The organism is Actinocorallia libanotica, from assembly GCF_039525175.1.
GTDB lineage: Bacteria > Actinomycetota > Actinomycetes > Streptosporangiales > Streptosporangiaceae > Actinocorallia > Actinocorallia libanotica.
This window is the reverse complement of the sequence record NZ_BAAAHH010000022.1, coordinates 56145-113069: the sequence shown is the minus strand read 5'-3', so window position 1 is coordinate 113069 and position 56925 is coordinate 56145. Positions and strand designations below refer to the sequence as shown.

At 71.9% G+C, this 56925-nt stretch carries 53 protein-coding genes (2 of these 53 running past the window's edge); 38 read left to right on the top strand and 15 right to left on the bottom strand.

The window, feature by feature from the left end:
* Positions 1-681: the end of a tetratricopeptide repeat protein gene (locus ABD140_RS24595; RefSeq protein ID WP_344243322.1), read on the top strand. The gene continues 1035 nt to the left of window position 1, outside the view; the window shows 681 of its 1716 coding nt (coding positions 1036-1716); its start codon lies beyond the left edge, outside the window; its stop codon occupies positions 679-681.
* Between the two features lie 84 nt (positions 682-765).
* On the opposite strand, the gene ABD140_RS24590 is transcribed toward ABD140_RS24595, so the two are convergent.
* Entirely contained in the window at positions 766-2151 is a 1386-nt protein-coding gene (locus tag ABD140_RS24590; protein ID WP_344243321.1) for a glycoside hydrolase family 15 protein, read from the bottom strand.
* A 226-nt stretch (positions 2152-2377) separates the two neighbouring features.
* Here ABD140_RS24590 and sucC point away from each other — a divergent pair, with 226 nt between their 5' ends.
* The 3 genes from sucC to ABD140_RS24575 all read left to right on the top strand — a co-directional run bounded on the left by sucC (position 2378) and on the right by ABD140_RS24575 (position 6278).
* Positions 2378-3562 (top strand): ADP-forming succinate--CoA ligase subunit beta, encoded by a 1185-nt coding sequence (sucC, locus tag ABD140_RS24585; RefSeq protein ID WP_344243320.1) that lies wholly within the window; start codon positions 2378-2380, stop codon positions 3560-3562.
* A complete protein-coding gene (gene sucD / locus ABD140_RS24580; RefSeq protein WP_344243319.1) occupies positions 3562-4449 on the top strand; it encodes a succinate--CoA ligase subunit alpha in 888 nt (295 codons plus the stop codon). The genes sucC and sucD overlap by 1 nt, the downstream gene beginning before the upstream one ends.
* A gap of 272 nt (positions 4450-4721) precedes the next feature.
* The gene (locus tag ABD140_RS24575) at positions 4722-6278 is read left to right on the top strand and encodes a cell division protein PerM (RefSeq protein WP_344243318.1); all 1557 of its coding nucleotides are present in this window, start codon (positions 4722-4724) and stop codon (positions 6276-6278) included.
* Positions 6279-6288: 10 nt separating this feature from the next.
* Here ABD140_RS24575 and ABD140_RS24570 read toward each other — a convergent pair whose 3' ends face one another.
* Positions 6289-6690 (bottom strand): hypothetical protein, encoded by a 402-nt coding sequence (locus ABD140_RS24570; RefSeq protein WP_344243317.1) that lies wholly within the window; start codon positions 6688-6690, stop codon positions 6289-6291.
* Between the two features lie 157 nt (positions 6691-6847).
* On the opposite strand from ABD140_RS24570, the gene purN reads away from it, so the two are divergent.
* The 5 genes from purN to ABD140_RS24545 all read left to right on the top strand — a co-directional run bounded on the left by purN (position 6848) and on the right by ABD140_RS24545 (position 11553).
* A complete protein-coding gene (gene purN / locus ABD140_RS24565; RefSeq protein ID WP_344243316.1) occupies positions 6848-7486 on the top strand; it encodes a phosphoribosylglycinamide formyltransferase in 639 nt (212 codons plus the stop codon).
* Between the two features lie 38 nt (positions 7487-7524).
* Positions 7525-9084: a bifunctional phosphoribosylaminoimidazolecarboxamide formyltransferase/IMP cyclohydrolase gene (gene purH / locus ABD140_RS24560; protein WP_344243315.1), complete on the top strand. Its 1560-nt coding sequence runs from the start codon at positions 7525-7527 to the stop codon at positions 9082-9084.
* Between the two features lie 211 nt (positions 9085-9295).
* The gene (locus ABD140_RS24555; protein WP_344243314.1) at positions 9296-9445 is read left to right on the top strand and encodes a hypothetical protein; all 150 of its coding nucleotides are present in this window, start codon (positions 9296-9298) and stop codon (positions 9443-9445) included.
* An 81-nt stretch (positions 9446-9526) separates the two neighbouring features.
* On the top strand, positions 9527-10606 hold the full coding sequence (locus ABD140_RS24550) for a winged helix DNA-binding domain-containing protein (protein WP_344243313.1): 1080 nt from the start codon (positions 9527-9529) through the stop codon (positions 10604-10606).
* Between the two features lie 89 nt (positions 10607-10695).
* Positions 10696-11553, top strand: coding sequence for a bifunctional methylenetetrahydrofolate dehydrogenase/methenyltetrahydrofolate cyclohydrolase (locus tag ABD140_RS24545; protein ID WP_344243312.1), 858 nt, complete (start codon positions 10696-10698; stop codon positions 11551-11553).
* Between the two features lie 193 nt (positions 11554-11746).
* Here ABD140_RS24545 and ABD140_RS24540 read toward each other — a convergent pair whose 3' ends face one another.
* Positions 11747-12427: an FHA domain-containing protein gene (locus tag ABD140_RS24540; RefSeq protein WP_344243311.1), complete on the bottom strand. Its 681-nt coding sequence runs from the start codon at positions 12425-12427 to the stop codon at positions 11747-11749.
* 192 nt (positions 12428-12619) lie between these two features.
* Here ABD140_RS24540 and ABD140_RS24535 point away from each other — a divergent pair, with 192 nt between their 5' ends.
* From ABD140_RS24535 to ABD140_RS24525, 3 genes are all read left to right on the top strand, one after another.
* Entirely contained in the window at positions 12620-12850 is a 231-nt protein-coding gene (locus ABD140_RS24535) for a DUF3017 domain-containing protein (RefSeq protein WP_344243310.1), read from the top strand.
* Between the two features lie 122 nt (positions 12851-12972).
* Positions 12973-14190, top strand: coding sequence for an NADP-dependent isocitrate dehydrogenase (locus ABD140_RS24530; protein ID WP_344243309.1), 1218 nt, complete (start codon positions 12973-12975; stop codon positions 14188-14190).
* A 138-nt stretch (positions 14191-14328) separates the two neighbouring features.
* Positions 14329-15318, top strand: coding sequence for a malate dehydrogenase (locus ABD140_RS24525; protein WP_344243308.1), 990 nt, complete (start codon positions 14329-14331; stop codon positions 15316-15318).
* Positions 15319-15393: 75 nt separating this feature from the next.
* Here ABD140_RS24525 and ABD140_RS24520 read toward each other — a convergent pair whose 3' ends face one another.
* Positions 15394-16554 carry an amidase gene (locus tag ABD140_RS24520; RefSeq protein WP_344243307.1) on the bottom strand — a complete coding sequence of 387 codons (1161 nt, stop codon included), beginning with the start codon at positions 16552-16554 and terminating at the stop codon, positions 15394-15396.
* A gap of 127 nt (positions 16555-16681) precedes the next feature.
* Here ABD140_RS24520 and ABD140_RS24515 point away from each other — a divergent pair, with 127 nt between their 5' ends.
* Entirely contained in the window at positions 16682-17425 is a 744-nt protein-coding gene (locus ABD140_RS24515; RefSeq protein WP_344243306.1) for a hypothetical protein, read from the top strand.
* A 78-nt stretch (positions 17426-17503) separates the two neighbouring features.
* A complete protein-coding gene (locus ABD140_RS24510) occupies positions 17504-18700 on the top strand; it encodes a GH25 family lysozyme (protein WP_344243305.1) in 1197 nt (398 codons plus the stop codon).
* Here the strand turns inward: ABD140_RS24510 and ABD140_RS24505 are convergent.
* Both ABD140_RS24505 and trpS read right to left on the bottom strand, forming a co-directional pair.
* A complete protein-coding gene (locus ABD140_RS24505; RefSeq protein ID WP_344243304.1) occupies positions 18690-19217 on the bottom strand; it encodes a 2'-5' RNA ligase family protein in 528 nt (175 codons plus the stop codon). The genes ABD140_RS24510 and ABD140_RS24505 overlap by 11 nt on opposite strands.
* Positions 19210-20244, bottom strand: a complete 1035-nt coding sequence (gene trpS / locus ABD140_RS24500) for a tryptophan--tRNA ligase (RefSeq protein ID WP_344243303.1) — start codon at positions 20242-20244, stop codon at positions 19210-19212. Before trpS ends, ABD140_RS24505 begins: the two co-directional genes overlap by 8 nt.
* Positions 20245-20561: 317 nt before the next feature.
* Here trpS and galK point away from each other — a divergent pair, with 317 nt between their 5' ends.
* Positions 20562-21641: a galactokinase gene (gene galK / locus ABD140_RS24495; protein WP_344243302.1), complete on the top strand. Its 1080-nt coding sequence runs from the start codon at positions 20562-20564 to the stop codon at positions 21639-21641.
* Positions 21642-21651: 10 nt separating this feature from the next.
* Here the strand turns inward: galK and ABD140_RS24490 are convergent, their stop codons facing one another.
* Positions 21652-22596: a YihY/virulence factor BrkB family protein gene (locus tag ABD140_RS24490; RefSeq protein WP_344243301.1), complete on the bottom strand. Its 945-nt coding sequence runs from the start codon at positions 22594-22596 to the stop codon at positions 21652-21654.
* A gap of 76 nt (positions 22597-22672) precedes the next feature.
* On the opposite strand from ABD140_RS24490, the gene ABD140_RS24485 reads away from it, so the two are divergent.
* Positions 22673-23965: a lipopolysaccharide biosynthesis protein gene (locus ABD140_RS24485; RefSeq protein ID WP_344243300.1), complete on the top strand. Its 1293-nt coding sequence runs from the start codon at positions 22673-22675 to the stop codon at positions 23963-23965.
* 35 nt (positions 23966-24000) lie between these two features.
* Positions 24001-24444: a hypothetical protein gene (locus tag ABD140_RS24480; protein ID WP_344243299.1), complete on the top strand. Its 444-nt coding sequence runs from the start codon at positions 24001-24003 to the stop codon at positions 24442-24444.
* 69 nt (positions 24445-24513) lie between these two features.
* Here ABD140_RS24480 and ABD140_RS24475 read toward each other — a convergent pair whose 3' ends face one another.
* Entirely contained in the window at positions 24514-25617 is a 1104-nt protein-coding gene (locus ABD140_RS24475; RefSeq protein ID WP_344243298.1) for a D-alanyl-D-alanine carboxypeptidase family protein, read from the bottom strand.
* 50 nt (positions 25618-25667) lie between these two features.
* Here ABD140_RS24475 and ABD140_RS24470 point away from each other — a divergent pair, with 50 nt between their 5' ends.
* The 7 genes from ABD140_RS24470 (at position 25668) to ABD140_RS24440 (ending at position 33604) form a co-directional block, all read left to right on the top strand.
* Positions 25668-25874, top strand: a complete 207-nt coding sequence (locus tag ABD140_RS24470) for an SCO4848 family membrane protein (protein ID WP_344243297.1) — start codon at positions 25668-25670, stop codon at positions 25872-25874.
* 47 nt (positions 25875-25921) lie between these two features.
* A complete protein-coding gene (locus tag ABD140_RS24465) occupies positions 25922-27667 on the top strand; it encodes a methylmalonyl-CoA mutase family protein (protein WP_344243296.1) in 1746 nt (581 codons plus the stop codon).
* Positions 27664-29841: a methylmalonyl-CoA mutase gene (gene scpA / locus ABD140_RS24460; RefSeq protein ID WP_344243295.1), complete on the top strand. Its 2178-nt coding sequence runs from the start codon at positions 27664-27666 to the stop codon at positions 29839-29841. The genes ABD140_RS24465 and scpA overlap by 4 nt, the downstream gene beginning before the upstream one ends.
* A complete protein-coding gene (gene meaB / locus ABD140_RS24455) occupies positions 29828-30808 on the top strand; it encodes a methylmalonyl Co-A mutase-associated GTPase MeaB (RefSeq protein ID WP_344243294.1) in 981 nt (326 codons plus the stop codon). Before scpA ends, meaB begins: the two co-directional genes overlap by 14 nt.
* Positions 30809-31254: 446 nt before the next feature.
* Positions 31255-31944 carry a hypothetical protein gene (locus ABD140_RS24450; RefSeq protein WP_344243293.1) on the top strand — a complete coding sequence of 230 codons (690 nt, stop codon included), beginning with the start codon at positions 31255-31257 and terminating at the stop codon, positions 31942-31944.
* Positions 31945-32051: 107 nt separating this feature from the next.
* A complete protein-coding gene (locus ABD140_RS24445; protein WP_344243292.1) occupies positions 32052-32603 on the top strand; it encodes a PadR family transcriptional regulator in 552 nt (183 codons plus the stop codon).
* Positions 32600-33604, top strand: coding sequence for a hypothetical protein (locus tag ABD140_RS24440; RefSeq protein WP_344243291.1), 1005 nt, complete (start codon positions 32600-32602; stop codon positions 33602-33604). Before ABD140_RS24445 ends, ABD140_RS24440 begins: the two co-directional genes overlap by 4 nt.
* Before the next feature lie 55 nt (positions 33605-33659).
* Here ABD140_RS24440 and ABD140_RS24435 read toward each other — a convergent pair whose 3' ends face one another.
* A complete protein-coding gene (locus ABD140_RS24435) occupies positions 33660-34493 on the bottom strand; it encodes an SDR family NAD(P)-dependent oxidoreductase (protein WP_344243290.1) in 834 nt (277 codons plus the stop codon).
* Between the two features lie 91 nt (positions 34494-34584).
* On the opposite strand from ABD140_RS24435, the gene ABD140_RS24430 reads away from it, so the two are divergent.
* From ABD140_RS24430 to ABD140_RS24405, 6 genes are all read left to right on the top strand, one after another.
* A complete protein-coding gene (locus tag ABD140_RS24430) occupies positions 34585-35193 on the top strand; it encodes a TetR/AcrR family transcriptional regulator (protein ID WP_344243289.1) in 609 nt (202 codons plus the stop codon).
* A 156-nt stretch (positions 35194-35349) separates the two neighbouring features.
* Entirely contained in the window at positions 35350-36588 is a 1239-nt protein-coding gene (locus tag ABD140_RS24425) for an ABC transporter permease (protein ID WP_344243288.1), read from the top strand.
* Between the two features lie 9 nt (positions 36589-36597).
* Entirely contained in the window at positions 36598-37554 is a 957-nt protein-coding gene (locus ABD140_RS24420) for an efflux RND transporter periplasmic adaptor subunit (protein WP_344243287.1), read from the top strand.
* Complete coding sequence (locus ABD140_RS24415; protein WP_344243286.1) at positions 37551-38354, top strand: ABC transporter ATP-binding protein; 804 nt, start codon at positions 37551-37553, stop codon at positions 38352-38354. Before ABD140_RS24420 ends, ABD140_RS24415 begins: the two co-directional genes overlap by 4 nt.
* A 218-nt stretch (positions 38355-38572) precedes the next feature.
* Entirely contained in the window at positions 38573-39739 is a 1167-nt protein-coding gene (locus tag ABD140_RS24410; RefSeq protein ID WP_344243285.1) for a glutamate--cysteine ligase, read from the top strand.
* Between the two features lie 55 nt (positions 39740-39794).
* Positions 39795-41075 carry an amidohydrolase gene (locus tag ABD140_RS24405; protein ID WP_344243284.1) on the top strand — a complete coding sequence of 427 codons (1281 nt, stop codon included), beginning with the start codon at positions 39795-39797 and terminating at the stop codon, positions 41073-41075.
* Positions 41076-41132: 57 nt separating this feature from the next.
* Here ABD140_RS24405 and ABD140_RS24400 read toward each other — a convergent pair whose 3' ends face one another.
* From ABD140_RS24400 to ABD140_RS24385, 4 genes are all read right to left on the bottom strand, one after another.
* Positions 41133-43241, bottom strand: a complete 2109-nt coding sequence (locus tag ABD140_RS24400) for a protein kinase domain-containing protein (RefSeq protein ID WP_344243283.1) — start codon at positions 43239-43241, stop codon at positions 41133-41135.
* Between the two features lie 155 nt (positions 43242-43396).
* The gene (locus tag ABD140_RS24395) at positions 43397-44479 is read right to left on the bottom strand and encodes an adenosine deaminase (RefSeq protein WP_344243282.1); all 1083 of its coding nucleotides are present in this window, start codon (positions 44477-44479) and stop codon (positions 43397-43399) included.
* Positions 44476-45753, bottom strand: a complete 1278-nt coding sequence (locus ABD140_RS24390; protein WP_344243281.1) for a thymidine phosphorylase — start codon at positions 45751-45753, stop codon at positions 44476-44478. Before ABD140_RS24390 ends, ABD140_RS24395 begins: the two co-directional genes overlap by 4 nt.
* An 11-nt stretch (positions 45754-45764) precedes the next feature.
* Complete coding sequence (locus ABD140_RS24385; protein WP_344243280.1) at positions 45765-46178, bottom strand: cytidine deaminase; 414 nt, start codon at positions 46176-46178, stop codon at positions 45765-45767.
* Between the two features lie 231 nt (positions 46179-46409).
* Here ABD140_RS24385 and ABD140_RS24380 point away from each other — a divergent pair, with 231 nt between their 5' ends.
* From ABD140_RS24380 to ABD140_RS24360, 5 genes are all read left to right on the top strand, one after another.
* Positions 46410-47474 (top strand): BMP family lipoprotein, encoded by a 1065-nt coding sequence (locus ABD140_RS24380; RefSeq protein WP_344243279.1) that lies wholly within the window; start codon positions 46410-46412, stop codon positions 47472-47474.
* A 132-nt stretch (positions 47475-47606) separates the two neighbouring features.
* A complete protein-coding gene (locus tag ABD140_RS24375; RefSeq protein ID WP_344243278.1) occupies positions 47607-49127 on the top strand; it encodes an ABC transporter ATP-binding protein in 1521 nt (506 codons plus the stop codon).
* Entirely contained in the window at positions 49120-50397 is a 1278-nt protein-coding gene (locus tag ABD140_RS24370) for an ABC transporter permease (RefSeq protein ID WP_344243277.1), read from the top strand. Before ABD140_RS24375 ends, ABD140_RS24370 begins: the two co-directional genes overlap by 8 nt.
* Entirely contained in the window at positions 50394-51683 is a 1290-nt protein-coding gene (locus tag ABD140_RS24365; protein WP_344243276.1) for an ABC transporter permease, read from the top strand. Before ABD140_RS24370 ends, ABD140_RS24365 begins: the two co-directional genes overlap by 4 nt.
* A 109-nt stretch (positions 51684-51792) precedes the next feature.
* Positions 51793-52446 carry a Uma2 family endonuclease gene (locus ABD140_RS24360; protein WP_344243275.1) on the top strand — a complete coding sequence of 218 codons (654 nt, stop codon included), beginning with the start codon at positions 51793-51795 and terminating at the stop codon, positions 52444-52446.
* A 6-nt stretch (positions 52447-52452) separates the two neighbouring features.
* On the opposite strand, the gene ABD140_RS24355 is transcribed toward ABD140_RS24360, so the two are convergent.
* Positions 52453-53889: an OmpA family protein gene (locus tag ABD140_RS24355; RefSeq protein ID WP_344243274.1), complete on the bottom strand. Its 1437-nt coding sequence runs from the start codon at positions 53887-53889 to the stop codon at positions 52453-52455.
* A gap of 102 nt (positions 53890-53991) precedes the next feature.
* Here ABD140_RS24355 and ABD140_RS24350 point away from each other — a divergent pair, with 102 nt between their 5' ends.
* Entirely contained in the window at positions 53992-54543 is a 552-nt protein-coding gene (locus ABD140_RS24350; RefSeq protein WP_344243273.1) for a PH domain-containing protein, read from the top strand.
* Between the two features lie 4 nt (positions 54544-54547).
* On the opposite strand, the gene ABD140_RS24345 is transcribed toward ABD140_RS24350, so the two are convergent.
* Positions 54548-55936 (bottom strand): NAD(P)H-quinone dehydrogenase, encoded by a 1389-nt coding sequence (locus ABD140_RS24345; protein WP_344243272.1) that lies wholly within the window; start codon positions 55934-55936, stop codon positions 54548-54550.
* Between the two features lie 55 nt (positions 55937-55991).
* On the opposite strand from ABD140_RS24345, the gene ABD140_RS24340 reads away from it, so the two are divergent.
* Positions 55992-56450 carry a gamma-glutamylcyclotransferase family protein gene (locus tag ABD140_RS24340; RefSeq protein WP_344243271.1) on the top strand — a complete coding sequence of 153 codons (459 nt, stop codon included), beginning with the start codon at positions 55992-55994 and terminating at the stop codon, positions 56448-56450.
* Between the two features lie 94 nt (positions 56451-56544).
* Positions 56545-56925, top strand: the start of a protein-coding gene (locus ABD140_RS24335; protein WP_344243270.1) for a purine-nucleoside phosphorylase. 417 nt of this gene lie beyond the right edge of the window; the window shows 381 of its 798 coding nt (coding positions 1-381); its start codon is at positions 56545-56547; its stop codon lies off the right edge, out of view.

Below are 56925 nucleotides of genomic sequence, written 5' to 3'. Positions count from 1 at the left end.
CTGGCCGACCTGGACGCGGCGATCGGCGCCGACCCCGGCTACCCGGACTACTACATCGACCGCGGCAACCTGCTGGTCCGGCTGGGCCGCGAGGAGGACGCGCTCGCCGACTACGAGGCGGCGATGAAGGCGGGGCCGCCGTTTCCCGAGGCCTACTACAACCGGGCCGAGGTGCGCTTCACCCGCGGCGACCACGAGGGCGCGCTGGCCGACCTGGACTACGCGCTGGAGCTCGACCCCGGCTTCGTCGACGCCCTGGTCAACCGCGCCGGGCTGCTGGCGGCGCGGGGCGAGTACGGGCGGGCCCGCGCCGACGCCGAGGCGGGTCTGGCCGCCGACCCGGGCAACCCCTACCTGCTGTGCGCGCTGGGCCAGGTGGAGAGCGACGGCGGCGACGTGGCGCGGGCCTGGGCGGCGTTCGAGGAGGCGCTGCGGCGCGCGCCCTCGCTCGCGGCGGCGTGGGCGGGGCGCGGCATGCTCGCCTACGAGCTGGGCAAGCTCGAAGAGGCCATCGCCGACCTCGACCGCGCCGTCGCCCTGTCGGAGGAGCCCGGCCTGCTGTTCAACCGGGCGCTGGCGCTGCGCGCCGCGGGCCGGGAGCGCGAGGCCGTGGCCGATCTCACGCGCGCGCTGGAGCTCGACCCCGACGACCTGGACATCCGGCTGGCCCTGACCGGCTGACCGGCCGTCCGGCCGTCCGGCCGTCCGGCTGACCGATCGTCCGGCCCGTCCGATCACCCGGCCTCAGGCGGGGGCCGCCCGGCCTCAGGCGGGCGGGATCGGCAGCGGCTCCTCCTGGGCGGTCAGCGCCAGCAGCACCAGGGAGGCGGTCCAGCCCAGCGGCGCCACGGAGTGCGGCTCGCCCTCGGCGTTCACCCGCTCGGGCAGGACGCCCAGGGACGTGCGGTGCTCCGACAGCCAGTCCAGCCAGCCCGTCGCCCGTCCCGAGGCGGTGTCGGCCAGCGCGAACATCGCCACTTCGGGCGTCCATGCCTGGGTCCTGCTGCCCGCCCAGTTCTCCCCGGGCAGCAGGCCGCCGTTCTCGGGGATGCGCAGCCTGTCGGCGGCGACGGCCAGCGCGCCGGTGACGCCGGGGTCCTCGGCCGCGAACGGGGGTGCGAGAAAAGTCACAGAGGCGTCCATGTTCCCGCCCGCCAGCGGTGAGCGGGGATAGCCGTGGACGCCGTACTCCCGCCGGACGGCCTCGTCCAGGCTCCCGGCCGCGGCGCCCCAGCGCGCGGCCTTGCGGGGGTGGTGGTCGCGGGCGATCGCGGCGGCGCCGCGCAGCCCCGCCAGCAGGGGTGCCGAGACGCCCAGGGTGGGGCGGTCGGCGACCTGCTCGGTGGACGGGTGCCGCTCGAAGTAGTCCGAGGACGCGGGCGGCAGCCCGTCGGCGTCCAGGTGGTCGGTGACCCAGTCGGCCGCGCGCTCGACCATGTCCCACAGCCCGGAGACGAGGTCGTCCGCGCCCGTCTCGGCGGCGTACCGCCCGGTGAACCAGGTGGCCCACAGCACCCAGCCGATCTCGTCCAGCTGGATGGCGCGCCCGTCGGTCACCGCGCTGCCGTTGGCGCGGTAGCGGGTCGCCCAGCGCCCGTCGTCGCTCTGCACCCGGGCCAGGAAGGACAGCACCTGGCGCGCCTCGTCCAGGTGCCCGGTGGCGGCGAAGGCGGCCGCGTGGAAGGCGGCGTCGCGCGGCCACACGTAGTTCCACATGCCGTACCAGGAGGCGGTGGACGCGCCCGACGGCGCGGTGAGCAGCCGCAGGTCGAGCAGGGCGCGGGCGGCCATGTCCCGGTGCCCCGACGCGGCGCCGGGCACCTTCCCCCGGCTCAGCCACTCGTGGTCGCCGTGGACGGCGGCGGCGACCCGGGGGTCGTCCGCGGCGAGGGTGGCGGGCTCCGTCGCGCCGTGCGGGATCAGCCTGGCCCGCCCGTCGGCGAGCCGTACCACCGAGCTCTCCGGCAGGTAGGAGGCGCCTTCGCCGTCGTCCGCGCTGAGCGGGCCGTTGAGGAAGGGCCAGCCTCCGCCGCCGACGAGCCCGGGGCTGTTCCACCGCGCGGCACTGCCGTCCGGGTCCTGGGCGCCGCAGGTGGCGACGATGGCGAGCAGGACGAGGACGGCGGCGGCCCGCCGGATCTGACGCCGCACCGCTGACCCCCGAACTTCCCGTACACATACAAAGACCGCGACAAGTACATCAAACCTTGCCGGAAGGTCGGGTCATCCCTGGTCTTCCCTTGACTACCCGCTAGTAATCGCCCCCACCGGCCCGAGCGCGGAAACCGGTTGGCTAGGCTTGCCTGCCGGAGCGGACCGCCGTGATTACCGCACGTGCGGTCATCACCCAGTCGATCCCTCAGAAGGACTTCTCCTCGTGGACCTGTTCGAACATCAGGCGAAGGAACTCTTCGCCGAGTACGGCGTACCGGTGCCCACCGGCAAGGTCGCCAAGACCGCTGCCGAGGCCCGGACCCACGCCGAAGCGCTCTTCGCGGCCGGCAGCAAGAAGGTCGTCATCAAGGCCCAGGTCAAGACCGGCGGCCGCGGCAAGGCGGGCGGCGTCAAGCTGGCCGACGACGCCGACGAGGCCGAGGCCCTGGCGAACCAGATCCTCGGCATGGACATCAAGGGCCACACGGTCCACAAGGTCCTGGTCGAGGAAGGCAGCGCGATCGCGCAGGAGTTCTACTTCTCCTTCCTGCTGGACCGCGCGAACCGCACCTACCTCAGCATCTGCACCGTCGAGGGCGGCGTGGAGATCGAGGAGGTGCCGCACGACAAGCTGGCCCTCATCTCGATCGACCCGCTGACCGGCGTGGACGAGGCCAAGGCGCGCGAGATCGCCGTCGCCGGCCGCCTGCCGGAGGTCGCCCTGGACGGCGCCACCGACATCATCGCCAAGCTGTGGCAGGTCTTCGTCAAGGAGGACGCCACGCTGGTCGAGGTCAACCCGCTGATCCTCACCGCCGACGACCAGGTGCGGGCGCTGGACGGCAAGGTCTCGCTGGACGAGAACGCCTCCTTCCGCCAGCCGCGCCAGGCCGAGCTGGAGGACAAGGCCGCGGCCGACCCGCTGGAGGCCAAGGCCAAGGAGAAGGACCTCAACTACGTCAAGCTCGACGGCAACGTCGGCATCATCGGCAACGGCGCGGGTCTGGTCATGTCCACCCTCGACGTCGTCGCCTACGCCGGCGAGGAGTTCCCGGGCTCGCCCAAGCCCGCCAACTTCCTCGACATCGGCGGCGGCGCCTCGGCCGAGGTCATGGCGGCGGGCCTGGAGATCATCCTCTCCGACCCCGCGGTCAAGTCGATCTTCGTCAACGTCTTCGGCGGCATCACCGCCTGCGACGCGGTCGCCAACGGCATCGTCTCCGCCTACGAGCTGCTGGCCTCGCGCGGCGAGTCCGTGGACCGCCCGCTGGTCGTGCGGCTCGACGGCAACAACGCCGAGCTTGGCCGTCAGATCCTCAACGACGCCGCGCTCAAGGGCGTCGAGCAGGTCGAAACCATGGACGACGCGGCTCGCCGCGCCGCCGAACTCGCCGCGGTAGGTGCGTAATGGCCATCTGGCTCACTGAGAACAGCAAGATCATCGTCCAGGGCATCACCGGCGGCGAGGGCTCCAAGCACGCCGCCCGCATGCTGCGCTCGGGCGCCCAGGTCGTCGGCGGCGTCAACGCCCGCAAGGCCGGCACCACCATCACCCTCGAGGGGCAGGACCTGCCGGTCTTCGGCACCGTGACCGAGGCCATCGAGGCCACCGGCGCGGACGTGTCCGTGGTCTTCGTGCCGCCGAAGTTCACCAAGGACGCCGTGGTCGAGGCGATCGACGCCGAGATCCCGCTCGCCGTGGTGATCACCGAGGGCGTGCCGGTGCAGGACTCCGCCGAGTTCTGGGCCCACGCCATCGCCAAGGGCAACAAGACCCGCATCATCGGCCCGAACTGCCCCGGCATCGCTTCGCCGGGCAAGTCCAACGCCGGCATCATCCCCGCCGACATCACCCCCGGCGGCCGCATCGGCCTGGTGTCCAAGTCCGGCACCCTGACCTACCAGATGATGTTCGAGCTGCGCGACTTCGGCTTCTCGACCTGCGTGGGCATCGGCGGCGACCCGATCATCGGCACCACCCACATCGACGCCCTCCAGGCCTTCCAGGACGACCCGGAGACCGACGCCATCGTCATGATCGGCGAGATCGGCGGCGACGCCGAGGAACGGGCCGCGGCCTACATCGAGAAGAACATCACCAAGCCGGTGGTGGGCTACGTCGCGGGCTTCACCGCCCCCGAGGGCAAGACCATGGGCCACGCCGGCGCCATCGTCTCCGGCTCCTCCGGCACCGCCCAGGCCAAGAAGGAAGCGCTGGAGAAGGTCGGCGTCCGCGTCGGCAAGACCCCCAGCGAGACCGCCCGCCTGATGCGCGAGATCATGAAGAACCTCTGACATGCCGGTCCCGGGGGGCGACCCCCGGACCCCCGCATGTGGAGCAGCCGATCCTCGCTTCGCCGCGGTCGTCTGCTCCGCCGGTCCCGGGGGGCGACCCCCGGCTCCTGGGTTTCTTCCCCGACCCGCCTCCCTTCCGGGAGGCGGGTTTTCGCTTTTCCGCGTGCGGCGGGGTCGAGATTTCGGACGGTTAGGGGTAGTTCGTCGGTTGCGATGGCGACACGCCGCGCGGGCAGGGGCGGGCGGCGGGGCGGGAGTGCCAGCATGGCCGGATGAGCAAAGTCGAGCAGCCGTCTGGGAGGCGCAGGCTCCGGGTCGTCCGGGACACCGACTCGCCGGAGATCCTGGAGGCCGAGGCGCGGGAGGCGGCCGAGCTCCAGGAGGTGGAGAGCGGACCGGAGGACGAGCCCCGCGCCGACGCCGAGGAGCGGCCCGTGCGGGGGAGCGGCGGGCCCGCCCGGCCGCTGGCCGTCACCGGGATGGTCGCCGCCGCCTGGTGCGTGGGCCTCGGGCTCGTCGTCCTCATGACGATCACGCTGGTCGGCTGGATCGCCGCCCCCCGCACCGCGCTGGGGCCCGGCCTGCCCGGGGTGTTCCGCACCGCGGTGAACTTCTGGCTGGTGGCCCACCACGCGGGGTTCACCACGTCCGTCGGGCGGGTGGGGATGCTGCCGCTGGGCCTGATCCTGCTGCCCGCCGGGCTGCTCTACCGGGGCGGCGGCTGGATCATCCGCGCCGCCGAGCACCGGTACCGGCGGCGGATCGGCGTGGTCCAGGTCGCGCTGCTGCTGGCCGCGCCCTACGCCACGTTCGCGGTGATGCTGGCGCTGATCGCCGGCACGCCCAGCCTGCAGCCCTCGCCCTGGCAGGCCTTCGTGGCGTGCTTCTCCCTGGCGCTCGTCGCCGGCGGGCTGGGCGCCGCCCGCGCGATCTCGGCGTCCCGCGGCCGGGTGCGCTCGGGGGTGGGCGCGCTGCTGCGGCTGCTGCCCGACCGCCCCAGGTCCGTGGTGACCGGCGTGCTCGGCGCGCTGGCGGTGCTGACCGCGGCCGGCGCGGTCCTGGTCGGCGGGTCCCTGGCCTACCACCACGAGGAGGCCGCCGACGTCTACCGGATGCTCGGCCCCGACTCCGTCGACGGGATCCTGCTGATCCTCGTGGAGATCGCCTACCTGCCGAACGCGGTGATCTGGGGCATGTCCTTCGCGGTGGGCCCCGGCTTCTCGGTGGGCGCGGGCACCAGCGTCTCGCCCACCGGGGTGTTCCTGGGCGCCCTGCCGTCCTTCCCCCTGCTGGCCGCGCTGCCCGAGCCGGGGCCCGCGCCGCTCGTCTCGCTCCTGGCGCTGGCCGCGCCCTTCCTGGCCGGGGCGGTCGGCGGGGCGCTGACCGTGCGCTCCTTCCCCAGCGCCGTCCACGAGGCCGCGCCGCTGTGGGGCTTCCTGTCGGGCGTGCTGACGGGCGGGGTGATGACCATCCTGGCGGCGCTGTCCGGCGGACCGCTGGGCGGCCACCGCATGGCGACCATGGGGCCCTCCGCCTGGCAGATCGGGCTGCTGGCCACCCTGGAGGTGGGCCTGGCGGCCGCCTGCTCGGCCTGGCTGGTCAACTGGTGGATGTTCCGGGAGCGCCGCTCACGCCGGGGGAGGGACGAGGAGCCCGCGGCGGTCGAGCCGTACGAGGACGAGGACCGCGCGGAGTACGCGGCCTACGACTACGAGGCGGACGTGGCGGAGCAGGCGGCGACCCGGGGGGACGCCGTGCCCGAACGGCGGGACCCGGCCGATCCGGTGGCGTTCGTGGACCCCGAGCCGGTCCTGCGGCGCCGGGACTGAGCCCGGCGCGTCAGAGCAGGTCGCCGTACTGGTCCAGGCTGCCCCGCGGCATGTTCAGCCGGTCCTCCATCCGGGGCATCCAGGTGTCCTTGCAGGCCTGCTCGTCGGTCTTGGTGTTGGCGGTGGTCAGGCACTCCTGGTAGCCGTTCAGCTCGCTCCACAGGAACACCGTCATGGCCAGGACCACCGCGGAGAGCAGCGCGCCGGCCACGCCCATGACCAGGCCCGCGACGGCGCCGGGGACGGCGCCGGTGGCGTTGCGGCGCGCCTTGACCGCCACCACCACGGCGGCGATCCCGGCCGCCAGTCCGGCGGGGGCGAAGAAGAGCGTCAACAGCAGGGCGCCGAGGCCGAGCCAGAGAGCGCGAAGTCCGGACCGGTCGAGGGTGGCCGCCGGGCTCTGCTCTTTCACCGATTTCCTCCAGGTCGTCTCGGCGGCGCCGGTCGCACCGTGCCGGGCGCTGTGAACCGCGGACGGCGCTGCCGATAGGCTGCGACCGGCGGTTGTATCCGCCGAAGGTTCCAGGGCGTGCCCTGGGTCGTCAACATCTTCCTTCAGGAGAGTTCCGGTGACCGCCCGGCTTGTCGTTCTCGTCTCCGGTGCGGGGACGAATCTCCAGGCGCTGCTCGAGGCATGCGCGGATCCAGCTTATGGTGCCCAGGTCGTTGCTGTGGGCGCCGACCGTCTTGACATAGCGGGATTGGTCCGGGCAGAAGCCGCAGGAGTCCCTACTTTCCTGGAAAGAGTGACGGATCACCCGGACAGGAACGCCTGGGACACGGCGCTCACCGAGGCCGTCGCCGCCCACCGGCCCGACCTGGTGGTCTCCGCCGGGTTCATGAAGATCCTCGGCCCCCGGTTCCTCGACCGGTTCACCGTGGTCAACACCCACCCGGCGCTGCTGCCGGCCTTCCCCGGCGCGCACGCCGTCCGCGACGCGCTCGCCTACGGGGTCAAGGTCACCGGGTGCACCGTGCACTTCGTGGACGCCGGTGTGGACACCGGGCCGATCATCGCCCAGGAGGCGGTGCCCGTCCGCTGGCACGACGACGAGGAGTCGCTGCACGAGCGGATCAAGGAGGTCGAGCGGCGGCTGTTCATCGACGTCGTCGGCCGCCTCGTCCGCGACGGCTGGACCGTCCGCGACGACCGCCACGTCTCGCTGAAGTGCAAGGTCTGCAGGACCGACGAGACCGAAGAGGCATGACCCTTCGGCGGTCGGTGAAGAAGAGAAGGGAACCTCCGGTGAGCCGGATCGCAATCAAGCGCGCCCTGGTCAGCGTCTACGACAAGACGGGGCTGGAGGAACTGGCGAAGGGCCTGCACGCGGCCGGCGTCGAGATCGTCTCGACGGGCTCGACCGCCGGGCGCATCGCCGCGGCCGGCGTGCCGGTGGTCAAGGTCGAGGAGCTGACCGGCTTCCCCGAGTGCCTGGACGGGCGGGTCAAGACCCTGCACCCCAAGGTCCACGCGGGCGTCCTGGCCGACCGGCGGCTGCCCGACCACGTGCGGCAGCTGGCGGAGCTGGACGTCGAGCCTTTCGACCTGGTGATCGTCAACCTCTACCCGTTCACCGCCACGGTCGCCTCCGGCGCCGGGCCGGACGAGTGCGTCGAGCAGATCGACATCGGCGGGCCGACGATGGTGCGCGCCGCGGCCAAGAACCACCCGTCCGTGGCCGTCGTCACCTCCCCGGACGCCTACGGCGCGGTGCTCGCCGCCCTCGGGGAGGGCGGGTTCACCCTGGAGCAGCGCAAGCGCCTGGCCGGCGAGGCCTTCGCGCACACCGCCGCCTACGACGTCGCCGTCGCCTCCTGGTTCGCCGGCTCCTACGCCCCCGACGAGACCGCGGCCGAGACCGGCTGGCCGGAGTTCACCGGCTCCACCCACACCCGCCAGGCCGTGCTGCGCTACGGCGAGAACCCCCACCAGCGGGCCGCGCTCTACACCGACGGCACCGGCGGCCTGGCCGCCGCCGAGCAGCTGCACGGCAAGGAGATGTCGTACAACAACTACGTCGACACCGACGCCGCGCGGCGCAGCGCCTACGACTTCGACGAGCCCGCCGTCGCGATCATCAAGCACGCCAACCCGTGCGGCATCGCCGTCGGCGCCGACATCGCCGAGGCCCACCGCAGGGCGCACGAGTGCGACCCCGTGTCGGCGTACGGCGGCGTGATCGCGGCCAACCGCCCGGTGACCGCGGAGATGGCGCGGCAGATCGCCGACGTCTTCACCGAGGTCGTGGTGGCGCCCGGCTTCGCGGACGAGGCGCTGGAGATCCTGCGGGCCAAGAAGAACATCCGCCTGCTGGTCGCCGAGGACCTGGCGCGCGAGCCGCGCGCCGAGCTGCGCGCCATCAGCGGCGGCCTGCTGATGCAGGGCGCCGACCTGGTCGCCGAGGCCGGCGACAGCGCCGCGAACTGGGAGCTCAAGGCCGGCCCCGCCGCCTCCGCCGAGGTCCTGGCCGACCTGGAGTTCGCCTGGAAGGCCTGCCGCTCGGTCAAGTCCAACGCGATCCTCCTCGCCTTCGGCGGCGCCTCCGTCGGCGTCGGCATGGGCCAGGTCAACCGCGTCGACTCCTGCCACCTGGCCGTGAACCGCGCCGGCGAGCGCGCCGCGGGCTCCGTGGCCGCCTCGGACGCCTTCTTCCCCTTCGCCGACGGTCCCGAGGTCCTCATCGCGGGCGGCGTGAAGGCGATCGTGGAGCCCGGCGGCTCCATCCGCGACGACGAGGTCATCGCCGCCTGCGAGAAGGCCGGCATCACCCTCTACTTCACGGGCAACCGCCACTTCTTCCACTAGGAACGCCCGCCGGCGCGCGCCGGACGTTCCGTTGGAGAACGCCTGCTGACGTCGTGCTGAACGTTCTACTAAAGTGGTCGAGCAGGGAGCGCCTCCGGTCAACCGGGGGCGTTTCCGCTGATCATGGGCTCTTTTGTGGAGAGGTGCTGGTAGGCTCCCGGTGATTTCTGCCCCAAGCGCCTTTTACCTTGGAGTCCCCGTGGAGTTCCTGATGAGTGCCGTGCTGGAGAACTCCGGCAACCTCGCCGACGGCCGCCAGCTGATCGGCCTGGTGGCGGGGGCGTGCTCGGCCATGCTGGCCGCCAACGGCGGCTGGAGGCTCACCGACTGGGTGATGGCCCGGCGCGAGGGCGCCCGGTAGGCACCTTCAGGGGGCGGCAAAACCCTCCGCTAAAACGGACATATCACTCATGGCTCGGCCGTGCGCGGTGAGACCGACGATATGGATTCCGACAAGCTCCGCGCGTTCTGGGCCGCACGCCAGGGCCTGGACGGCTCGCTCGGCGCCGCCGCGCCCGCCGAGGTCCTGGCCCGGACGGGCTGGGCCCGCTCCGCGGGCGGGTTCAACCCGTACCTGACCCTCTTCAGCCGGGCCGGAACCGGCCGCCGCACCGCCGACGAGGAGATGGCCGGCGACCGGATCGGGGAGATCCCCGCCGTCCACGGCCGCGCCTACGTGCTGCCCGAGGAGGACTACGGGCTCGGCCTGCGGACCAGTGAACCGGCGGCCCGCGCCGAGGTGCGGGCCAGCGAACGGCGCGGGGTCGAGCACCGGCTGCTCGACCGGGTCGTCGACGCGCTGTACGAGGCGATCGGGGACACCCCGACCGATTTGTCCGAACTCGACATGACCGGGCTGCTGCCCGAGGGCGAGGCCGGCGAGCACACCCGCCGCGCCGCGCTCGGCCTGCTCCAGACCGCGGGCGCGATCCGGCGGGTGCCGCTGGAGGGCAGGTTCGACCGGCCCCGGCACGGCTACGTGCGCTGGGCCGACCCGCCGGCCGAACCCGAGGGGCACGACGCCCGGCTCGCGCTGGCCGAGCGGTACTGGGCGTGGATAGGCGCCGCCTCCCTGGAGCACTTCCGTCGGTTCAGCGGCCTGTCCGAGGAGGCGGCCCGCGCCGCCGTCGAGCCCCTGGACCTGCACCGACAGGTGGACGGCGACCTGCTCATCCGGGACGTCGACGAGTTCGGCGACTACGCCCCGCCGCGCACCCCGTCCTACGCCCTGGTCAGCGCCCTCGACGGCCTCCACCGGCTGCGGCACGACCTGCCCGCCGTCCTCGACCCCGAGCACGCCGACCTGCGCGGCCTGCCCGCCCAGCCGCTCTTCGACCGGGGCAGGGTCGTCGGCTTCTGGAACTTCGACGCCGACGACGGCACCGTCGTCTGGACCACCTGGACCCGGCCCGACGACGCCCTGTACGAGGCGGTGGCCCGCGCCGAGGCGTTCATCGGCGACGAGCTCGCCGACTCCCTCGGCCCCGCCCCCGACACCGTGCGCCCGCACGCCCTCGTCTGAGGCGCCCGCCACCGCGGTCGGCTGCTGTCGGCCCTCTCCGTCCGTCCTGGAACAATGAGGGCGACAGAGGCGGAGAGAGAGCGGTGTCGATGAGCGCACGGATTCTGGACGGGAAGGCCACGGCGGCCGAGATCAAGAAGGACCTCCAGCGGCGGGTCGCCGCGCTGGCCGAACGCGGGGTCACGGTGGGGCTGGGCACCGTCCTGGTCGGGGACGACCCGGGCAGCCACGCCTATGTAGGGATGAAGCACCGTGACTGCGCCGAGGTCGGCATCACCTCCCTCCGCCGCGACCTGCCGGCCGACGCCACCCAGGAGCAGGTCGAGCAGGCCGTCGCCGAACTCAACGCCGACCCCGCCTGCACCGGGTACATCGTCCAGCTCCCGCTGCCCAGGGGTCTGGACGAGCAGCGGGTGCTGGAACTCATCGACCCGGCGAAGGACGCGGACGGGCTGCACCCGGTCAACCTCGGCCGGCTGGTGATGATGAAGGACGCGCCGCTGCCCTGCACGCCCAAGGGCATCGTCGCCCTGCTGCGCCGCTACGAGGTGCCGCTGGACGGCGCGGAGGTCGTGGTCATCGGCCGCGGCCTGACCGTCGGCCGCCCGCTCGGCCTGCTGCTCACGCGGCGCAGCGAGAACGCCACGGTGACGCTGTGCCACACCGGGACCCGCGACCTCGTCCGCCACACCCGGCGCGCCGACGTCATCGTGGCCGCCGCCGGCGTCCCCGGCCTGATCACCGCGGACATGGTCAAGCCCGGCGCGGCCGTGCTCGACGTCGGCGTCTCCCGGGTCGACGGGAAGCTCGCCGGAGACGTCTCCTTCGCCGTCTCCGAGGTGGCGGGCTGGGTGGCCCCCAACCCCGGCGGGGTGGGGCCCATGACCCGCGCGATGCTCCTGTCGAACGTCGTGGAGTCCGCGGAGGCCTCCTCCTCCGCGGGCTGAGCCCGCAGGCCGCCCTCACCGGGCCGCCGCAAGGCGCCCAGCCGGCCCCTCTGCCGGCTGGGCTCCGGCCAGACGACCGCGGTGGAGCCGGGATCGTCTGACCGGTTTCCTCGATGGTCCGGGGACGTCTCCCGGACCGGTGCTGCTCCTCGTCGGACCTCTGCTGCCCCGCACTGCCCCGTGCGGGTCCTCCTCAGCTGGCCCGGCGGGTGACGGGGGTCCGCGCGGCGATGCCCGGACGGCGCGGCTCCGGGGTGAGGGGCATGGTGCGCTGAGCCTGCGGCGGTACCTTGACCGTCGGCAGGGGGCGGACCAGGCCCATGGCGATGACCTCGTTGGCCAGACGGGTACGGCGGTTGATGCCTTCGGGGACACGGAACTTCTGGTACAGACGGAGCAGGTGCTGCTTCACCGCCGCCTCCGTCACGACCAGCTCGCCCGCGATGTCCCTGGCCGTCGCGGGGGCGACGAACGCCGCGTCCGAAAGCGCGGGACGGCACAGCGCCGTCAGCACGTCGATCTCGCGGCGGGTGAGCTCGGGCGCCACGGCCCGGCGCAGTTCGACCTCCGGATCCACCTCCTCACGGGGGATGCCCCCCAGCCTGCCCCGGGCGGACCCGAAGCTGATCACGTCGCCGTCTTCGAGGACCCTGCGGGCGATCGGACGTCCGTTGACCCTGGTGCCGTTGCGCGACAGGCCCATGTCCACGACGTAGACGTAGGGTCCCCGCCGCACCAGTTCAGCGTGCAGCCGGGAGACGCTCGGGTCCTCCAGGCGGATGTCCACCCCCTTTCCTCTGCCGACCGTCGTGACGTCGGGACGTAGCGGGATCACCGCGCCACTGTCCTCGATCCGTATGAACGGCCCCTCCACTGTGGTTCCTCCCACTCAGTTAGCGACCCCTGTCGTGCGGGTTACCCGGCGTTGACACGGTCACACCCACCTACTGGTGGGTAGAACTTTCAACGGTCCGGGGTTTGCCATGGCGAGAGCTAGACTCGCGGAGTGATGACATCCGAGCAGGGAGAACGGGGCCGGGGGCGGCTCGCCGGGCACGCTCCTTACGTGATCGTTCTCATCGGAGTTCTGGGAGGGCTTTTCGCCTCCTGGCAGAACTTCCGCTCGGGTGCCTACATCATGGCCGCGTCGATGTTGTGCGGAGCGGCCTGCAGGGCCTTCCTGCCGGAGGAGAGACTGGGATTCCTCGTCACCCGCAAAAGGGTGACGGACATCACCGTCATGGCCTCATTGGGACTGGGTCTGGCTTTCTTTGCCTGGACCGCCCGCGGCGGGTAAGTGAGAACTTTGTCAACTATCGAAAACCCGGGGTGCAGGTCTAGACCTGTTCGTCCCCTTCGATACCCTCCCCATGAGCCTTACAAGGGACCGCAGGGGTGAGGAAAGGGAAGCCACCAGCCATGCCCAAGATCAAAGTACAGGGACCGGTCGTCGAGCTCGACGGCGACGAGATGACACGGATCATCTGGCAGTTCATCAAGGACCAGCTGATCCTGCCGTACCTCGACGTCGACCTGAAGTACTACGACCTGAGCATCGAGAACCGCGATGCGACGGACGACCAGGTCACCATCGACTCCGCCAACGCCATCAAGCAGTACGGCGTCGGCGTCAAGTGCGCGACCATCACCCCTGACGAAGCGCGCGTCGAAGAGTTCGGGCTGAAGAAGATGTGGCGTTCCCCCAATGGAACGATCCGCAACATCCTCGGCGGCGTCGTGTTCCGCGAGCCGATCGTCATGCAGACGATTCCGCGCCTGGTGCCCGGCTGGACCCAGCCGATCATCATCGGCCGCCACGCCCACGGCGACCAGTACCGCGCCACCGACTTCGTGGTCCCCGGTCCGGGCACCGTGACGATCTCCTACGTGCCCGAGGACGGCTCGGAGCCGATGGAGTTCGAGGTCGCCAACTTCCCCGGCGGCGGCGTCGCCATGGGCATGTACAACTTCGACGACTCGATCCGGGACTTCGCGCGCGCGACCATGCGGTACGCGCTCGACCGCAGGTTCCCGCTGTACATGTCGACGAAGAACACGATTCTCAAGGCCTACGACGGCCGCTTCAAGGACATCTTCCAGGAGATCTTCGACGCGGAGTTCAAGGCCGAGTTCGACGCGGCCGGCCTCACCTACGAGCACCGCCTGATCGACGACATGGTCGCCGCGGCGCTCAAGTGGGAGGGCGGGTTCGTCTGGGCCTGCAAGAACTACGACGGCGACGTCCAGTCCGACATCGTCGCGCAGGGCTTCGGCTCCCTGGGCCTGATGACCTCCGTGCTGATGACCCCCGACGGCAAGACCGTCGAGGCCGAGGCCGCGCACGGCACCGTGACCCGGCACTACCGCCAGCACCAGCAGGGCAAGCCCACCTCCACCAACCCGATCGCCTCGATCTTCGCGTGGACCCGCGGCCTGGCCCACCGCGGCAAGCTGGACGGCACCCCCGAGGTCACCGCCTTCGCCGAGAAGCTCGAGCAGGTCTGCGTCGAGACCGTCGAAGCGGGCCAGATGACCAAGGACCTGGCCCTGCTCGTCGGCAACGACACCCCGTGGCTGACCACCGAGGAGTTCCTCCACGCCCTCGACGTCAACCTGCAGAAGAAGATCGGCCAGTAAGGCCTCCTTCGCCTGACGGTTCCCGGGCCGCGCACCTCCTGTGGGGTGCGCGGCTCTTCGCATGTGCTGGGGCGATAGCCTGAGAGGCGCAGTATCTCGATACCGAGAGATCCCGCCCTTCTTGGAGTGAACGCGAAAATGGCACGCACCCCTGTCAACGTCACCGTCACCGGCGCGGCCGGCCAGATCGGCTACGCCCTGCTGTTCCGCATCGCGTCCGGCCAGCTGCTCGGCGCCGACGTACCGGTGAAGCTGCGGCTGCTGGAGATTCCCCAGGCGGTCAAGGCCGCCGAGGGCACCGCGATGGAGCTGGACGACTGCGCGTTCCCGCTGCTGGCCGGGATCGACATCTTCGACAACCCGACCGACGGGTTCGCCGGCGCGAACGTCGCCCTGCTGGTGGGCGCCCGCCCGCGGACCAAGGGCATGGAGCGCGGTGACCTGCTGGAGGCCAACGGCGGCATCTTCGGCCCGCAGGGCAAGGCGATCAACGACGGCGCGGCCGACGACATCCGCGTCCTGGTCGTGGGCAACCCGGCCAACACCAACGCGCTCATCGCCTCCGCCGCGGCCCCGGACGTCCCGGCCGAGCGGTTCACCGCGATGACCCGCCTCGACCACAACCGGGCGCTCTCCCAGCTCGCCGCCAAGACCGGCACCACGGTCTCCGACATCAAGAAGCTGACGATCTGGGGCAACCACTCGGCCACCCAGTACCCGGACATCTTCCACGCCGAGGTCGCGGGCAAGAACGCCGCCGAGGTCGTGAACGACGAGGCGTGGCTGGCCGACACCTTCATCCCGACCGTCGCCAAGCGCGGCGCCGCCATCATCGAGGCCCGCGGCGCCTCCTCGGCCGCCTCGGCCGCGAACGCCGCCATCGACCACGTCCACGACTGGGTCAACGGCACCCCGGAGGGCGACTGGACGTCGGCCGCCATCCCCTCGGACGGCTCCTACGGCGTGGCCGAGGGCATCATCTCCTCCTTCCCGGTCGTCTCCAAGAACGGCAAGTGGGAGATCGTCCAGGGCCTGGAGGTCAACGAGTTCTCCCGCGCCCGGATCGACGCCACGGTCGCCGAGCTCGTCGAGGAGCGCGACGCCGTCAAGCAGCTCGGCCTCATCTGAGTCCGAGCCGCTTCGGCAGCGGGCCCCGGAACGGTGTTCCGGGGCTTTTCGCATGTCAGGGCCCGTGGCCCCGGGTCAGGCGGCGTCCCGCAGGGCCTCGGCGAGGGCGAGGAGGCGCTCGTCGGAGTCGGGCATGCCGATGAGGGAGAGGGCGACGGGGAGGCCGTCGAGGGTGCCCGCGGGCAGGCTGAGGGCGGGGGCTCCGGCGATGGAGGCGAGGCAGACGTAGGGCAGGAGCCGGCTGCGGTCACCGGGGGCGTCCAGGGGCGGCGGCGTCATGGGGGCGGTGGGGACGGCCAGGACGGTGTCGCGCAGGCGGGAGCGGAGCAGGGCCGTGGTCGAGGCCAGCGCCGTGCGGGCCCCGTCGGCCTCGGCAGGGGTGATCTTCGCGGCGCGGGCGAGGCGGGCGGCCACGCCGGGACCGAACTCCGGCTTCTCGCGGGTGATCCACGCGCCGTGGGCGGCCCAGACCTCGGCGCCCTGGACGGTGCTGTAGGCGGCGACGGCCTCGGGCCAGGCGCCGGGGCCGCGGAACAGCGGGGTGCGGTCGGTCTTGAGGAGCCGCTGGAGGGCGTTCAGGGTGCCGCGCAGCGCCGCTTTGAGCTCGGGCGGGACGGGGTGCCACAGGTCGTCGGGGAGCAGGAGCCAGGTGGGGGCGGGCTGCTCGGGCCGGGGGTCCAGGAGGACCGAGGCGGCGCGGCGCAGGACGTCGGGGGTGCGGGTGAGCGCGCCGGGGACGTCGAAGGAGGGGGCGAGGGGGACGCAGCCGGCGCGGGGGACGCGGGAGTGCGTGGGGCGCAGGCCGTAGATGCCGGTGAAGGCGGCGGGGACGCGGCAGGAGCCGGAGGTGTCGGTGCCGAGGCCGATGTCGGCCAGGCCGGAGGCGACGGCGGAGGCGGAGCCGCTGGAGGAGCCGCCGGTCAGGCGGCCGGGTGCGGCGGGGTTGCGGGGGGAGCCGTAGTGGTGGTTGGTGCCGGCGAGGCTGTAGGCGAGTTCGTCGGTGTGCGTCTTGCCGGCGAAGGAGGCGCCCGCCGCGCGGAGGCGTGCGACGACCTCGGCGTCGTGTTCGGGCGCGGGATGGGTGTCGAGCCAGCGGGGGTGGCCCGCTCCGGTGGGTAGGCCCGCCACGTCGATGACGTCCTTGACCGCGAAGCTCAGCCCGGCGAGGGGGCCGGGGGCGGAGGGCTCGTCCGGGGCGGGGGGAAGCCAAGGGATCATCGGTTCGATTTCCTGCACGGCAACATTCTCGCCGTTCTCCGGCGGTGCCGGGTCAGTGAACGGCAAGTGGCGGAGTGTCATGATCGCGTTCGCTGAGGGTGATGGTTAGCCTGCCCGCCGTGATGGCGGAGCTGGAGGGTGCCGGATGCGGTGGGGCGGGCGGGTCGGGGCGGCGCTGGTCGCGGTGGTGCTGGGCGGCCTGGTGTCGGGGTCGGCGCGGGCCGAGCGGGCGTCGCTGGGGTTGAGCGTGACGGCGCAGCCGCGGGGCGCGGTGCGGCCGGGCGGGCTGCTGGACTACCGGATCGCGGTGCACAACCCGGGGGAGCGGCGGGTGCCGCGGGCGCGGATGACCGTGCGCAGGCCGGAGGGCGTGTCGGTCATCGGGCTGGCGCGGGGCTGCCGGGAGCGCGCGGCGCGGGTGGTGTGCGAGCTGGGCGCGCTGCCGCCGCACGCCCGCCGTGACGTCGTCATCTGGGGGATCGTCGACGCCGACGCGCGGGGGCGGCAGCTGCTGGTGGCGCGGGCGGGCGGGGCCAGCGCGAGGTCGGTGGTGCGGGTGCGGCCCGGCACGGATCTCGCGGTGCGGGTGCGGCCGCCGAAGAGGGCGGTGGCGGGCCGTGATCTCGTGGTGCGGGCGCAGGTGGTCAACCGGGGTCCGCGGACGGCGCGGGGCGTGTGGCTGGCGGCGGGGACCGAGGCGCGCCGCGGCGAGCGGCGGATCGGGGCGCTCCGGCCGGGCGGTTCGGCGTGGCGGAGTTTCACGCTGCGGGCGCCGTCGGACGCCGGGAAGCGGGTCGAGGTCTACGCGACGGCCGGGGCGGATCTGACGGGTGAGGTCTTTCCCGCGAACAACTCGGCGATTACTACGATTCGGCTCATTAATCGGTGATTCCCGGCAAGTCAGCGTGAACGGCAGTGATCTTGCGTTACTGTTTGCACCTTCCTAGGGCTGACTGAGGAGTTTGGTGTGTTGCGTGCCGCCGGAAGGATGTCGATCGTCGCCGGACTGGTACTGGGGGCGCTCGTTCCGGGATCGGCGGCGCAGGCGGCGCCGGTGGCGCCCAAGGGCACGGTGCCCGGCCTCGACGTGAGCGAGTGGCAGGGCCCGAAGGTCAACTGGAAGAAGATCGCCGACGACGGCGCCAGGTTCGCCATCATCCGCGCGACGCGCGGCGTCAGCCCCGTCGACGGCGACCCCAACGCCTACGTCGACAAGTACTTCGCGGTCAACCGGGACGGCGCGCGCGCCAACGGCATCCTGCAGGGCGCCTACCACTTCGCCTCCCCGCACCGCTCCGACGGCGCCACGCAGGCGAACTTCTTCGTCGACAACGGCGGCGGCTGGACCCGCGACGGCAAGAGCCTGCCGGGCGCGCTGGACATGGAGCGCGACCCCTACGCCACGCTTCCCAAGGTCAAGGACCTGCGCCAGGACTGCTACAACCTGACGCCCGAGCAGATGATCAACTGGATTCGGGACTTCAGCCGCCAGTACTTCGTGCGCACCGGCCGCTACCCGATGATCTACAGCAACCAGTCGTGGTGGAAGAACTGCACGTCCTCGCCGCAGGAGCCGAACGGCACCGCCGCCTTCAACCTCACCAACCCGCTGTGGGTGGCGAACTACAAGGAGAAGGTGACGGCTCCCGCCATGCCCGGCGGGTTCGACAAGTACACCTTCTGGCAGTTCTGGAACGGCAACGACAAGCCGTTGTTCCCCGGTGACCAGAACCTTTTCCCCGGCACCTACAAGCAGCTTCTCGCCTTCGCCAAGAAGGCGGACAAGCCCGTCGCCTACGTCGGCGTGAAGGGCCAGGCGAGCAAGAAGTTCCGGCGCGGCAAGAACGCCACCTACGCGGTCCAGGTCGGCAACGGCGGCCCCGACGCCAGCGGCAAGGTGACGCTGACCGTTCGCCTCCCCAAGGGCGTGAAGCACCGCAAGGTCTGGTCGAAGGCCTGCAAGCGCACGTCCTACGGCCTCAAGTGCACCTGGTCGAACCTCAAGAACGGCCAGCTCGTCAAGTTCACCTACGGCGTCAAGGTCACCAAGAGCCTCAAGGCCGGTGCCAAGCCCGTGCTGAAGCTCTCGGTCAGCGCCCCGAGCACGCTCGACTTCTACAAGAAGAACAACACCGCGAAGGTGAAGGCGAAGGTCACCAACTAGCGCCGAGGAGCGGGAAGGCCTGGACGGGGCGCCACACCTCGTCCCGGCCGTGCTCGGACAGCCAGAACTCGTTCACCTCGAAGACCGCGTGGAAGTCGTAGTACTCCTTGAACATGCGGTCGAGCCGTTCCTCGTCGAGGTGGTGGCCGATCGTGACGTGCGGGTGGTAGGGGAACATGAGCTCCCGGTCCAGGGGCGCCCTGCGCAGCTTCTCCTGGAGCAGCCCGCACGGGCCGATGCCCTCGGCGAGGGTGATGAACACCACCGGGGTGACGGGGCGGAAGGTCCCGGTGCCGCGCAGGCGGACCCGGAACGGCGCGGTCGTCGCGCCGACCCGGGACAGGTGGTTCTCGATGACCGGCAGCTCCTCGTCGGTCATCGGGGTGGGCGGCACCAGGGTGATGTGCGGGGGGATCTTGTCCGCCAGCGGGTCCCCGTAGGCCTCCCGGGCGCGCTGCAGGGCTCCCGCGTGCGGCTCGGGGATGGCGACCGAGACCCCGATGACCAGATCAGCCACCGCGCCTGAGCAGCCCGGCGCGCTCGCGGACGGTGGCCATGGTCGCCGCCGCGACCTCGGCCGCCCGGTCGGCGCCCTTCGCCAGGATCCGGTCGAGCTCGGCCGGGTCGTCCATCAGTTCCAGGGTGCGTTCCCTGATCGGGCCGAAGGTCTCCAGCGCGACCTCGGCCAGCTCCTTCTTCAGCTGGCCGTAGCCGGCGCCCGCGAAGTGCGCCTCGAGGTCGGGGATCGGGGTGCCGTTCAGCGCGGACAGGATGGTCAGGAGGTTGGAGACGCCGGGCTTGGTCTCCGGGTCGTACTTGATCTCGGTGCCGGTGTCGGTGACCGCGCGCATGATCTTCTTGCGCAGCGGGCCGGGCTCGTCCAGCACGTTGATGATGCCCTGCGGGGAGGAGGAGGACTTGGACATCTTGCGCTCCGGCTCCTGCAGGTCGGTGATCTTGGCGACCGACTTGAGGATGTGCGCGTTGGGCTCGACGAAGGTGGCGCCGAAGCGGTGGTTGAACCGGCCCGCCAGGGTGCGGGTGAGCTCCAGGTGCTGGCGCTGGTCCTCGCCGACGGGGACCTGGAAGTCCTTCTCGCCGACCCGCGGGGTGTACAGGAGGATGTCGGCCGCCTGCAGGACGGGGTAGGTGAACAGGCCGACGCTGGCGGCGGACGCGCCCTCCTTGGCGGACTTGTCCTTGAACTGCGTCATCCGCGACGCCTCGCCGTAGCCGGTCAGGCAGCTGAGGATCCACTGCAGCTCGGCGTGCTCGTAGACGTGGCTCTGCACGAAGAGCGTGCAGCGGGCCGGGTCGAGTCCGGCGGCCAGGAGCTGGGCGGCCGAGACGCGGGTGCGGTGGAGCAGCACCGCGGGGTCGTACTCCACGGTCATCGCGTGCAGGTTGGCCAGGAAGTAGAAGGCCTCGTGGGTGTCCTGCAGGGGGATCCACTGCCGGACGGCGCCGAGGTAGTTGCCCAGGTGGAAGGAGTCGGCCGTCGGCTGGATGCCGGAGAGGACCCGGGGGCGATTCTGCTCAGTCAACTGTCTTCTTCCTCCGCCTTGGCCGGGGCCGCCATCATGTCGATTCTCCCAGATCTCGGCGGGCCCACGGGCCCGTGGGACGGCACATGCCCGAGTGCCGTCGCCAGGAAACCCCCGATCACGCCATAAGACGTTCAGTGTCCGGGGTGTCCTCCACATGGTATTCGTCACGGATATCACCCTGGGGAGAGTTTTTCGGCGAGGCCGGGAACGGGAATCCGACGGCCGTGTGGTTAGGCTTCATGTCCTGGAGTGATCGCGAGAGGCGTCGTACGAGGCGGCCGCGGCGGTCACGGACGCAGGGGAGTGCGCACGGGATGAACGGGGTCTGGCACGCGCCCGGCAGGGTCAACCTGATCGGGGAGCACACCGACTACAACGAGGGCCTCGTCCTGCCCTTCGCGCTGCCGCAGGGCATCACGGTGGAGGGCGAGCGGCGGGACGACGGCCTGCTGGAGCTGCACTCGGGCGGGCTCCGGGAGACCGTGGAGCTGGCGGGCCTGGCCCCCGGCCGGGTGCGCGGCTGGGCCGCCTACCCGGCCGGGGTCGCCGGGGCGCTGGCCGAGGCCGGCTACCTCGTCGGCGGCGCGACCCTGCGCTTCACCTCCGACCTCCCCTCGGGCTCGGGCCTGTCGTCCTCGGCCGCGCTGGAGTGCGCCACGGCCCTGGCCCTGACCGACCTGTACGAGGTGAAGGCCGACCGCCGGGACCTGGTGAAGGTCGCCCAGCGCGCGGAGAACGCCTACGCCGGGGTGCCCTCGGGCATCCTCGACCAGTCGGCGTCCCTGCTGTGCGAGGCCGACCACGCGCTCCTGCTGGACTGCCGGACCGGCATGTCCTCCCGGATCCCGCTGAACCTGGGCGACCACCGCGTCCTGATCGTCGACACCGGGGTCCGGCACGCGCTGGAGGACGGCCGCTACGCCGACCGCCGCGCCGAGTGCGAGGAGGCGGCGCGGCAGCTGGGCGTGCCCGCGCTGCGGGACGTCAAGGACCTGGCGGCGTCCCTGTCCCTGCTGACCGACCCGGTGCTGCGCAGGCGCGTCCAGCACGTCGTCACCGAGAACCACCGGGTGGAGGCCACGGTCGGCCTGCTCAGGGCGGGCGCCGTGGGGGACGTGGGCGCCATGCTCACCGCCTCCCACCTGTCGCTGCGCGACCTCTACCAGGTCTCGTGGCCGGAGGCGGACGTGGCGGTGGAGGCGGCGGTCAAGGGCGGGGCGCGGGGCGGCCGGATGGTCGGCGGCGGCTTCGCCGGCTCGGTGATCCTGCTGGTCCGCCGCGCCGCGCTGCCCGCCGTCCGCGAGGCGGTCGGCGCCGCCTACGCCGCGCGCGGCTGGGGCGCGCCGTCCTACCTGGAGGCCGTGCCGTCGCGGGGCGCCGCCCGCCTGTCCTAGGGCCCGCCGCTCAGGCGGCGTCGGGTTCGGGGTTGAGGGGGGTGTCGGTGCGCTCGACGGTGTCGAGCGTGGCGGTCCAGGCCACGACGAGGAAGGTCATCCGGGACAGCAGGTTCATCCAGATGAGCACGCCGACGAGGACCGCGAACGAGGCGTAGACGGGGTTGGCGGTGATGTACCCGGTCAGGAAGGCGCCGATGGACTTGAGGATCTCGAAGCCGACGGCCGCCACGAGGGCGCCCTTGCCGACGTGCCGGCGGGAGGCGTTGGTGTCGGACATGCGGGTGAACAGCACCAGGAAGAGCAGGGTGTTGAACGCCAGCGCCACCGCGATGGAGGCGATCCGCAGGCTGAGCCAGGCCCAGACGGAGTCGGTGAGCCCGAGCTGCTCGACGGTGAAGGTCGTCGCGCGCACGGCGACCGTCGTGGCGGCGACCGAGCAGATCAGGATGGCGCCGAGCAGCGCCATGACGGCGAGGTCGCGCAGCTTCAGCAGGAAGAAGTTGCCGGCGCTGCGCGGCGCGCGCCCCCACAGGACCCGGATGGACTCGCGCAGCTGGGCGAGCCAGCCCAGGCCCGCCCAGCTCAGGCCGATCAGGGCGATGACGCTCGCGCCGACCCTGGCCTGGGCGATCTGCACGACGTCCAGCTGCTCGGCCAGGCCGGGCAGGTAGTCGTTGAGGGCGCGGATGAGGTAGTCGCGGAAGGTCTCGCTGAAGTACACGACGTAGCCCAGGAGCGCGTACGCCAGGGCGAGCGTGGGGAAGAAGGCGAGGAACGAGTAGAAGGTCAGGGCCGCGGCGAGCTGCTCGCCGTTCTCCCGGTCGTACCGTTGGACGGCCCGGACGAGATGTCCGAACCAAGGACGTTCGGTGCGTAGGCTCCGTAGTCTGGTGGCGGTCTTCTGGCGGAAGGCGCCGTAACGCTGCACCACCGGTGCGATCAGCCGGGTCACGAGGGGACTGTATCCACCGGATCGACCCGTCCGGCGGAGTTCGGGAACCGGATCGGGCACGGAAGGGCGGTGGGGCATGGCGGCTGCGTCGTCGGCGGCGGCCTCCGCGGTGCCGGCGGCGTCCGTACCGGTCCGCGCGGGCACCACGACGATGGCCGCGGGCCTGGTGCTGCTCGGCCTTTCCGGCGGCGTCTACCTCGCGGTCTCCGCCCGCGCCGTCGGTCCGGTCGCCTTCGCCTCGCTCTCCACGCTCTGGACGCTGGTCTACACGTTCGGGATCGGCGCCTTCCTGCCGTTCGAGCAGGAGCTGGGGCGGGCCTTCGCCGCCCGCGTCGCCCGCGGGGCGGGCACGGGGCCCCTGGTGCGCAAGGTGGTCCTGGTCTCGGCCGCGCTGCTGACCGTGCTGCTGGCGGCCGTGCTCCTGGCGGCGCCGCCGCTCGTCTCCGGGCTCTTCTCCGGCCGGTGGACGGCGCTGGGGGTGTTCGCCCTGTCCATGGCGGTGATGGCCGCCGGATACGTGACGCGCGGGGTGTACGCGGGCTCGTCGCGGTTCGGCTGGTACTCGGCGCAGCTGGGCGTGGAGGGCGTCGTGCGCATCGCCGTCTGCGGCACGCTGCTCGGCCTGGGCGTCCACGCCGCCGCCCCCTACCTGTGGCTGCTGGCGCTGGCGCCGCTGGCGGCGCTGCCGCCGACCCTGCCGGGGCTGCGCGGCGCCCTGCGGCCGGGGCCGCCCGCCCCCTGGTCGGAGCTGTCGGCCAACCTCGGCTGGCTGCTGCTGTCGGGGATCGCCGCCCAGGCGGTGGCCAACGCGGCGCTCGTGGTGCTCCAGGCCATGTCGGGACGGGACGGCACCGCCGGGCGGCTGCTCGCCGCCTTCGTCATCGCCCGGGTGCCGCTGTTCCTGTTCCAGGGCGTGCAGGCGGTGCTGCTGCCGGGCCTGGCCGGAGCGCTCGCCTCCGGCGACCGCGCGGCTTTCCGCGCCAAGCTGCGCGGGGTGCTGGCCGCGACCGGCGCGGTCGTGGCCGCCGGGGTGCTGGGCGCCGAGGCCGCCGGGCCCTGGCTGGTGCGGCTGTTCTTCGGCGAGGGGTTCGTGCTGGGCCGCGGCCACCTGGTGGTGCTGGCCGCCGCCACGGGCTGCTACATGCTGGCCCAGGTCTTCCAGGCGGGGCTGGTCGCGCTGGAGCGGCACCGCGACAACGCGCTCTGCTGGAGCGCGGCCTTCGGGGTCTTCGCGGCGGTCTGCCTGGTCCCGCTCCCCGCGCTGGTCCGGGTGGAGGCGGCGCTGACGCTCTCGTGCGCGGCGGCCGCCGTCCTCCTGGCCGCGCGGCTGCACCGGCGATGGGCCGCGCCCGTGCGCGGAACGCGCTAACGTCGTGACGTGGCGAATCCGTGGAAGTGCGCACCGTGACGACACCGCCGAAGAGGCCGAAGACCAGGGGCCAGGCGCTCGTCCTGTTCGGCGCCGGCGCGGCGGCCGGGGCCGCGGTGTGCGCGCTGGTCGCCTCCCTGCCGGACCCGCACCACGCGGCGGTGAACTCCGGCTCGCCCAAAAGCGCCACGCCCCCGCCGGCCGCCGCCGACGTGTCCGTGACGCTCGACGGGCGGACCCTGCGCATCCACAACCGGGGGCCGCACGGCACCGGGCCCGTCACCCTCGACCTGCGCCCCCTGGAAGGGCGCCTGCGGGCCTCCTGCGTCCGGACGGGCTGCGCCTGGCCCGACCTGCCGTCCGGGGAGAGCGTCGAGGTACGGGTGCGGGGCGAGGGCCGGGGGAACGCCGAGGTCCACACCACCGTCCCCGACCGCAGCCCCGGCGACAACGAGATTCCGCTCTTGCTGCGCCGTTAGCCGGCAGGCGACCGCAGGGAAGCGGGGATCGTCTGTCGGTTCTCGGGGGTCCGGGGGCGGCCCCCGGGGTCAGTCGGTGGCGGTGGGGCGCCTGCGGACGAGCAGCACGCCCACGCCCGCCAGGATGAAGCCGCCGCCGATCGCGCCGAGCAGCAGGTTGTCGTTGGAGTCGGAGTCCTTGGAGCCGGAGCCCTTCTGGGCCTCGCGCCGGGCGGGGTCCGACGGGTCGGCCGTCGCCGCGGCGGAGGGGGCGACCAGCGCGTCGACCGGCTCGACCTTCCCGGCGTTGGCGAAGCCCCAGTCGAAGAGGGCCTTGGCGTTGTCCCACAGGCTCTCGGCCTTCATGAGCGCGATGACGATCCGCCGCCCGTCGCGCTCGGCCGCGCCCACGAACGTCTGGCGCGCGGCGTTGGTGTAGCCGTTCTTGCCGGCGATGAATCCCTTGTACTGCTGGGACTCGCCCGGGAGCATCCGGATGTGGGAGTAGATCGGCATCATGTACTGCTTGGCGGGGATCTTCTTCTTGGTCTTCTTGTCGACCTTCGCCGGGCGCAGCGCGGGGAACTTCGCGTGCACCGTCGAGGCGTACTCGACGAACTCGGGCTCGGCCAGCCCCGCCCGCAGGATCAGCGCCAGGTCGTAGGAGGTCGTGTACTGCGTCCTGACGTCCAGGCCGAGGTCGACGTCCAGGCCGTTAGGGGAGCCCGCCAGGGTGTTCCGGGCGCCGATCCGCCTGGCCTCGGCGTTCATCAGGTCCAGGGTCGGCCGCATCCCGCCCTGCGGCAGGGTCAGGGTCATCGCCGCGTCGTTCGCCGACGCCATGAGCAGCGCCCGGAACAGGTCGGCGGACTTGTAGCTCAGCTTCGGCGTCATGCCGACCTTGGTGCCCTCGGGCTCCACGCTCTCGCGCGTCGGGGTGATCTCGGTGTCCCCGCCGAGCAGCGGGATGAGGGTGACCGCGGTGAGGACCTTCTGCGTGCTGGCCGGCAGGAAGTGCTTGTGCGGGTTGCGCGCCGCCAGCACCTCGCCGGTGTCGGCGTCCGCGATGATCCAGGACCCCGCCTTGATCTTCTTCAGCGGCGCGTCCGGCCCGGCGGCGGCGGGCACGGGGGCCAGCGCGACGGTCAGCATGGCGGCGGCAGCCGCGGCGGCGGCTCTGTGCGGTGCTCCCATGAAGACGAGAGCCTAACCGGCCGGGCCCGGCCGCCGCCTACCCTGCAAGGGTGACTTCTCGACGTTCGGCCGTGTTCATGCTGGCACTGGCCGCCTTCATGGCCTTTGAATGGATCATGCTCGCCAACAACCTGGGCAGCGGCCCGCGGCGGGCCACGGCGTTCTACGTCGTGCACTACGTCCTGGCGGCGGCCAACGTGGTCTTCGCCGCGATCCTCGCGTGGATCGGGTGGAAGGCATGGAAGAGGTCATCGTGACACCCCGCTCGCACTCATCTCATAAGGGTTCGCCTACCATCCCTTCCATGGAGTTGGCTGCTGCCTTCCCCCAAGCTGAGCGCGAGCGTTGGCGGGAGCTATTGAAGGGCGTACTCCGCAAGTCCGGAGCCGCCACCGAAGACACCCCTCTCGACGCCGTCGAGGCGCTGCTCACAAGGCAGACCTATGACGGTGTCCCGATCGCACCCCTGTACACCGCGGACGAGGCGATCGCCTCGCGGCCCTTCGCCACCGCCCCGCGCGACGGAGACGAGAACCCGGCGGGCTGGGACGTGCGGCAACGGCACACCGACCCGAACCCCGGGCGCACCCGCGAGGCCGTCCTGGCCGACCTGGAGAACGGCGCCACCTCGGTGTGGCTGGCCGTCGGCGACGCCGGCGTCCCGGTCGAGGCGCTGGGCGAGGCCCTCAAGGGCGTGCACACCGACCTGGCGCCGGTCGTCCTGGACGCCGGACCGCAGACCGGTCAGGCCGCCGAGGCCTTCCTCGCGCTGGCGACGCCCGAGACGCTGGGCAACCTCGGCGCCGACCCGCTCGGCCTGGCCGCCCGCACCGGCGTACGCGCCCCGGTGCCGGTCGACCTGGCGCGGCGCGTCGCCGCGGAGTTCCCGGGCATCCGCACCTTCGCCGTGGACGGCACGGTCCACCACGACGCGGGCGGCTCCGACGCCCAGGAGCTCGGCGCGGTCCTCGCCGCCGCCGTGGCCTACCTGCGGGAGCTGACCGAGGCCGGACTGAGCGTCGACGAGGCCGCCGGGCAGCTGGAATTCCGCTACGCCGCGCACGCCGACCAGTTCCTCACCATCGCCAAGCTCCGCGCCGCGCGCCGCCTGTGGACGCGGGTCGCCTCGCTGTCCGGGGTCTCCGACACCACCGCGCGGATCCACGCGGTGACGTCGAGCGCGATGATGACCGAGCGCGACCCGTGGGTGAACATGCTGCGCACGACCGTCGCGTGCTTCGCCGCCGGAGTGGGCGGCGCGGACGCGGTGACCGTCCAGCCGTTCGACGCCCGGATCGGCCTGCCCGACGCCTTCTCGCGCCGCATCGCCCGCAACACCCAGACGCTGCTGCTGGAGGAGTCCTCCCTGGCCCGCGTCGTGGACCCGGCGGGCGGCTCCTGGTACGTCGAGCAGCTCACCGAGCAGCTCGCCCAGGCCGCCTGGCAGTGGTTCACCGAGATCGAGAAGGCCGGCGGCCTGGCCGCCGCGCTGGACTCCGGCCTCGTCGAGCGCGAGCTCGCCGCCACCTGGGAGAAGCGCCGCAAGGACCTCGCCCGGCGCAAGGCCCCGCTGACCGGCGTCAGCGAGTTCCCCAACCTGACCGAGGAGCTGCCCGTACGCGAGGCGGCTCCCGAGCCGCCGGGCGGCGGGCTGCCGCGGCACGCCTACGCCCAGGACTACGAGGCGCTGCGCGACCTGGCCGACGCCCAGGCCGTACGGCCGAAGGTCTTCCTGGCCACCCTCGGCCCCGTCGCCGTGCACACCGCGCGCGCCACGTTCGCCGCGAACCTGTTCCAGGCGGGCGGCATCGAGACCGTCGCCGGCGCGCCCGAGGAGTTCGACGGCGGCGTGGCGGTCCTCTGCTCCAGCGACAAGCTGTACGCCGAGCAGGCCGAGGCCGCCGCCAAGACGCTCCGGGAGCGCGGCGCCGTCAAGGTCTGGCTGGCGGGCAAGGGCTCCTACACCGGGGTGGACGGCAACGTCTTCGCCGGGTGCAACGTGATCGAAGTCCTGGAGGGCACCCTTCGGGACCTGGGAGTGACCGCATGAGCATCCCCGACTTCTCCGACGTCCCGCTGGGCGAGCCCGTAGCGCCGGACGTCCTCGAAAAGCAGTGGCGCGAGGCCGCGGGCGAGCGCCCGTCCTGGGAGACGCCCGAAGGCATCGGCGTCAAGCCGCTGTACGACGCCTCGGACCTGGCCGGCCTGGACTTCCTGGGCACCTTCCCGGGCATCAAGCCGTTCCTGCGCGGCCCGTACGCGCCGATGTACGCCACGCAGCCGTGGACGATCCGGCAGTACGCCGGGTTCTCCACCGCCGAGGAGTCCAACGCCTTCTACCGCCGCAACCTCGCGGCCGGGCAGAAGGGCCTGTCGGTGGCGTTCGACCTCGCCACCCACCGCGGCTACGACTCCGACCACCCGCGCGTGGCCGGCGACGTCGGCATGGCCGGTGTGGCGATCGACTCCATCTACGACATGCGGCAGCTGTTCGACGGGATCCCCCTCGACAAGATGTCGGTGTCGATGACGATGAACGGCGCGGTCCTGCCCGTGCTGGCCCTGTACGTGGTGGCGGCCGAGGAGCAGGGGGTGAAGCCGGAGCAGCTCGCGGGGACGATCCAGAACGACATCCTCAAGGAGTTCATGGTCCGCAACACCTACATCTACCCGCCCGCCCCCTCGATGCGGATCATCTCCGACATCTTTGCGTACACCTCGCAGAAGATGCCGAAGTACAACTCGATCTCCATCTCGGGCTACCACATCCAGGAAGCCGGGGCCACGGCCGACCTGGAGCTCGCCTACACCCTCGCCGACGGCGTGGAGTACATCCGGGCGGGCCAGGCCGCGGGCCTGGACATCGACGCGTTCGCGCCGCGCCTGTCGTTCTTCTGGGCGATCGGCATGAACTTCTTCATGGAAGTCGCCAAGATGCGGGCCGGGCGCCTCCTGTGGGCCAAGCTCGTCAAGGAGTTCGGCCCCAAGAGCGACAAGTCGCTGTCCCTGCGCACCCACTCCCAGACCTCCGGCTGGTCGCTGACCGCCCAGGACGTCTACAACAACGTGGCGCGCACCTGCATCGAGGCGATGGCCGCGACCCAGGGCCACACCCAGTCGCTGCACACCAACGCCCTCGACGAGGCGCTGGCGCTGCCGACGGACTTCTCCGCGCGCATCGCCCGCAACACCCAGCTGCTGCTCCAGCAGGAGTCCGGCACCACCCGGGTCATCGACCCGTGGGGCGGCTCCTACTACATGGAGAAGCTCACCCACGACCTCGCCGCCCGCGCCTGGGAGCACATCCAGGAGGTCGAGAAGTTCGGCGGCATGGCCAAGGCCATCGACGAGGGGCTGCCCAAGCTCCGCATCGAGGAGGCCGCGGCCCGCACCCAGGCCCGCATCGACTCCGGCCGCCAGCCGGTCATCGGCGTCAACAAGTACCGGCCGGACGTGGACGAGCTCATCGACGTCCTCAAGGTCGACAACGCCTCCGTGCGGGCCCAGCAGATCGCCAAGCTGGAGCGGCTGCGCGCCGAGCGCGACCCGGCCGAGGTCTCCCGCGCGCTGGCCGCCCTGACGGCCGCCGCCGGCGCCGAGCAGGTCGCCGACCTGGAGCACAACCTGCTCAAGCTCGCCATCGACGCGGCCCGCGCCAAGGCGACCGTCGGGGAGATCTCCGACGCGCTGGAGAAGGTCTACGGCCGCCACTCCGCCACGATCCGTACCATCTCAGGTGTGTACCGGGAGGAGGCCGGAACCGTGTCCGCGATCGAGAACGCCCGCAAGGCGACCGACGAGTTCGCCGAGGCCGAGGGGCGCCGCCCCCGCATCCTGGTGGCCAAGATGGGCCAGGACGGCCACGACCGGGGCCAGAAGGTGATCGCCTCCGGCTTCGCCGACCTCGGCTTCGACGTCGACGTCGGCCCGCTGTTCCAGACCCCCGAGGAGGTCGCCCGCCAGGCGGTGGAGGCCGACGTGCACATCGTCGGCGCCAGCTCCCTGGCCGCGGGGCACCTGACCCTGGTGCCCGCCCTCAAGGCCGCGCTCGCCGAGCTCGGCCGCGAGGACATCATGATCGTCGTCGGCGGCGTCATCCCGCCGCAGGACTTCGACGCGCTCCGCGCCGCCGGGGCGTCGGCGATCTTCCCGCCCGGCACGGTCATCGCCGAAGCCGCGCTCGACCTGCTGAAGGAGTTGTCCAGCAGCCTTGGCCACGCCTGACGTCAAGGACTATGTGAACGGGGTCCGGGAGGGCTCCCGGGCATGGATCGCCCGCGCGATCACGCTCGTGGAGTCCACCCGCCCCGACCACCGGGAGCTCGCCCAGGCCGTCCTGGCCGAGCTCACCCCGTACGCCGGGAACGCCCGCCGCGTCGGCATCACCGGCGTCCCCGGCGTCGGCAAGTCCACCACGATCGACGCCCTCGGCTCCCACCTGACCGCCAGGGGCCACCGGGTCGCCGTCCTGGCCGTCGACCCGTCGTCCACCCGGACGGGCGGCTCGATCCTGGGCGACAAGACCCGCATGGCCCGCCTGGCCGCCGACCCGAACGCGTTCATCCGCCCGTCCCCGACGGCCGGCACGCTGGGCGGCGTGGCGAGGGCGACCCGCGAGGCCATGGTCGTCATGGAGGCCGCCGGCCACGACGTGATCCTCGTGGAGACCGTCGGTGTGGGCCAGTCCGAGACGACGGTCGCCGAGATGACCGACTCCTTCCTGTTCCTGACGATCGCCCGCACCGGCGACCAGCTCCAGGGCATCAAGAAGGGCGTCCTGGAGCTCGCCGACGTCATCGCCGTCAACAAGGCCGACGGCGACCACGCCATGGAGGCCAAGCGCGCCGCCCGCGAGCTGTCCGGCGCCCTCCGCCTCCTGCGCGGCGGCTCCGAGCGCGTCGTCCCCGTCCTGACCTGCAGCGCCCTGGAGGACACCGGCCTCTCGGAGGTCTGGGACCAGATCATCGCCCACCAGGACGCCCTCCGCGAGTCCGGCGAACTCGACCGCCGCCGCCGCACCCAGCAGATCCGCTGGACCTGGGCCATGGTCGAGGACCGCCTCCTCCACGCCCTGCGCACCGACCCCGCCGTCCAGGCCCTCACCCCCGACCTGGAACGCCGCGTCGCCGACGGCGAACTCCCCCCGTCCGTGGCCGCCGACCAGATCCTCAAGGCCTTCTCCACCGACTGACCACCCGCCGGAGAAGGCCTCCGGGCCTGCCGCACGCTCGGCGAGCCGATCGGCGTCTCGGTTCCGAGGGCCTCAAGGCGCGCTGCTGGTGGTTGACATGTCGGTTATCGAGGTTCTCGCGCTAAGGTCGTGTGCTCTTCGGGCGTGCGGTCCGGTGGCGGGAAGAGGTTCTTGTGCGGTTCAGGTGGGCGGCCGTCGCGAGTCTGCTCGTTCTGGGGTCTCTGGGGGTTTCCGTCCCGGGGTGGAGTCCGGGGCCGGAGCTCGAATACGGGGCGTCGGGATGCCCGGCGAAGCCGTATGAGGGACTCAGCGGGTTCAACCACCCGGTTCCGGCGTCGGCCTACACGCGTGAACTCGCTCGCGGCGGCGCCGAGTACGCGCTGCTCTGCCGGGGGGTGGGCTTTGATGAGTCCTCCTGGTTGGAACCGCTGCGGATCACGCGGGGCGTGAAGGAGCTGCAGCAGGAGATGTTCACTCTTCCCCGGGCGCAGGATGGGGGCGCATCCACCGCGATGGGATGTCCGCCCGTCAACCTGGTGCTGCACTACCCGGACGGGAAACGCAGCGTCATGTCGTTCGAGTGCAATCGTGACGAGGTGGGCACGCACGATGCGATCCGTAGGGGAGGTTCGCGCCTCACCCTCAAGTTCGCCCGCCTGTGGCGCGCCGAGCACACCTCGTCCGACCCGTCCCGGATCGAACCCGCAGCCTGCCTTCCGAGCGTGGCCGGCCGGGTAGGAGTACTACCCTTCCATCCCGCTCCGGAGATCGTCCGAGGAGGCAGCCCCTTCTATCCGGACGAAGCCCGGCTGCCATCGCCTCTGGCAGTCGTCAACGCCTGCCGTTACACCGCCGTCGGCAGCGGCCGGTTGATCCTGCGCGCGCACAAGGCCACCCGCGCCGGCCTGGAATCCCTTCGGGCCGCCGTGAACACGATGAAACCCAAGGGATTCTCTCTGCCCTGCGATGGTCGCGGCCGTAAAAGCACCGCCGTGGACACCCTCCACCTGACCGACGTCACCGGCCGAAGCACCCACCTGTACATCGCTCGAAAGCCCTGCGAAGCAGACCAAAGCCCTCCCACCGGTGTCTTGTCCCCTGAGATCGCTTCCACCCTCTCCCGCCTCCTGGACTGACCATCTCGCGGCCGACGGGCATCGGCTCGCCCTCGCCACGGCTTGCAATTAGACGTATACGTCTATACGTTGGGGAGGTGCCTTTGGATGCTTCACGGAACAGTCTGGTGCTGCCGCTGCTCGGGCTTCTGGTCGAGCGGCCGTCGCATGCCTACGGGCTCGCGTCGCTTCTGCGGGAGCGGTACGGGGATCTGTCGGCCACGCGCAGCACGGTCACGTCGCTGCTGAAATCGCTGGAGAGGGCCGGGGTGGTCGCTTCGCAGCAGCCTGAGCGGGTGGGGAAGAGGCCGCCGCGGACGGTCTACGAGCTGACCGATGCGGGGATGGTCGATTTCCGGCGGAAGGTCGAGGCGGGGTTGGGCGAGGGGCGGACGGCCTCCGTGGACTTCGTCATGGCCGTCGCCTATGCGGGAGTGCTTTCCGCCGACCATGCGGCGTCGCTCCTGGAGGCGCGTGCCGAGCGGCTCGAACAGGAACTGGCGGTGCTGGAGGAGCGGCCCGAGGGCGTGGCGGAGGTGCACATGCTCGAAGCGGCCTACTGGCGCACCATCGTCAGCGCCGAGAACACCTGGGTCAGGGAGCTGGTCTCGCGGATCCGGTCGCACGACATCGACTGGACGGGCGTGCAGGGCGGCGAGGAAAAGGAGGATGGGGCATGAAGTTCGGCATCTATCCGGGCGGGCGCGCGGGGACCGTCTGCTCGCTCCCGCAGGATCCCGCGGCGATCGGTGGCCTCGTCGACGAGCTCGCGGGCGGCCGCGCGTTCGTCATCCGCGAGTACGTTCACTTCTTCGGCGACGCGACGCCCCCGGACGTCGTCGCCTCGCTCGGCGCGGAGCAGGATCTCGCACGCCTCACGATGCCCGACGCGTGGTACGTCGAAGGCGGGCGTGAACTGGACCTCGTGGTGAGTTACATCCCCCGGGAAGCCGACGTCCCCGGATGGCTGGCCTTCCTCGACGCCGTCATCGACCGCTACGGCCATCTGACGCGCTATCTCCAGGTGACCCTGGAGCCCAACTTCCCGATCCCGCTCATCGACGGAAGCGCCCCCGGCGTCCTCCAGGCCCTGGCCCTCGGCATCCCGTACGCACGCGCCGCACTGGACAGAAGGGGCCTGCACGACGTGCGGGTCGGCTTCTCCGTCGCCGAACCACCGGAATGGCTGGGCGGCGACGACGCCTTCTGGCAGCACCTGTCCGGTATACCGGCGCAGGACTTCGCCGACCACATCGACTACGTCGGCCTGGCCCTGTATCCCGACGCCTTCTCCCCGGTCGCCCCGCGCGGCACACCGGGAGACGTAGCCTCCCTCACCGCCCACGCCCTGCACCACCTGCGGGAGTACTCACTACCGCTCGCCCACATCCCGCTCGACACGCCCGTCCACATCGTGGAGAACGGCTCCCCGAGCGGTGCCCCACGCACCGAGCAGGCGCAGTGCGACTCCCTGTCCGACATGATCGACACGATTCTCGCCCTTGAGGAGACCCGGAACATCACCCACTACGAGCTCTTCAGCCTCCGGGACGCCGACAGCACCGCCGCCGAACCCACCGGAACCCTCGGCCTCGTCACCGACACCTACCGCCCCAAGCCTGCCTTCGCCCTCTACCGCGACACCGTCCACGGCTCCGCCCGACCCAAAGCGGCTCTCTGACGGCGGTCATCGACCTGGCCGGAGGCGGGAAGGCGGGGCCGCTCGTCGGCGGGTGCTACAGGGCGGGCGCCAGGAGTTCTGCCGTCAGGGCGTCCAGGCGTTCGGCGCGGGCGGGGTCGAAGGCCTTTCCCTCCAGGGGGAGGCGGGTGCGGCGTCTGAAGGCCGAGACGGGTTCGGCGGGCGGGTGGTCCATCAGGTGCGCGATGGGGGTGATGGCCTTGCTCACAGGCTGGGCGAACAGCAGGGCCAGGGTTTTGGTGAGGGCGCGCCAGTGGGCGGGAAGCGGGTCGGCCATGGCGGTGCGGACGAAGCCCGGGTTGTAGAGGACGTAGCGGATGCGGGCTTCGGGGTGGCGGGTGGGGAAGTGGGCGCCCAGCAGGTCGTTGCAGCGGGAGGACTGCATGGCGGCGCGCCGGCCGGTGTAGCGGTGGTGGAGTTGCAGGTCGTTCCAGTGGACGGTGCCGGGGAGGCCGCCGGGACCGGCCAGGTTCATGATGACGGGGGAGTCGGCCTTCTCCAGCAGGTCCATCAGGCCGTGGCCCAGGACGTGGCGGCTGAGGTAGGCCAGGGCGAAGGTGGACTCGAAGCCGTCTTCGGTCTCCTCGCGGCGGGGGCGGAAGCGCTGGGCGCCGAACACCAGGCCGTCCACCGACTCCGCGGCGGCGAAGACCTCGTGGAGTGCCCCGCGCATGCCGGTGAGGGTGCTGAGGTCGGCGCGCACGAACACCGCCCGGGGCGCGGCGTTTCGGCGGGCGGCCTCCCGGAGGAAGGCGCGGCCCTTCTCCTCGCCGCTGGAGACCGCGATCACCCGGTCTCCCCGGTCCAGGAAGCGCAGGCCCAGGCCTCTGCCGATGCCGTCGGTGCCGCCGGTGATCACGTAGGTGCGCATGGTCGTCCTCCAAGGAAGTCATCGGTCGATGACCAGAAGTCTGGGGAGCTGCGGCCGATGAAGTCAACGATTGATGACTTATGCTGACCGGATGACCGAGGCCGCACCGTCCGCACCGTCCCCCCGTCGGCGTGATCGGGCGGCGACGCGGGCCGCGCTGCTCGAAGCGGCGCGGTTGCGCTTCTCCCGGCAGGGATTCGACGGGACCGGGGTGCGGGAGATCGCGGCGGACGCCGGGGTGGATGCCGCGCTGGTGTTCCGCTACTTCGGCTCCAAGGAGAAGCTGTACGCCGAGGCGGTGCACGTCGAGATTCCGCAGGGGCTCACCGACGGGCCTCCCCGGCCGTTGACCCGGGTCACGGACGAGCTGCTCTACGACGTCGTCTTCGGCGACTGGGAGAAGTTCGACGGGGAGCATCCCCTGCTGGTGATGCTCCGCTCCGCGCACCGGCCCGCCGTCCGCGACCAGCTGCGCGACCGGCTGTGCGACGGCTACCTCCGGGATTTCGCCGAGCGGCTCGGGGGAGGGGACGCGGCGCTGCGCGCCGAGCTCATCGGCGCGCTGCTGCTCGGGATGGGGGTGATGCGCTCGGTCGTCGGCTCTCCGGCGCTGACCGAGGCGACCTTCGACGAGACACGGCTGCTCGTGGCGCGGCTCGTCCGGACGCTCACCGAGCCGCGCGCCGACGGCGTCGGCTGAGAGGGAACGCCGGGCGAACACGCAGGTGGGAACGTTCCAGATGCCGGGTTGCCGGTAATTCTCACTTAATAATGTGAATTCCCACACACAAGGTTTTGCTTGCGGTCCTCGGGGGGAACGCGCAAGATCGTTGGCACTTCGGCCTGAGGAGGCGTCGTGCCGATCAGGGGGATGTTCCTCTCCGCGCTCGCGGAGATCCGGGTCGGGAAGGTCCGGGTTCTGCTCTCCGGGTTCTGTGTGGCCTGCCTGGTGGCGACGGTGACGGTGGTCGCGGCGGTGGGCGGGGTGACCCAGCAGGTGGCGCGGGACCTGTTCGAGCAGCAGATGGGGCGGCCCGGGACGATGATGCTGTATCCCGAGTTCCGGGAGATGACCCCGGCCGGGGTGTCGGCGGAGGCGCTGCGGGCGATGAAGGGGTCGCTGGACCGGTTCGACATCGTGCACACGCCCTACATCCAGTACGGCGAGGCGCGGATCCGCACGGCCGACCGCCGGATCCTCGATTCGCAGGGGAGGAACGGGCCGCCGGACTTCCTGCTGACCGTGACGGACCACCGGCTGCTGGAGATCCAGGACATGCCGATGGTGGCGGGGCGCTGGTTCAGCGCCTCCGACGACATGCGGATGGAACCGTCGATCGTGGTCGCCGCGACGTTCGCGCGGATGATCGGGCTGAGCCCCCGGCAGGCCGTCGGCGCCCGGGTGGAGTTCGCCGCCGGTGAGATCTGGCAGAAAGTCCGGATCGTGGGTGTCATCGAGGACAGTGATGGGATGCCCGGCTTCGGTGGGCCCTCGGGGATCTACCTGCCCTTCGAGTCGATGCTGCGGATGGGGCTCGCGGCCCAGCAGCCGTCCTTCAAGCTGAGGATCGCGCCCGAGCACAGCGCGGAGGCGATCGCGCGGCTGAAGAAGGAGGCGCCGAAGTGGGGCGCCCAGCGGATCCACGTCGAGAAGAACTTCGGCGACTTCATGGTGATCGGCGGCAAGCTCCGCCTGCTGCTGCTGGGCGTCACGGCCGCGATGCTGATGCTCGGCTCGCTGCCGGTGGTGGCGCTCGGCATCTTCGCGGTGCGGCAGCGGCGCAGCGAGTTCGGCGTGCACCGCTGCTTCGGCGCGACCGGGTCCGACCTCTTCCTGACCGTGCTGCTCGAAGGGCTGATCGTCTGCTTCGGAGCGGGCCTCGCCGGGGTGCTCGCCGGCTACCTCGTGCAGGGGCAGGCGCTGGACCTCCTGATCACGCGGTACTTCGGGGTGCGGGAGGGCTTCGACACCTCCTTCCCCTGGCAGGCGGCACTGCTCGGGCTGGGCGTGGCGGTCTGCGTGGGCGTCTTCACGGGACTGTTCCCCGCCTGGCGGGCCATGCAGCGGTCCGTCATCCGGGCGATCCGGGCTTAAGGAGATCTGATGGCACTGGGAATCACGGGCAACCGCGCGGGCAAGGCGGCGATCCTGCTGGCGGTCGGCGCGGTGGTCTTCGGGACCGGCTACCTGGCCAACAACGGCGCGGCCGCGCCCGAGCCGGTCGCCGAGGAGGTGCCGGTGCCCGACCTCGCCCCCAAGACGATCAAGGTGGCTCAGGGGACGATCGTCGCGCGGCTGGTGCTCAAGGCCGCGGTGGCCGCCGACCCGGCGGTGCCCGCCCGGCCGGAGAAGGCCGGGACGGTCACCAAGGTGCTGGTCAAGAAGGGCCAGCGGGTGAACAAGGGCGAGGCCGTCGTGGCGTTCGAGCACACCCCCGAGCCCAAGGCGCCCGCCAAGGAGGGCGCCAAGCCCGAGCAGCCCAGGCCCGTCACGCTGTACCTGGCGGCTCCGGCGGCGGGGAAGGTCAAGGAGATCCAGGCACACGTCGGCTCCCCGGTCTCGCCCGGCGAGGCCGCCTTCTCGGTGGACCGGGAGCGGTTCCGCGCGGTGGCCGAGGTCGAGACCAAGGACATCTACCGCCTCTACAACAAGCCCCGCGGCATCAAGCTGAAGATCGACCACGGTCCGGCGCCGTTCTCCTGCCCGCTCATCTCCTACGGCGCGGGCGGCGGCGAGGAGGCGAAGGTCGAGGTCGTCTGCCGGATCCCCGACTCCCGCAAGGTCTTCCCCGGCCTGCCCGCCGAGATGTCGGTCCTCACGGACCGGGCGAAGGACGTCCCGGTCGTGCCGCTCGCGGCGGTGCTCGGCCAGGCCGACACCGGCTGGGTGACGGTCGTCGGGGAGTCCGGCGAGCGCACCCGCCGCGAGGTCGAGCTGGGCCTGAACGACGGGAAGAGGGTCGAGATCAAGTCGGGCCTGGAGGTGGGGGAGAAGATCCTCGACCTCGCCCCCGAGGACGCCGCCTTCGCCGGCCCCGAGAAGAAGGGGGAGCGCCCGTGACGGCCGCCGTGGAGCTGGCCGGGGTCACCAAGCGCTTCAAGCTCAGGGGCAGGAAGGACCCGCTGACCGTCCTCGACGACATCTCCCTGACCGTCCCCGGCGGCGGCTCGATCGCGATCGTCGGCCTGTCGGGCGCGGGAAAGTCCACCCTGCTCAACGCCCTGGGCCTGCTGGAGCGCCCGGACGAGGGGACGATCTCCCTCTTCGGCAGGGAGACGACGACGCTCCCGGAACGGGAGCGCGCCTGGCTGCGCGGCAAGACGATCGGCTTCGTGTTCCAGCAGCTCAACCTGCTCTCCGGCCGCTCCGCGCGCCAGCAGGTCGCCGTCCCGCTGCTGTACGAGGGGGGCCGGTCGCTGCGGCGCCGGTACCGGCTGGCGGACGAGGCGCTGCGCCGGGTCGGCCTGGGCGAGCGCCTGCACTCCAAGGTCTCGGAGCTGTCCGGCGGCGAGCAGCAGCGGGTGGCCATCGCCCGCGCGCTGATCCGCGACCCGCGCCTCATCCTCGCCGACGAGCCCACCGGAGCCCTGGACCCGGTGACCGCCGCCCAGGTGATGGACCTGCTGTTCGCCACCGCGCGGGAGGACGGCCGGGCGCTCATCCTGGTCACCCACGACCACCACCTCGCCCGCCGCGCCGACCGGCTCTACACCCTGGACGCCGGGCGCCTGTACGCCGACCAGGTGCGGACGGAGCAGGAAATAATCCCGCTCGACCAGCGTTTATATACAGGTACCTTGCGGGAACTTGGGCCGCGCGCGGGAGTAGACCGCGATTTCCGCCACGGCGGCGGCCGCTAGCCTGGAGGTGAGACCAGGGAAGGCGGAATCGAGTGATCTCCGTCCTGCTGCGGACGGTGACCGAGTAGAAACCTCGTAGATCGGGCAGACAGTCTGGCGACGGTGCCGGGGCGGGACGGTCGGAATCTGCTCCGGATTCGTCCGGGATCGCGGGCGGACTGACCGGATTGCGCCACGGGCTCCGCATCGACCTGCAAGGATTGTCTACGGAGGTTGCCGTGACCATTCGTTTCAACCCGTCTCGCGGCGCGACCCTGGGCGTGGAGTGGGAGCTCCAGCTCATCGACGAGGGGAGCGGGCTGCTCCGCCAGGACGCCGGCCGGGTGCTCGCGGACCTCCCCTCGCTCAGCGAGGGTGATTTCACCAAGTTGCGGCACGAGTTGATGGAGTCGACCATCGAGGTGGTCACCGACCCCTGCCACACGGTGTCGGAGATCGTCACGGACCTGTCGGCCTCCCTGACGCGGCTGCGCGAGGCGACCGCGCTGCGCGGCATGCGGCTGGCCTGCACCGGCACCCACCCGATCAGCGACTGGCGGGACGCGGTGATGGCGCCGATCCAGCGGTACGCCGAACTCATCGAGGAGATGCAGTGGCTGGCCCGCCGGATCCAGACCTTCGGCGTGCACGTCCATGTGGGGATCACCCATGTGGACAAGGCGATACCCATCATCAACGCCCTTTCGGCGTACCTGCCGCACTTTCTGGCGCTGACCGCCTCCAGCCCGTTCTGGAAGGGGCACGACACGGGGCTGGCCTCCAGCCGCTCGATCGTGTTCGGCTCGCTGCCCACCGCCGGTCCGCCGCACTCGCTGGAGGACTGGGCGGAGTTCGAGGGCTACATGGACACCCTGCTGCGGGCCGGGACGATCCGTTCCATCAAGGAGGTCTGGTGGGACATCCGCCCGCACCCGGACTTCGGGACCGTCGAAGTGCGCATGTTCGATGGGATCCCGACAATGCGGGAGGTCGGGATGGTTACTGCGTTGTGTCAGTCCCTCGTCACGCTTTTCGAGCAGCAAATCGATCGCGGATATGCGCTTCCGCGCCCGGCGACGTGGGTTGTCCGCGATAATAAATGGCGAGCGACCCGATACGGGCTCGACGCCATCATCATCACCGATGACTCCGGACGTACCGCGCCGCTCCGTGACGAGCTGTACGAACTCGCCTCCGAGCTCGCACCCGTGGCAGACCGCCTGGGGTGCGCCGAAGAGCTGAAGGTCATCGGTGAGGTCCTCGAACACGGTGCTCCGTACGAGCGCCAGCGCGCGATCCGTGCCGAGGGCGGCAGCCTGGAGGACGTCGTCTCCGCGACGATCATGGAGTTCGCCGAGAACAGATTCGTCGGTCCACGGGAGGTGGTCCATGCAGGGACGACCTGAGGAGCCCCCCGAACAGACCGATACGACGAGAAGTGGCACGCCTGAGGGGGCGCACATGACGCAGACACATCCAGGGGTGATGCCGTCCCTGGAGCCGGCGGCGGACGAGGACCCGGACCTGGGCACGCAGCTGGCGTCCTTCCTCGACCGGCACAACGAGGAGCTGGTCGCATTCCGCCGTGATCTGCACATGCACCCGGAGCTCGGCTTCACCGAGTTCCGCACCACGGCGCGGCTGGTGGAGCGGCTGAAGGAGGCCGGGCTCCAGCCGCGGGTGCTGCCCAAGGGCACCGGCGTCATCTGCGACATCGGGCCCGAGAACGGGCCGACGGTGGCGCTGCGCGCGGACATCGACGCGCTGCCCCTGCCGGACGAGAAGGAAGTCGCCTACGCCTCGACGATCCCCGGCCTGAGCCACGCCTGCGGGCACGACGTGCACACCGCGGTGGTGCTGGGCGCCGGCCTGTTCCTGGCCCGCCAGGCCGCCCTGGGCCTGCTGCCGGGCCGGGTGCGGCTGCTGTTCCAGCCCGCCGAGGAGAACCCCGGCGGCGCGCTGGACATCCTGGCGGCCGGCGGACTGGTCGGGGTGAGCCGGATCTTCGGCCTGCACTGCGAGCCCAAGTTCGAGGTGGGCCAGCTCGGCGTGCGCACCGGCCCGATCACCGCGGCCTGCGACAAGGTGTACGTCAAGGTCAACGGCCCCGGCGGGCACACCGCGCGGCCGCACCTGACCGCCGACCTCGTCTACGCGCTGGCCAAGATCGTCACCGAGCTGCCCGCCGCGCTCTCCCGCCGGGTGGACCCCCGCTCCAGCCTCAGCCTGGTCTGGGGCCGGATGAACGCCGGCTCGGTCGCCAACGCCATCCCCGACCAGGGCCTGGCCGAGGGCACCGTGCGCTGCCTGGACGACGAGGCATGGCACCGCGCCCCCGAGCTGATGCGCGCGCTGCTGCACTCCGTCGCCGGCGCCTACGACGTGGAGGCCTCCCTGGAGTACGTCCGCGGCGTGCCGCCGACCGTCAACGACCAGGTCAGCGTCCAGATGTTCAAGGACGCGGGGAACCTCGTGCTGGCGCCCGACAGGGTGGTGACCGCGCCGCAGAGCCTGGGCGGCGACGACTTCGGCTACTACCTGGAGTCGATCCCCGGCGCCTATGGGCGCCTGGGCGTGCGCACCCCCGGCGGCCGCGAGTACGACCTGCACCGCGGCGACTTCGACGTGGACGAGTCCTGCATCCCGGTCGGCGTCAAGATCCTCGCCGCCACCGTGCTGACCGCCCTGTGCGAGCTGCCCGAGGCGGGCCTGGCCACCGACCTGGAGGGCTCCCGCGCCTGAGGGCCGGACGCCCGGTTCCCGTCCCCCCTCCCGGGAGGCGGAGCCGGGCGTCGGCCGTCAGCGCCGGTAGAGGGCCATGTCGTCGCAGCCGCCGTTGCCGGGCACCTCGCGCCAGCAGTAGAGGCGGGCGGTGGTGCCGTCACCGGTCTTGAAGTTCACGCTCAGCCGCGTCCACTTCTTGGAGGCGGAGCTGACGTAGCTGGAGTTCGGCCCGAAGTCCTTGGCGCCGATGAAGGTGGCGCCGACGTCGGACCTCACCCAGCCGACGACCTGGTAGGTGGTGTTCGGCTTGAGCCCGCTCACCACGTACTCGACCGCCGCGTCGTAGCCCTGCCCCGCCGACAGCAGTACCGCGCGCTTGCCCGAGTGCGCGGCCTTGGCGCCCAGGAAGGACGCCGCGCGGGGCTCCCACCTGCCGAACCCCTGCTCGAAACTGCCGTTGGCCAGCAGGTTCTGCGGCGGCTTGCGCGGCTTCTTGGTGGGGGAGGGCGGCGGAGGAGAGGTCTTCGACGGCTTCGGGGTGGGCGAGCCGGCGTTCTGCTGCGCCTTCACCGGCGCCGAGGGGGTGGGGGTGGACGACGGCTCCGCCGGGGGCGGGGTCGCGGAGGGTTCGCTGGTGTGCGGCACTCCCGTCTTGACGGCGAGGGGCTGCGGGTCGCCCTCCCCGCCGCTCCGGGTCATCGCGAAGATCCCGACCAGCAGCAGGGCCACGGTCACCGAGGCGGCGGCCACCAGCAGCGGGCGCTTGGCCCCGCCGCCGCCCGCCGCCTCTCCCGCCCACGGCGGGGAGGCCTCGAACGCCGGAGCGGGCGGGCCGACGGGCGGACCGGCCGGCGGCGGCGCCTGACCGTGCACCGGCTCGGCCGGGGCGCCGGGCATCGGGAGCGCCTCCACCCGGGTCTGCATGCCCCACTCCTGCGCCGCGGGGTTCGCGACGGCGTCGAGCATGGTCTGGTCGGCGGCGGGGGCGGCGGAGTGCGCCGGGTCGCCCCCCATCGGGACGCCCACCGGAGCGTCGAAGGCGGTGACCATCAGCTCGATCTGGGGAGCGGGCGGCTCCTCCCGGCCGGCCGCCGCGCCCTCGGCCTGCGGCTCCTGAGGTTCCTGCGTCCCCTGAGGCCGAGGCCCCTGGGGTTCGGCGGGGGGCACCTCCCAGGCCGCACCGGAGGCGGCGGGCGGAATCTCCCAGGTCCCACCGGAGGACACGGGCGGGACCTCCCACGAGGTGCCGGGCGCCGCGGGCGCCGCCTCGGCGGGGAGACGAGGGGTCTCCAGCGCGCCGTTGGACGACGCGGGGGACGACGCGGGAGACGCGTCCGCGGCGGGAAGGGGCTCCCAGGAGCCGGGGGGAGGGATCTCCCAGGACGTCTCGGGAGCGCCGGGCGCCGGTCCCGCGGCGGGCGGCGCGGCAGGCGGCATGACGGGCTCGGAGGCGGGCGGTGCGGCGAGCGGCGCGGCGGGCTCGGCGGCGGGGCGGCCGAAGGCGGCGGGCGGCGCGGCGAGCTCGGCGACGGTCACGCCCGGGTCGGAGGTGGGGGCGGTGAGCTGGCGCCGCAGCTCGGCGGCGGACGGCGGCACCGCCGACAGGCACGCCTCGGTGAGGGTGCGCAGCCGGGGCGGCAGCTCCTGCTCGCCCGCGGCGGCCTGGACGAGCCGCGCCCAGTCCGCGGGGTCGGCGGCGAGCGCGGCCTCCCGGTCGGGGGCGAGCCCGAAGTCGGTGAGGACGGCGCCCTGCGCGCTCATGATGACGTTGGACGGGCGCAGCGCCCCGTGCGGGATCCCGGCGGCGTGCAGCCCGGCCAGCGCGGCGGCCGTCCGCACCGCGAGGCGCTCCAGCTCGGCGGCGGAGAAGGGCTCGGGGATGTCGGGCAGGGGGATGCCCTCGACGTACTCCGACATCAGGTAGGGCCGTGCGCCGACCAGGCCGGTGGACAGCGCGCGGGCGGTGTGCGGGACCTCCAGGGCGCACACCGCCTCCATCGCCCGCTGGTAGGCCTCCCAGACCGCGGGATCCTCGGTCAGGTGGGCGTGCAGCAGCTTGACGGCGACCTTGGTCCCGTCCGCCTGCTGCCCGAGGAAGACCACGCCGAGCGGACCCTCCCCCAGCCGCCCGCTGAGCCAGAGCCCGCCGACGAGTCCGGGATCGCCGGGTTCGAAGGGTCGCATAGGGAGTCACCTCGGGGGGATGCGGGAACACGATGCGCGTAACCTGCCGCGGCGTAATGCTAGCGAGCCACGGGAGCGTGAGAGGACCGAACCGGACGTTATGGAACTGAAGCCTCTTCTTTCTGCATATACACCCGCTGCACCCGCCCCCGCGCTCAGCCCCGGTCCGCCGCCTCCTCCAGCGCGGTGAAACCGGGCTTGATCACGTCGTCGATGAGCGCGAGCCGCTCGTCGAAGTGCAGGAACGCCGACTTCATGGCGTTGAGGGTGAACCAGCGCAGGTCGCTCCAGCCGTAGCCGAAGGCCTCGACGAGGTGGGCGAACTCCTCCGAGAGGCTGGTGCCGCTCATCAGCCGGTTGTCGGTGTTGACCGTGACCCGGAAGCGCAACCGGGTGAGCAGGCCGATCGGGTGCGCCGCGATGGAGCGCGCCGCGCCCGTCTGCACGTTGGACGTCGGGCACATCTCCAGCGGGATGCGCTTGTCGCGGACGTAGTCGGCGAGCCTGCCGAGCTTCGCGCCGTCCTCGCCGATGTCGTCGATGATGCGCACGCCGTGGCCGAGCCGGTCGGCGCCGCACCACTGGATGGCCTGCCAGATGGAGGGCAGCCCGAACGCCTCGCCCGCGTGGATGGTGAAGTGCGCGTTCTCCCGCTGGAGGTACTCGAAGGCGTCCAGGTGGCGGGTCGGCGGGTTGCCCGCCTCGGCCCCCGCGATGTCGAACCCGGCCACCCCGTGGTCGCGGTAGCGCACGGCCAGCTCGGCGATCTCGCGGCTGCGCGCCTGGTGGCGCATGGCCGTCAGCAGGGAGCGCACCTGGACGCCGTGCTCGCGCCCGCCGTCGTCGAACCCGGCGTTGACGGCCTCGACGACGGCCTCCAGGGTCATGTCCTGCACCAGGTGCTGCTCGGGGGCGTAGCGCACCTCGGCGTAGACGACGCCGTCGGCGGCGAGGTCCTCGGCGCACTCGCGGGCCACCCGGTAGAGCGCCTCGGGCGTCTGCATGACGGCGACCGTGTGGGTGAACGTCTCCAGGTAGCGCTCCAGCGAGCCGCTGTCGGAGGCGTCGCGGAACCAGCGGCCCAGCGCCCCGGGCTCGCTCTCGGGCAGGCCGGTGTAGCCGTGCGCGTCGGCCAGCTCGGCGATCGTGGCGGGGCGCAGGCCGCCGTCCAGGTGGTCGTGGAGCAGGACCTTGGGCGCGCGCCGGATCTCCTCCAGCGCGGGTACGCGGCTCGTCATGAGTCGATCCTCTCGATGATGAGGGGCAGCAGGTCGGGCGTGCCGTGCTCCACCAGGTCGAAGGAGCCGTCCAGGGCGGCCAGGGCGCGCTCGAACCGCGCGGGCTCGTCGGCGTGCAGGGTGAACAGCGGCTGGCCGAAGGCGACGTGCTCGCCGGGCACGGCGTGCCAGACGACGCCCGCGCCCGCGCTCACCGGGTCCTCCTTGCGGGCGCGCCCGGCCCCCAGCCGCCAGGCGGCGAGGCCGACGGCGTAGGCGTCGAGCCGGGTGAGCACGCCCGAGGCCGAGGCGGTGATGGTGTGGGTCTCGCGGGCGGTGGGGAGCGGGGCGTCGGGGTCGCCGCCCTGCGCGCGGATCATCCGGCGCCAGACGTCCATCGCCGAGCCGTCCCGCAGCGCGTCCTCGGGGTCCTTGCCGTCCAGGCCCGCGGCGTCGAGCATCTCCCGGGCGAGGGCGACGGTCAGCTCCACCACGTCGGCGGGGCCGCCGCCGGCCAGCACCTCCACCGACTCGGCCACCTCCAGCGCGTTGCCCGCGGTGTTGCCCAGCGGGCGGTCCATCGCGGTGAGCAGCGCCACGGTCTTCACGCCCGCGTCCAGACCGAGCTCGACCATGGTCCGGGCCAGCTCGTGGGCGTGCTCCACGGTCTTCATGAAGGCGCCCGAGCCGACCTTGACGTCCAGGACCAGCGCGGACGTCCCCTCGGCGATCTTCTTCGACATGATCGACGAGGCGATCAGCGGGATGGACTCCACGGTCCCGGTGACGTCGCGCAGCGCGTACAGCTTGCGGTCGGCCGGTGCCAGGTCCTCGCCGGCGGCGCAGATCACCGCGCCGGTGTCCTTCAGGACCCCCAGCATCTCCTCGCCGGACAGGTGCGCCCGCCAGCCGGGGATCGTCTCCAGCTTGTCCAGGGTGCCGCCGGTGTGCCCGAGGCCCCGCCCGGACAGCTGGGGCACCGCGCCGCCGCAGGCGGCGACCAGGGGCGCCAGCGGCAGGGTGATCTTGTCGCCGACGCCGCCGGTGGAGTGCTTGTCGGTGGTCGGCCGGTCCAGCGCCGTCCACTCCATGCGCGCGCCGCTGCGGATCATCGCCCGGGTCCAGTCGACGATCTCGCGCCGCGACATGCCGTTGAGCAGGATGGCCATGTTCAGCGCGGCCATCTGCTCGTGCGCCACCACCCCGGAGGTGTAGTGCTCGATCACCCAGTCGATCTGGGGGGTGCTCAGCTCGGCGCCGTCGCGCTTGGCGACGATCACCTCGATGGCGTCCATGGGGAACCTTCCTAGAGGTATTCGGGCCCGAAGGCGTCGGGCAGGTAGTCGCGGAGCGGCCTCACTCCGCCGGACGTCTCGAGGAGCATGCCGGGGCCGCCGTGCTCGTAGAGCACCTGGCGGCACCGGCCACAGGGCGTGAGGGGGGAGCCGTGGCGGTCGACCACCGAGACCGCCACCAGGCGCGGAGTCTCACCGACCGTGAGCTCTCCCGGCGTCCCGGCGCCGTGCAGCGCCGAGACGAGGCTGCATTCGGCACACAGCGTGAGGCCGAAGGAGGCGTTCTCGACGTTACAGCCGGTGATGATCCTCCCGTCGGAGGCCAGGCCGGCGGCACCGACGGGGAAATGGGAGTAGGGCACGTACGCATGCTCCATGGCGGCCTGGGCGGCGGCGCGGAGGGAAACCCAGTCGATCTCTTCCATGTGGTGAGCGTAATACGGTGCCCCAGCTCAGAGGGGGTCGCCAATCCTGGCGAACAGGGCTTAAAGTTACCGTCACACGTATGACGGTATCGACCCCCGCAAGCGGTATTTTCCGTAACGGTATGCCCACAACTTGATGTGCCATATCGACGACCGCGGCCACGGACGGTGAACCTGAATACCGCACTGGCTGGGCAAGGGTTGCCGTAGCTCGTACCACATGGAGGCAAAGTGTCCAAGGGGATCCGGCTCGCTGCCGGGATGGCCGGGCTGGCGATGCTGGTCGCCGCATGCGGGGAGAAGCCGGAGGAGAAGGCCGGCGCCGAGAAGTCCGACTACTCCGCCTGCATGGTCACCGACACCGGCGGCATCGACGACCGCTCCTTCAACGCGGCCTCCTGGGCGGGCATCCAGGCGGGCATCAAGCAGGCCGGCGGCGAGGAGCAGTTCATCGCCTCCAGCAGCGAGAACGACTACGTGCCCAACATCAACGAGCTGGTCAAGAAGGGCTGCAAGCTCGTCGTGACGGTCGGCGGCCTGATGGGCGAGGCGACCACCGAGGCGGCCGGCCAGCACCCCGACCAGCAGTTCGCGATCGTCGACTCGCCCACGGTCGAGGGCAAGAAGATCTACGGCATGCAGTTCAACACCGCCGAGAGCTCCTTCCTCGCCGGCTACCTCGCCGCGGGCATGAGCAAGAGCGGCAAGGTGGCGACCTTCGGCGGCATGGCGATTCCGCCGGTCACCATCTTCATGGACGGCTTCTGGGAGGGCGTCCAGCACTACAACAAGGAGAAGGGCAAGAACGTCCAGGTCCTCGGCTGGGACGAGACCAAGCCCAAGAGCGGCTCGATGGCCGACCACTTCAACAACCAGGCCAAGGGCAAGAGCATCACCCAGAACTTCATCGAGCAGGGCGCCGACATCATCTTCCCGGTCGCCGGCGGCACCGGCCTGGGCGCCGCGGCCGCGGCCAAGGAGTCCGGCGGCAAGGCCAGCGTGATCTGGGTCGACACCGACGGCTGCGAGTTCGCCGAGCAGTACTGCGACGTCTTCCTCACCTCGGTGATGAAGGACGTCAAGGGCGCGGTCGAGAACGCCGTCACCACCGCGGCCAAGGGCGACCTGACCGGCGGCTACCTGGGCGACCTGAAGAACAACGGCACCGGTCTGGCCCCCTTCCACCAGTTCGAGGACAAGGTCCCGGCCGACCTGAAGACCGAGCTGGACAAGATCAAGACCGACATCGTCGACGGCAAGATCGAGATCACCTCGCCCTCGCAGCCCCAGGGCTGAACGGCGGGGAGACGGTGACACGGGGCGGGAGCACGGCTCCCGCCCCGTTCCATGAAGCAGGACGGGCGCGGCACGCCGGACCACCGGGCAGGCCATCTTCCGCCCCCACCGCTTTTCCGGGAAGGACCCAGGGTGGCACTTGAACTGCGGGGCATCACCAAGCGCTTCGGCTCGCTGGTGGCCAACGACGCGATCGACCTGGAGGTCAGGCCGGGAGAGATCCACTGCCTGCTCGGGGAGAACGGCGCCGGCAAGTCGACGCTGATGAACATCCTCTACGGGCTCTACCAGCCCGACGAGGGCGAGATCCGGGTCGGCGGCCGGCCGCTGCGGCTGGACGGGCCGCGCTCGGCGATCAACGCCGGGATCGGGATGGTCCACCAGCACTTCATGCTCGTGCCCGTCTTCACCGTCGCCGAGAACGTCATGCTCGGCGACGAGCAGGTCAAGGGCCCCTTCCTCGACCACGCCTCGGCCCGCCGGCACGTCCGCGAGGTCTCCGAGCGCTACCACCTGGCCGTCGACCCCGACGCCAAGGTCGGCGACCTGTCCGTCGGCGTGCAGCAGCGCGTCGAGATCGTCAAGGCGCTCACCCGGGACGCCAAGATCCTCATCCTGGACGAGCCCACCGCGGTCCTCACCCCGCAGGAGACGCGGGAGCTGTTCACCGTCATGCGCCGGCTCCGCGAGGAGGGGACGGCCATCGTCTTCATCACCCACAAGCTCAAGGAGGTCAAGGCGGTCGCCGACCGGATCACCGTGATCCGGCGCGGGAAGGTCGTCGGGACCGCCGAGCCGTCGGCGTCCGAGTCCGAGCTCGCCGCCCTGATGGTCGGCCGCCAGGTGCGGCTGAAGGTGGAGAAGGAGCCCGTGCGCGACACCGGCGCGGCGCCCGCCTTCTCCATCCGCGACCTGACGGTGCGCAACCTCGCGGGCCAGGCGGTCGTGGACGGCGTCAGCCTCGACATCGGGCCCGGCGAGGTCCTGGGCGTCGCCGGGGTCCAGGGCAACGGGCAGACCGAGCTGGCCCAGGCCGTCCTCGGGCTCGTCACCCCCGAGCGCGGCTCCATCACGCTGGACGGCGTCGAGCTGACCGGCAGGAGCCCCCGGGAGCGGCTGCGCGCCGGGCTCGGCTTCGTGCCCGAGGACCGCGGCCACGACGGGCTCGTCGGCACCGCGAGCGTCGCCGAGAACCTCATCCTCGACCTGTACGACCGGCCGGAGTTCGGCAGGCGCGGCACGATGGACGTCAAGGAGGTGCGGCGCAACGCCGCGTACCGGGTCGAGGAGTTCGACATCCGGACCACCTCCATCGAGCAGCCCGTCGGCGAGCTGTCCGGCGGCAACCAGCAGAAGGTCGTGGTGGCCCGGGAGATGTCCCGGCCGCTGAACATGCTGGTGATCTCCCAGCCGACCCGCGGCGTGGACGTCGGCGCGATGGAGTTCATCCACCAGAGGATCATCAGGGAGCGGGACCAGGGGCGTCCCGTCCTGCTGGTCTCCACCGAACTGGACGAGGTCATGGCGCTGTCCGACCGCGTCGCCGTGATGTACGGAGGAAGGATCGTGGCCGTCGTGCCCGCGGACACCTCCACGGAGAAGATCGGCCTGCTCATGGCCGGAGCGCACCCCGAGGACGTCGTCGATGAGTGAACAGCCGACCGAGAAGAAGGCGGCCCCCGAGGCCGGGAAGACGCCGCCGCCCGGCGGCCTCAGGCGGGTGCTGGACGAGATCCTCGAAGGATCCTGGCTGGTCACCGCGCTGGCCGTCGTCCTCGCGCTGTTCTTCGGCGCGATCCTCATCGTCCTGTCCGACGAGGACGTGCGCGAGACCTTCTCGTACTTCTTCGCCGCCCCCGGCGACGCGTTCTCGGCGTCCTGGACCGCGGTCGGCGAGGCCTACGGCGCGCTGTTCCGCGGCGCGATCTGGGATCCCGAGAGCTCCTGGAACGTGGCCACCGCGATCGGCCCGTTCAGCGAGACGCTCACCGAGGCGACACCGCTGCTGCTGGGCGGCCTGGCCATCGGCCTGGCCTTCCGCTCCGGCCTGTTCAACATCGGCGGCCAGGGCCAGCTGATCATGGGCGCGATCTGCGCGACCGTGGTCGGCTTCACGGTGCAGGGGCCGGTCGTCGTCGCGGCGGTGCTCGCGGTGCTGGGCGGCATCGCCGGCGGCGCCCTGTACGGTGCGCTGGTCGGCGTCCTCAAGGCCAGGACCGGCGCGCACGAGGTGATCGTCACGATCATGCTCAACTACGTCGCCCTGTCCTTCCTGGTCTGGCTGATCGCCACCGACGCGATCAAGAACCACGAGCGCAACGAGCCGCTGTCCAAGTCGGTGTCCGAGGCGGCCGAGCTGCCCCGGCTGCTGGCCTGGCTGCCCGAGGGCGGCGGGAGCCTGCGGCTGCACGCCGGCCTGCTGATCGCGATCGCCGCGGTGTTCTTCTGCTGGTGGCTGCTCAACCGCTCCACCCTCGGCTTCGAGCTGCGCGCCGTCGGCGCCAATCCGGCCGCAGCCCGCACCGCCGGCATGAGCGTGGGCAGGAGCCAGATCATGGCCATGCTCGTCTCCGGCGGGCTGATGGGCATCGTCGGCGCCACCCAGGTGCTGGGCACCGCCAACGCCAACAACGCGCTCACCCCCTCCATCGACGCGGGCCTGGGCTTCACCGCCATCACCGTGGCGCTGCTGGGCCGCGCCTCGCCGGTCGGGACGGTCTTCGCCGCGATCCTGTTCGGCGCGCTGCAGGCCGGAGGCCGCTCCATGCAGGCCGCGTCCGGGGTCTCCATCGAGATCGTGACGGTCATCCAGGCGCTCATCGTGCTGTTCGTGGCAGCGCCGCCGCTGGTCCGCGGCATCTTCCGCCTCAAGGGCGCCGGAGCGTCCCAGGCCGCACTCGCTTCGAAGGGATGGAACGGATGACGGCCACGGTGCTGCCGCCGGAGAACCTCGCCCCGGCCGGGGCGGGCATGCAGCGGGGCCGCCTCTACGGCGGCATCGCGATGATCGCCGCCGGGCTGTACGGGGTCTGGGCGTTCGGCCTGGGCAGCCGCACCGACGGCGCCGACACCCGGTTCGTGCTGAACCTCAGCAACGCCACCGGCCTGACCCTGCCCGACCTGACGCTGCCCGCCGGGCCCGCCGCGCTGGCCCTGGCCGTCCTCGCCGCGCTGTGCGGGGCGGCGAAGCTGGCGCTCCCGCCGGCCCGCCGGCTGGGCGCCGCGCTGACGGGCGGGTTCCTGCTCTGCTACGTGCTGGCCTTCCTGACCTGGGCGGCGGCGGGCGGGAGCCTGAACCTCGCGGCGGTCCTGGAGGCGACGGTCCTGGCCGCCGTCCCGCTCGTCCTCGGCGCGCTCGCCGGGGTGATCGGCGAGCGCTCCGGCGTCATCAACGTCGGCATCGAGGGCCAGTTCCTGCTGGGCGCCTGCACCGCGGCCTTCACCTCGTCGGTGACCGGCTCCCTGTGGGCCGGCCTGGTCGCGGGCTCGGTGGCGGGCGGCCTGTTCGGACTGCTGCTCGCCGTCTTCGCCCAGCGCTACCTGGTCGAGCAGGTCGTCCTCGGCGTCGTGCTGACCATGCTGGCCACCGGCCTGACCGGCTTCTTCTACGAGCGCGTCATGCAGAAGGACAGCCTCTCCTACAACCAGGCGCTGGCCCTGCCCGAGTTCGAGATCCCGCTGCTGGCCAAGCTCCCGCTGATCGGCCCGGTGCTGTTCGACCAGAACATCCTCGTCTACCTGACGATGCTGCTCATCGCGGTCGTGCACGTCGCGCTGTTCCACACCCGCTGGGGGCTTCGCACCCGCGCCGTCGGCGAGCACCCCACCGCCGCCGACACCGTCGGCATCAACGTGATCCGCACCCGCTACCTCAACATGTTCGTCGCGGGCCTCGTCGCGGGCCTCGGCGGCGTCTGGCTCACCATCGGCCTGAACATCAGCTTCAACAAGAACATGGCGGCGGGACAGGGCTTCATCGCGCTGGCGGCCGTCATCTTCGGCCGCTGGTCGCCCGTCGGGGCGCTGTGGGCGGCACTGCTCTTCGGCTTCGCGGGCGGGCTCTCCAACGCCGTCCAGCCGCTGCAGACCCCCGTCCCCACCTCGTTCCTGTCGATGCTCCCCTACCTCGCCACGGTCCTCGCCGTCGCCGGCCTCGTCGGCCACGTCCGAGCCCCCGCCGCCGACGGTCAGCCCTACACCAAGGGCTGACCAGTAAAAACTCAAAGCACATCCCGCGGAAAACGAGGAACTGCATACGCTTGAGGTGACGCCTTCCCTACGATGCCGGGAGCAGAGTGTGAGCGAGGGGGAACCGAAAGTGGTCACTGCTGATCTGTGCAGCTACAGCTCCATCGTCCTCCCGGACACGCCGCACGCCCTGTTCGTGCGAGGGGAGCTGGCCGATGCGGTCGGCGCGCCCGACGGGGCCCGTGTCGAGGTCATCGGGGGGGTGGTCGTCGTGTCGCCGGCACCGTCGGTCGGGCATGCAAAGATCGTCTGGTATGTCGCCCAGGCGTTCGCGCGGCAGGTGAACACCGAGCATGAGTGGGAGTGTCTGTCAGGACCGAACCTCGATCTGATCGAGGCCGAGAAGAAGTTCGGTGCCATACCCGATCTCGTGGTGGGGGAGGCGCCGGAGACCGAGCTGAACCTCCAGCCCGAGGTGAGCTGCCTGGTCTCGGACGAGGTCGAGCTGGTGGTGGAGGTCACCTCGCCGAGCAACGCCTTCCGGGACCGCCCGCCGTTGGACGGCCGCGCCACCAAGTGGAACGGCTACGCGCGAGCGGAGGTCCCCTACCACCTGCTGGTCGACCGGGATCCGAAGGTCGCTCAGGTGGTGCTCTACACGATCCCGGACGCCGGCGCCGGAGCCTACCTGGACAAGCAGGTGTGGGCTTTCGGAGAGGACGTCGTGCTTCCCGAGCCCTTCGGGCTGACGATCCCCACCGGCAGATGGTCGCTCTGGGGATGACCGGCGTCAGTTCGGGACGGGGGCGGCGGGGAGGTCGGCTATCTCCGCGGTGACCGGGCCCGAGGGGGTCTGGACCAGGGCCCAGAAGTGCTTGGTCTGGGCGGGGGCGAACTGGTCGGCGCCGGTGGCGATGCCGGAGGTCTTGGTGCACAGGCACAGCTGGGAGAAGCCCTGGGCGGGGGTGCCCAGGAGGTAGCGGGCCGGGGGGATGCGGCGGTCGCCGTCGACGAGCTCGGCGTTCGCCGCGGCCCAGAAGCGGAACTTCAGCCAGGTGCGGTCGGTGTCGTCGTTGAGGCTCTGCAGGGAGACCTGGCGCTGGCCGGTGTTGGTCAGGGCGTAGGTGAGCAGGGAGAGGCCGCCGCCGACCGGGCGAAGAGGGTCGACGGCCACGGTGAAGCCGTTCCCCGGGGCCGCGGGAGCGGCCGGGGCGGCGCTGGTGGGGCGCGGCGCGGGCTCGTCGGCCTTGGTGAAGGTGATGGTCACCCGGCGGTTGCGGCGGCGGCCCTCGTCGGTGGTGTTGGGGTAGAGCGGCCGGGACGAGCCGAAGCCCTCGGTGGTGAAGTCCGCGTCGGGGAGCAGCTTCTTCAGGCGCGCGGCCACGGCGGCGGCGCGGCGGCGGGACAGCGGCGTGTTGACCGCGGAGGTGCCGGTGGAGTCGGCGTGGCCCTCGACCTTGACGGCGCCGCCGGAGATCCGCCCGGCGGTCCTTTCGATGAGGGTGCCCGCGGCGGCGGTCAGGGCGTGGGAGCCGGTGGCGAACAGCACGTCGGCGGACAGGCTGACCTGGACCTGGCGCCCGTCGTCGCGCAGCTCGCTCTCGTCGTCCTCGGAGTGGGCGTCCAGCGGGTAGGAGACGCTCTCGCCGACCGGCTCGGGGAAGTCCTGCCCGGCCGGAGGCTCATCGCTGATCGGGACGTCCACCAGCGGCGGGGACATCGGGGTCAGCAGGGTCGCGGTCTTCGCGCCGCCGGACGGGGCGGGCAGGACCGCGAAGAACGTCTTCTGCTCGCCGGGCTCCAGGAAGGAGCCCAGCACGCTCTCCCCGCGGCTGCACACGCAGCCGTCGGCGCCCTGCAGGGGCTTCACCACGCGGCGGGCGGCGGTGTCCAGGAGGAAGATGCCGCCCGCGCGGTCCATGTCGGGGGTGGCGTCGGTGTCGTCCGCCAGGTGGTCCAGCGGGTTGAAGTCCACGGTGTCGTTGTTGGTCACCCGGATCTGCGCGAGGACGTGCTCGCCGCCGTGGCGGTTGAGGCCGACGACCTCCAGCCGCGCCTTGACCTTGGCGTCGACGTCCACCGAGGCGAGCGCCCGCGGGCCCGCCGGGGCGGACGAGGCGGCGGCGGGGGGCACGCCGCCCGGGGGCCGCGGAGCGGGCGGCGGATCCTCGGCACCGCTGCAGCCGACGGCCAGGACGAGCAGTGCGGCGATCGGAAGCACGCGCATCGCGGTCTCCATCGGGAGGGGGGCGGACACCGCCATTCGATCACCTTTGCCCGCCCCGGTCCACGGAAAGGGCGGGGAAGCGGGCCGCACTATCGTGGAAGGATGAAGCCGTTCCGTTCCGCCGTCGGGTCCGTCGTGAGCTGGGTGTGGCTGGTCGTCGCCGCCGCGGCCCTGGTGGACGTGGCGGTCCGGGGCAGGGACCGGGCCTCGGCGATCGCGGCCGCGGTGCTCCTGCTGGGCTGCGGCCTGGCCTACGCGCTGGGGCTGCGGCCCCGGGTGGCGGCGGAGGAGACGGCGCTGGTCGTCCGCAACCCGTTCCGCACCACGCGGCTGCCCTGGGGGCGGATCAGGGAGATCCGCTCGGGCCGCGCGCTGACCGTCACCTGGGACGGCGGCGAGGTCGAGGCGTGGGCGGTGCAGTCCTCGGCGCGCTCCGCCGCGCGGGCCGAGCGCGCGAAGCCGGACCCGCGGCTGCCCGGGAAGCTGGCGGCGCAGGTGGCGGGACGCACTCCCGTCGACTTCGCCGCCGAGCAGCTGGCGGAGGTGCGCGCCCGGTCCGCGGGCGACGGCGAGGTCGCCGTCACCTGGTCCTGGCCCGCTCTGGCCGCCGTGCTCGTGCCGCTGGCCGCGCTGACCGTCCTGCTGGTGGTGTGAGGGATCAGTAGGCGGAGTCGACCGTGAGGCGGTTGGCGGCCTCCTGGATGCTGCCCGACAGCGACGGGTAGACGGTGAAGGTGTGCGCCAGCTGGTCGACGGTCAGGTGCTGCTGCACGGCCACGGCCAGGGTCATGATCAGCTCGCTGGCGCGCGGCGCGACGATCACGCCGCCCAGCACGATGCCGGTGGAGCGGCGGCAGAACAGCTTGATGAAGCCGTCCTCGAAGCCCTGCATCTTGGCCCGCGCGTTGGTGTCCAGCGGCAGCATGACGGTGCGGGCGTCGACCTCGCAGTTGTCGACCATCTGCTGGGTGACGCCGACCGAGGCGACCTCGGGGTCGGTGAAGATGTTGGAGCTGACCCAGCCGAGCTTCAGCGGCTGGACGGCCTCGCCGAGGGAGTGCCAGACCGCGATGCGGCCCTGCATCGCCGCCACCGAGGCCAGCGCGAGGACGCCGGTGCAGTCGCCTGCGGCGTAGATGTTGGGCACCGAGGTGCGGGACACCTTGTCGGTCTCGACGTAGCCGCCGGGGCCGAGTTTCACCCCCGCCTTCTCCAGCCCGATGCCGCGGGTGTTGGGGACCATGCCGACGGTCATCAGGCAGTGCGAGCCGTGGACCTTGCGGCCGTCCTCCAGGGTCACCACGACGCCGTCGCCGGAGCGCTCGACGGCGCCCGCGCGGGAGCGGCTCAGCAGGTTCATGCCGCGCCGCCGGTACACCTCCTCCAGCACGGAGGCGGCCTCGGCGTCCTGGGAGGGCAGGATGCGGTCGCGCGAGGAGACCAGGGTCACCTTCGAGCCCAGGCTCAGGTAGGCGCCGGCGAACTCGGCGCCGGTGACGCCGGAGCCGACCACGATCAGCTCCTCGGGCAGCTCGTCCAGGTCGTACAGCTGGCGCCAGGTGAGGATGCGCTCGCCGTCGGGCTCGGCGCCGGGCAGCACCCGGGGCGTCGCGCCGGTGGCGATGATGATCATGTCGGCCTCGATGCGGCGCTCGCCGACCACCACGGCGTGCGGGCCGTCCAGCCGCCCCTCGCCCCGGACGATCTTGACCTCCTCGTAGCCGAGCCGGTCGGCCACGTCGAAGGACTGGGCGCGGGCCAGGTCCTTCACCCGCTTGTTGATCACCGGCAGGTCCGCGGCGACGCCGCCCACCTCGCCGTCGGGGCCGCCGTCGAACCGCACGCCCAGCTGGGCGGACTCGCTGAGCACCGACATCCGCACGGAGGTCGCGATCAGGGTCTTGGACGGGACGCAGTCGTAGAGGACGCTCGCGCCGCCGGGCCCGTCCCGCTCCACGACGGTCACGTCCGCGCCCAGCCGCGCCGCGACGAGGGCGGCCTCGTAACCGCCCGGTCCTCCACCCAGAATGACGATACGCGTGCTCACAACGCCCATTCTTTCCTACAAAGGTCGATGGATGGGCCGGGTACGCTAGGTCATCGTGGCTCTGTATGCGGCGTACGCCTCCAACATGGACCCCGAGCAGATGGCTGAGCGGGCTCCCCATTCACCCCTGCGCGACACCGGCTGGCTCAAGGGCTGGCGGCTGACCTTCGGCGGTGCGGAGATCGGCTGGGAGGGCGCGCTGGCCACCGTGGTCGAGGACCCCGGAGGCGAGGTCTTCGTCGCGCTCTACGACGTGCCCGAGTGGGACGAGCAGGCCCTGGACGCCTGGGAGGGCCACGAGCTGGGCCTCTACACCAAGATCAGGGTGCGGGTGCAGACGCTCTTCGGCGAGGAGCTGGCCTGGATCTACGTGCTCGACGCCTACGAGGGCGGCCTGCCCTCGGCGCGGTTCCTCGGCATCATCGCCGACGCCGCGGAGAAGGCCGGCGCCCCCGAGCCGTACGTCAAGGAGCTGCGGGAGCGCCCCTGCGACACCCTCGGCACCGAGGCCTGAGCTGGAGGACTCTCCAAATCCGGGCCGGAAACGGCGGGAGAGTTCGGCGCGGATCGGCGGCGTACGCCCCCCTCGCGCCCCCTAGCCTGGGGGAGTGCTGAACAACCCGTATGAACTGGCCCGTGAGGCCGCAGCCGCGCTGACCGGGCGCACGTTCGAGAAGTTCGATGTGGCCCTCGTCATGGGCTCCGGATGGGTGCCGGCCGCGGACGTCATCGGCGAGCCGGAGTTCGAGCTGGCGTTCACCGACCTGCCGGGCTTCGCCGCGCCGGCCGTCCAGGGGCACGGCGGCAAGGTGCGCGCGGTGCGGGTCGGGGGGAAGAACGCGCTGGTCTTCCTCGGCCGCACCCACCTGTACGAGGGCAGGGGCGTGGACCCGGTGGTCCACGGCGTCCGCACGGCGCTGGCCGCCGGCGTCGAGACCGTCGTCCTGACGAACGCGGCGGGCGGCCTGCGTCCGGAGAAGCAGCGGGTC

Excerpts from the sequence above, each read along its gene's own strand:
- sucD (WP_344243319.1), top strand. The coding sequence starts at position 3,562 with ATGGCCATCTGGCTCACTGAGAACAGCAAGATCATCGTCCAGGGCATC.
- ABD140_RS24575 (WP_344243318.1), top strand. The coding sequence starts at position 4,722 with ATGAGCAAAGTCGAGCAGCCGTCTGGGAGGCGCAGGCTCCGGGTCGTC.
- ABD140_RS24555 (WP_344243314.1), top strand. The coding sequence starts at position 9,296 with ATGAGTGCCGTGCTGGAGAACTCCGGCAACCTCGCCGACGGCCGCCAG.
- ABD140_RS24550 (WP_344243313.1), top strand. The coding sequence starts at position 9,527 with ATGGATTCCGACAAGCTCCGCGCGTTCTGGGCCGCACGCCAGGGCCTG.
- ABD140_RS24545 (WP_344243312.1), top strand. The coding sequence starts at position 10,696 with ATGAGCGCACGGATTCTGGACGGGAAGGCCACGGCGGCCGAGATCAAG.
- ABD140_RS24530 (WP_344243309.1), top strand. The coding sequence starts at position 12,973 with ATGCCCAAGATCAAAGTACAGGGACCGGTCGTCGAGCTCGACGGCGAC.
- ABD140_RS24525 (WP_344243308.1), top strand. The coding sequence starts at position 14,329 with ATGGCACGCACCCCTGTCAACGTCACCGTCACCGGCGCGGCCGGCCAG.
- ABD140_RS24515 (WP_344243306.1), top strand. The coding sequence starts at position 16,682 with ATGCGGTGGGGCGGGCGGGTCGGGGCGGCGCTGGTCGCGGTGGTGCTG.
- galK (WP_344243302.1), top strand. The coding sequence starts at position 20,562 with ATGAACGGGGTCTGGCACGCGCCCGGCAGGGTCAACCTGATCGGGGAG.
- ABD140_RS24485 (WP_344243300.1), top strand. The coding sequence starts at position 22,673 with ATGGCGGCTGCGTCGTCGGCGGCGGCCTCCGCGGTGCCGGCGGCGTCC.
- ABD140_RS24475 (WP_344243298.1), bottom strand. The coding sequence starts at position 25,617 with ATGGGAGCACCGCACAGAGCCGCCGCCGCGGCTGCCGCCGCCATGCTG.
- ABD140_RS24465 (WP_344243296.1), top strand. The coding sequence starts at position 25,922 with ATGGAGTTGGCTGCTGCCTTCCCCCAAGCTGAGCGCGAGCGTTGGCGG.
- scpA (WP_344243295.1), top strand. The coding sequence starts at position 27,664 with ATGAGCATCCCCGACTTCTCCGACGTCCCGCTGGGCGAGCCCGTAGCG.
- ABD140_RS24440 (WP_344243291.1), top strand. The coding sequence starts at position 32,600 with ATGAAGTTCGGCATCTATCCGGGCGGGCGCGCGGGGACCGTCTGCTCG.
- ABD140_RS24435 (WP_344243290.1), bottom strand. The coding sequence starts at position 34,493 with ATGCGCACCTACGTGATCACCGGCGGCACCGACGGCATCGGCAGAGGC.
- ABD140_RS24430 (WP_344243289.1), top strand. The coding sequence starts at position 34,585 with ATGACCGAGGCCGCACCGTCCGCACCGTCCCCCCGTCGGCGTGATCGG.
- ABD140_RS24420 (WP_344243287.1), top strand. The coding sequence starts at position 36,598 with ATGGCACTGGGAATCACGGGCAACCGCGCGGGCAAGGCGGCGATCCTG.
- ABD140_RS24405 (WP_344243284.1), top strand. The coding sequence starts at position 39,795 with ATGACGCAGACACATCCAGGGGTGATGCCGTCCCTGGAGCCGGCGGCG.
- ABD140_RS24400 (WP_344243283.1), bottom strand. The coding sequence starts at position 43,241 with ATGCGACCCTTCGAACCCGGCGATCCCGGACTCGTCGGCGGGCTCTGG.
- ABD140_RS24395 (WP_344243282.1), bottom strand. The coding sequence starts at position 44,479 with ATGACGAGCCGCGTACCCGCGCTGGAGGAGATCCGGCGCGCGCCCAAG.
- ABD140_RS24390 (WP_344243281.1), bottom strand. The coding sequence starts at position 45,753 with ATGGACGCCATCGAGGTGATCGTCGCCAAGCGCGACGGCGCCGAGCTG.
- ABD140_RS24385 (WP_344243280.1), bottom strand. The coding sequence starts at position 46,178 with ATGGAAGAGATCGACTGGGTTTCCCTCCGCGCCGCCGCCCAGGCCGCC.
- ABD140_RS24370 (WP_344243277.1), top strand. The coding sequence starts at position 49,120 with ATGAGTGAACAGCCGACCGAGAAGAAGGCGGCCCCCGAGGCCGGGAAG.
- ABD140_RS24365 (WP_344243276.1), top strand. The coding sequence starts at position 50,394 with ATGACGGCCACGGTGCTGCCGCCGGAGAACCTCGCCCCGGCCGGGGCG.
- ABD140_RS24355 (WP_344243274.1), bottom strand. The coding sequence starts at position 53,889 with ATGCGCGTGCTTCCGATCGCCGCACTGCTCGTCCTGGCCGTCGGCTGC.
- ABD140_RS24350 (WP_344243273.1), top strand. The coding sequence starts at position 53,992 with ATGAAGCCGTTCCGTTCCGCCGTCGGGTCCGTCGTGAGCTGGGTGTGG.